The 57671-nt window shown below is 41.4% G+C and carries 55 protein-coding genes (1 of these 55 running past the window's edge); 25 read left to right on the forward strand and 30 right to left on the reverse strand.

The features are described 5' to 3' along the window. Positions 1–14 precede the first annotated feature (14 nt). The 3 genes from N475_RS03090 to N475_RS03100 all read right to left on the reverse strand — a co-directional run bounded on the left by N475_RS03090 (position 15) and on the right by N475_RS03100 (position 4378). The gene (locus tag N475_RS03090; protein ID WP_063364679.1) at positions 15–968 is read right to left on the reverse strand and encodes an alpha/beta hydrolase; all 954 of its coding nucleotides are present in this window, start codon (positions 966–968) and stop codon (positions 15–17) included. An 82-nt stretch (positions 969–1050) separates the two neighbouring features. Beyond that, positions 1051–2082: an AraC family transcriptional regulator gene (locus tag N475_RS03095; RefSeq protein WP_063364680.1), complete on the reverse strand. Its 1032-nt coding sequence runs from the start codon at positions 2080–2082 to the stop codon at positions 1051–1053. Positions 2083–2353: 271 nt separating this feature from the next. Then, the gene (locus N475_RS03100; protein WP_063364681.1) at positions 2354–4378 is read right to left on the reverse strand and encodes an EAL domain-containing protein; all 2025 of its coding nucleotides are present in this window, start codon (positions 4376–4378) and stop codon (positions 2354–2356) included. 246 nt (positions 4379–4624) lie between these two features. Between N475_RS03100 and N475_RS03105 the strand changes: the two genes are divergently transcribed. The 3 genes from N475_RS03105 to N475_RS03115 all read left to right on the forward strand — a co-directional run bounded on the left by N475_RS03105 (position 4625) and on the right by N475_RS03115 (position 8629). Continuing rightward, the gene (locus N475_RS03105; protein ID WP_063364682.1) at positions 4625–5773 is read left to right on the forward strand and encodes a hypothetical protein; all 1149 of its coding nucleotides are present in this window, start codon (positions 4625–4627) and stop codon (positions 5771–5773) included. A 134-nt stretch (positions 5774–5907) separates the two neighbouring features. Continuing rightward, complete coding sequence (locus N475_RS03110) at positions 5908–6627, forward strand: PEP-CTERM/exosortase system-associated acyltransferase (protein ID WP_063364683.1); 720 nt, start codon at positions 5908–5910, stop codon at positions 6625–6627. 34 nt (positions 6628–6661) lie between these two features. Next, positions 6662–8629 (forward strand): ThiF family adenylyltransferase, encoded by a 1968-nt coding sequence (locus N475_RS03115; RefSeq protein ID WP_063364684.1) that lies wholly within the window; start codon positions 6662–6664, stop codon positions 8627–8629. A gap of 74 nt (positions 8630–8703) precedes the next feature. Here N475_RS03115 and N475_RS03120 read toward each other — a convergent pair whose 3' ends face one another. From N475_RS03120 to N475_RS03130, 3 genes are all read right to left on the reverse strand, one after another. After that, the gene (locus tag N475_RS03120; RefSeq protein WP_063358376.1) at positions 8704–9606 is read right to left on the reverse strand and encodes a sterol desaturase family protein; all 903 of its coding nucleotides are present in this window, start codon (positions 9604–9606) and stop codon (positions 8704–8706) included. Between the two features lies 1 nt (position 9607). Beyond that, the gene (locus N475_RS03125; RefSeq protein ID WP_063358377.1) at positions 9608–10207 is read right to left on the reverse strand and encodes a hypothetical protein; all 600 of its coding nucleotides are present in this window, start codon (positions 10205–10207) and stop codon (positions 9608–9610) included. A gap of 85 nt (positions 10208–10292) precedes the next feature. Next, positions 10293–10871 carry a TetR/AcrR family transcriptional regulator gene (locus N475_RS03130; RefSeq protein ID WP_063358378.1) on the reverse strand — a complete coding sequence of 193 codons (579 nt, stop codon included), beginning with the start codon at positions 10869–10871 and terminating at the stop codon, positions 10293–10295. Positions 10872–11080: 209 nt separating this feature from the next. On the opposite strand from N475_RS03130, the gene N475_RS03135 reads away from it, so the two are divergent. Together N475_RS03135 and N475_RS03140 are read left to right on the forward strand one after the other, a co-directional pair. Then, the gene (locus N475_RS03135; RefSeq protein WP_063358379.1) at positions 11081–11284 is read left to right on the forward strand and encodes a hypothetical protein; all 204 of its coding nucleotides are present in this window, start codon (positions 11081–11083) and stop codon (positions 11282–11284) included. A 114-nt stretch (positions 11285–11398) separates the two neighbouring features. Continuing rightward, positions 11399–12442 (forward strand): fibrinogen-like YCDxxxxGGGW domain-containing protein, encoded by a 1044-nt coding sequence (locus N475_RS03140; RefSeq protein ID WP_063358380.1) that lies wholly within the window; start codon positions 11399–11401, stop codon positions 12440–12442. A gap of 116 nt (positions 12443–12558) precedes the next feature. On the opposite strand, the gene N475_RS03145 is transcribed toward N475_RS03140, so the two are convergent. Together N475_RS03145 and N475_RS03150 are read right to left on the reverse strand one after the other, a co-directional pair. Then, positions 12559–13794, reverse strand: coding sequence for a phosphatidylserine decarboxylase (locus N475_RS03145; protein ID WP_063358381.1), 1236 nt, complete (start codon positions 13792–13794; stop codon positions 12559–12561). A gap of 160 nt (positions 13795–13954) precedes the next feature. After that, on the reverse strand, positions 13955–14851 hold the full coding sequence (locus N475_RS03150) for a TIGR01777 family oxidoreductase (protein WP_063358382.1): 897 nt from the start codon (positions 14849–14851) through the stop codon (positions 13955–13957). Between the two features lie 147 nt (positions 14852–14998). On the opposite strand from N475_RS03150, the gene N475_RS03155 reads away from it, so the two are divergent. Continuing rightward, the gene (locus N475_RS03155) at positions 14999–16030 is read left to right on the forward strand and encodes an AI-2E family transporter (RefSeq protein ID WP_063358383.1); all 1032 of its coding nucleotides are present in this window, start codon (positions 14999–15001) and stop codon (positions 16028–16030) included. Here the strand turns inward: N475_RS03155 and N475_RS03160 are convergent. The 5 genes from N475_RS03160 to N475_RS03180 form a co-directional block, all read right to left on the reverse strand. Next, positions 16020–16433: a hypothetical protein gene (locus N475_RS03160; protein ID WP_063358384.1), complete on the reverse strand. Its 414-nt coding sequence runs from the start codon at positions 16431–16433 to the stop codon at positions 16020–16022. The genes N475_RS03155 and N475_RS03160 overlap by 11 nt on opposite strands. Next, positions 16417–17760 carry an ATP-binding protein gene (locus tag N475_RS03165; protein ID WP_063358385.1) on the reverse strand — a complete coding sequence of 448 codons (1344 nt, stop codon included), beginning with the start codon at positions 17758–17760 and terminating at the stop codon, positions 16417–16419. The genes N475_RS03160 and N475_RS03165 overlap by 17 nt, the downstream gene beginning before the upstream one ends. Continuing rightward, positions 17754–18428 carry a response regulator transcription factor gene (locus N475_RS03170; RefSeq protein WP_063358386.1) on the reverse strand — a complete coding sequence of 225 codons (675 nt, stop codon included), beginning with the start codon at positions 18426–18428 and terminating at the stop codon, positions 17754–17756. The genes N475_RS03165 and N475_RS03170 overlap by 7 nt, the downstream gene beginning before the upstream one ends. Positions 18429–18430: 2 nt before the next feature. Then, positions 18431–18682: a PepSY domain-containing protein gene (locus N475_RS03175; protein WP_063358387.1), complete on the reverse strand. Its 252-nt coding sequence runs from the start codon at positions 18680–18682 to the stop codon at positions 18431–18433. A gap of 80 nt (positions 18683–18762) precedes the next feature. Then, positions 18763–19062, reverse strand: coding sequence for a YciI family protein (locus tag N475_RS03180; RefSeq protein ID WP_063358388.1), 300 nt, complete (start codon positions 19060–19062; stop codon positions 18763–18765). Positions 19063–19237: 175 nt separating this feature from the next. Here N475_RS03180 and N475_RS03185 point away from each other — a divergent pair, with 175 nt between their 5' ends. Next, positions 19238–20662: a sodium-dependent transporter gene (locus N475_RS03185; protein WP_063364685.1), complete on the forward strand. Its 1425-nt coding sequence runs from the start codon at positions 19238–19240 to the stop codon at positions 20660–20662. A gap of 34 nt (positions 20663–20696) precedes the next feature. Here the strand turns inward: N475_RS03185 and N475_RS03190 are convergent, their stop codons facing one another. After that, on the reverse strand, positions 20697–21341 hold the full coding sequence (locus N475_RS03190) for a CPBP family intramembrane glutamic endopeptidase (protein ID WP_063358390.1): 645 nt from the start codon (positions 21339–21341) through the stop codon (positions 20697–20699). A gap of 122 nt (positions 21342–21463) precedes the next feature. Then, the gene (locus N475_RS03195; protein ID WP_063358391.1) at positions 21464–22069 is read right to left on the reverse strand and encodes an inner membrane-spanning protein YciB; all 606 of its coding nucleotides are present in this window, start codon (positions 22067–22069) and stop codon (positions 21464–21466) included. 121 nt (positions 22070–22190) lie between these two features. On the opposite strand from N475_RS03195, the gene N475_RS03200 reads away from it, so the two are divergent. Continuing rightward, positions 22191–22466, forward strand: a complete 276-nt coding sequence (locus tag N475_RS03200; protein ID WP_063358392.1) for an HU family DNA-binding protein — start codon at positions 22191–22193, stop codon at positions 22464–22466. A gap of 6 nt (positions 22467–22472) precedes the next feature. Here the strand turns inward: N475_RS03200 and trpA are convergent, their stop codons facing one another. The 6 genes from trpA to N475_RS03230 are packed head-to-tail and all read right to left on the reverse strand — an operon-like array spanning position 22473 to position 28992. Continuing rightward, positions 22473–23279, reverse strand: a complete 807-nt coding sequence (gene trpA, locus N475_RS03205; protein ID WP_063358393.1) for a tryptophan synthase subunit alpha — start codon at positions 23277–23279, stop codon at positions 22473–22475. After that, on the reverse strand, positions 23276–24460 hold the full coding sequence (gene trpB / locus N475_RS03210) for a tryptophan synthase subunit beta (protein WP_063364697.1): 1185 nt from the start codon (positions 24458–24460) through the stop codon (positions 23276–23278). The genes trpA and trpB overlap by 4 nt, the downstream gene beginning before the upstream one ends. Positions 24461–24467: 7 nt before the next feature. Next, complete coding sequence (gene trpCF / locus N475_RS03215; RefSeq protein ID WP_063358394.1) at positions 24468–25832, reverse strand: bifunctional indole-3-glycerol-phosphate synthase TrpC/phosphoribosylanthranilate isomerase TrpF; 1365 nt, start codon at positions 25830–25832, stop codon at positions 24468–24470. Continuing rightward, positions 25825–26829, reverse strand: a complete 1005-nt coding sequence (gene trpD / locus N475_RS03220; protein ID WP_063358395.1) for an anthranilate phosphoribosyltransferase — start codon at positions 26827–26829, stop codon at positions 25825–25827. Before trpD ends, trpCF begins: the two co-directional genes overlap by 8 nt. Before the next feature lie 8 nt (positions 26830–26837). Then, positions 26838–27422, reverse strand: a complete 585-nt coding sequence (locus N475_RS03225) for an aminodeoxychorismate/anthranilate synthase component II (RefSeq protein WP_063358396.1) — start codon at positions 27420–27422, stop codon at positions 26838–26840. Next, positions 27412–28992 (reverse strand): anthranilate synthase component 1, encoded by a 1581-nt coding sequence (locus tag N475_RS03230; protein ID WP_063358397.1) that lies wholly within the window; start codon positions 28990–28992, stop codon positions 27412–27414. The genes N475_RS03225 and N475_RS03230 overlap by 11 nt, the downstream gene beginning before the upstream one ends. Positions 28993–29501: 509 nt before the next feature. On the opposite strand from N475_RS03230, the gene rnm reads away from it, so the two are divergent. The 5 genes from rnm to rluB are packed head-to-tail and all read left to right on the forward strand — an operon-like array spanning position 29502 to position 33275. Continuing rightward, positions 29502–30350 (forward strand): RNase RNM, encoded by an 849-nt coding sequence (rnm, locus tag N475_RS03235; protein ID WP_063358398.1) that lies wholly within the window; start codon positions 29502–29504, stop codon positions 30348–30350. Position 30351: 1 nt separating this feature from the next. Continuing rightward, entirely contained in the window at positions 30352–30972 is a 621-nt protein-coding gene (locus N475_RS03240) for an L-threonylcarbamoyladenylate synthase (protein WP_063358399.1), read from the forward strand. 2 nt (positions 30973–30974) lie between these two features. Then, complete coding sequence (locus tag N475_RS03245; RefSeq protein WP_063358400.1) at positions 30975–31775, forward strand: segregation and condensation protein A; 801 nt, start codon at positions 30975–30977, stop codon at positions 31773–31775. A gap of 55 nt (positions 31776–31830) precedes the next feature. Then, the gene (gene scpB / locus N475_RS03250; protein ID WP_063358401.1) at positions 31831–32418 is read left to right on the forward strand and encodes an SMC-Scp complex subunit ScpB; all 588 of its coding nucleotides are present in this window, start codon (positions 31831–31833) and stop codon (positions 32416–32418) included. Next, positions 32415–33275, forward strand: a complete 861-nt coding sequence (gene rluB, locus N475_RS03255; protein ID WP_063358402.1) for a 23S rRNA pseudouridine(2605) synthase RluB — start codon at positions 32415–32417, stop codon at positions 33273–33275. The genes scpB and rluB overlap by 4 nt, the downstream gene beginning before the upstream one ends. Positions 33276–33338: 63 nt before the next feature. Here rluB and N475_RS03260 read toward each other — a convergent pair whose 3' ends face one another. Continuing rightward, positions 33339–34082, reverse strand: coding sequence for a YciK family oxidoreductase (locus tag N475_RS03260; protein ID WP_063358403.1), 744 nt, complete (start codon positions 34080–34082; stop codon positions 33339–33341). Between the two features lie 250 nt (positions 34083–34332). Between N475_RS03260 and N475_RS03265 the strand changes: the two genes are divergently transcribed. The 6 genes from N475_RS03265 (at position 34333) to N475_RS03285 (ending at position 40932) form a co-directional block, all read left to right on the forward strand. Further along, positions 34333–36786 carry a VolA/Pla-1 family phospholipase gene (locus N475_RS03265; RefSeq protein WP_063364686.1) on the forward strand — a complete coding sequence of 818 codons (2454 nt, stop codon included), beginning with the start codon at positions 34333–34335 and terminating at the stop codon, positions 36784–36786. Between the two features lie 90 nt (positions 36787–36876). Further along, on the forward strand, positions 36877–37881 hold the full coding sequence (gene sohB / locus N475_RS03270; RefSeq protein ID WP_063358405.1) for a protease SohB: 1005 nt from the start codon (positions 36877–36879) through the stop codon (positions 37879–37881). A gap of 231 nt (positions 37882–38112) precedes the next feature. Next, a complete protein-coding gene (locus tag N475_RS03275) occupies positions 38113–38634 on the forward strand; it encodes a glycine-rich domain-containing protein (protein ID WP_063358406.1) in 522 nt (173 codons plus the stop codon). A gap of 23 nt (positions 38635–38657) precedes the next feature. Beyond that, a complete protein-coding gene (locus N475_RS26155) occupies positions 38658–38786 on the forward strand; it encodes a hypothetical protein (protein ID WP_264373376.1) in 129 nt (42 codons plus the stop codon). A 72-nt stretch (positions 38787–38858) separates the two neighbouring features. Beyond that, a complete protein-coding gene (locus tag N475_RS03280) occupies positions 38859–39608 on the forward strand; it encodes an SAM-dependent methyltransferase (RefSeq protein ID WP_063364687.1) in 750 nt (249 codons plus the stop codon). Between the two features lie 37 nt (positions 39609–39645). Further along, entirely contained in the window at positions 39646–40932 is a 1287-nt protein-coding gene (locus N475_RS03285; RefSeq protein WP_063364688.1) for a cytochrome P450, read from the forward strand. A 38-nt stretch (positions 40933–40970) separates the two neighbouring features. Here N475_RS03285 and N475_RS03290 read toward each other — a convergent pair whose 3' ends face one another. Further along, a complete protein-coding gene (locus N475_RS03290; RefSeq protein ID WP_063364689.1) occupies positions 40971–42344 on the reverse strand; it encodes an alkaline phosphatase PhoX in 1374 nt (457 codons plus the stop codon). A gap of 168 nt (positions 42345–42512) precedes the next feature. Between N475_RS03290 and N475_RS03295 the strand changes: the two genes are divergently transcribed. Both N475_RS03295 and N475_RS03300 read left to right on the forward strand, forming a co-directional pair. Further along, positions 42513–42998, forward strand: a complete 486-nt coding sequence (locus tag N475_RS03295) for a Fur family transcriptional regulator (RefSeq protein ID WP_063358410.1) — start codon at positions 42513–42515, stop codon at positions 42996–42998. A 66-nt stretch (positions 42999–43064) separates the two neighbouring features. Next, a complete protein-coding gene (locus tag N475_RS03300; RefSeq protein WP_063358411.1) occupies positions 43065–44396 on the forward strand; it encodes a dihydroorotase in 1332 nt (443 codons plus the stop codon). A gap of 269 nt (positions 44397–44665) precedes the next feature. On the opposite strand, the gene N475_RS03305 is transcribed toward N475_RS03300, so the two are convergent. The 3 genes from N475_RS03305 to codB all read right to left on the reverse strand — a co-directional run bounded on the left by N475_RS03305 (position 44666) and on the right by codB (position 49726). Next, positions 44666–45547, reverse strand: coding sequence for a bile acid:sodium symporter family protein (locus N475_RS03305; RefSeq protein WP_063364690.1), 882 nt, complete (start codon positions 45545–45547; stop codon positions 44666–44668). A 213-nt stretch (positions 45548–45760) separates the two neighbouring features. Continuing rightward, complete coding sequence (locus N475_RS03310; RefSeq protein WP_063364691.1) at positions 45761–48388, reverse strand: TonB-dependent receptor; 2628 nt, start codon at positions 48386–48388, stop codon at positions 45761–45763. Between the two features lie 123 nt (positions 48389–48511). Continuing rightward, positions 48512–49726 (reverse strand): cytosine permease, encoded by a 1215-nt coding sequence (codB, locus tag N475_RS03315; protein ID WP_063358414.1) that lies wholly within the window; start codon positions 49724–49726, stop codon positions 48512–48514. A 148-nt stretch (positions 49727–49874) separates the two neighbouring features. Here codB and N475_RS03320 point away from each other — a divergent pair, with 148 nt between their 5' ends. Then, complete coding sequence (locus N475_RS03320; RefSeq protein WP_063358415.1) at positions 49875–51107, forward strand: DEAD/DEAH box helicase; 1233 nt, start codon at positions 49875–49877, stop codon at positions 51105–51107. 88 nt (positions 51108–51195) lie between these two features. Here N475_RS03320 and N475_RS03325 read toward each other — a convergent pair whose 3' ends face one another. Continuing rightward, positions 51196–51669 carry a hypothetical protein gene (locus N475_RS03325; RefSeq protein WP_063358416.1) on the reverse strand — a complete coding sequence of 158 codons (474 nt, stop codon included), beginning with the start codon at positions 51667–51669 and terminating at the stop codon, positions 51196–51198. 212 nt (positions 51670–51881) lie between these two features. On the opposite strand from N475_RS03325, the gene N475_RS03330 reads away from it, so the two are divergent. The 3 genes from N475_RS03330 to N475_RS03340 all read left to right on the forward strand — a co-directional run bounded on the left by N475_RS03330 (position 51882) and on the right by N475_RS03340 (position 54711). Then, complete coding sequence (locus N475_RS03330) at positions 51882–52433, forward strand: DUF6817 domain-containing protein (protein ID WP_063358417.1); 552 nt, start codon at positions 51882–51884, stop codon at positions 52431–52433. A gap of 245 nt (positions 52434–52678) precedes the next feature. Further along, complete coding sequence (locus N475_RS03335; protein ID WP_063358418.1) at positions 52679–53455, forward strand: leucine-rich repeat domain-containing protein; 777 nt, start codon at positions 52679–52681, stop codon at positions 53453–53455. Between the two features lie 272 nt (positions 53456–53727). Continuing rightward, a complete protein-coding gene (locus N475_RS03340) occupies positions 53728–54711 on the forward strand; it encodes a hypothetical protein (RefSeq protein WP_063358448.1) in 984 nt (327 codons plus the stop codon). Between the two features lie 68 nt (positions 54712–54779). Here the strand turns inward: N475_RS03340 and N475_RS03345 are convergent, their stop codons facing one another. The 3 genes from N475_RS03345 to N475_RS03360 form a co-directional block, all read right to left on the reverse strand. Then, positions 54780–56435, reverse strand: coding sequence for an alpha-keto acid decarboxylase family protein (locus N475_RS03345; RefSeq protein WP_063358419.1), 1656 nt, complete (start codon positions 56433–56435; stop codon positions 54780–54782). A 31-nt stretch (positions 56436–56466) separates the two neighbouring features. Further along, entirely contained in the window at positions 56467–57297 is an 831-nt protein-coding gene (locus N475_RS03350) for an MBL fold metallo-hydrolase (protein ID WP_063358420.1), read from the reverse strand. A gap of 327 nt (positions 57298–57624) precedes the next feature. Continuing rightward, positions 57625–57671 carry the 3' portion of a glycoside hydrolase family 15 protein gene (locus N475_RS03360; protein WP_063358422.1) on the reverse strand. It continues 1390 nt past the right edge of the window, so 47 of the gene's 1437 nt are visible here — the last part of the coding sequence; its start codon lies off the right edge, out of view; the stop codon is at positions 57625–57627.

Genomic DNA, 57671 nt, shown 5'->3' on the forward strand with positions numbered 1-57671 from the left:
TTAATTAAAGCAGTTCAGGCCTCAAATACTTTATCTAATTGTGCAAAGGGCTGATCTGCACTTAATAGTAGAAGCGGCTTGTTCAGGGGAGATTTTGCGACATGACCCAGCACAATGCCATCCATGTTCGCGGCGGCTTTGCAGTTATCTAACTGTTGGCAACCATTCATTGCAGCACTACCGCCAAGGCTAAAACCGAGGGTGCCCACGTTGTGCAGATTAACTTGATCCTCAAGAGACCATTGGTTCCATAAAAGCCACTCGTGTACGGTCGTGACATCCTGTCCAATTTGCAAGGCTACTGTATTGTCAAAATAGACTCTACCTGCGGGCATGGTCACGTCCTGCTTTCCCTCTGGAAGGTATAAATGAGCAGTTTTACCACTATCGAAAGTTGTCACCCCTGATAGGTAGGTATGGTTAATTGCCACAACCACGAATCCATGGCTGGCTAGTGACTCTAAAAGCTCTGTATTGTCGATTTCGAAAAGTCCCAATCCATGGGAGTAATATAGTATCGGCCAGCCAACATTTTCATTGAGAGCCACAGGGGCGTTGGCAACAGACCAAGAGAGCATATCTGATAAGAGGTGCTGTTCAGGATGAATCGGCGCATTAGCTGGGCGCATGCTTTCGAGATAAGACTGTTGGTCTCCCCACTTATTAAAATAAGCTTGGTACTTTGTACTTTGTGTATGTGAAGGATAAAAAATTTTAATATGAAGATTTCGCAGTTCTCCAAAATTTGGGCTGACGATATCTTCATGATAACTCTGTATATCTAACTCCTTAACGCCCACCCTAAAGTCTCCTGTCGGTGCCGGATAGTGATGCGAAAAGTTTGTGTCGACTTTTTTAACGGTGTCATAGTGAATGTTTGGTTCTGTTATCTGGTTATTATTTCCGCAGGCACTTACAAGTTGTATAAGTAACAGCGAAGGCGCAAGTTTGTTTTTTAGTAAGATCATAAAACACTCCTTAATGAGAGTGTTAGATTGCCTTATTGCTGAATTTAGTCGTCCTAATGAGTAAATTGGACGTCCGAATTGGCTAGTCTGGACTTATTTGTGTCGTCTTATACTGAGTAGGTGTAAGGTTGAGATACCGTTTGAATGCAGCATTAAAAGTAGATTTTGAATTGAACCCTGCTCGCAGTGCAATATCCAGAATCGGTTTTCTCGGGTGCGCTTTGAACAGACGACAGGTATATTCTACCCGTCGGCGATTTATCAAATCATAAAACTTTTCGCCAAGGTGCTGATTAATAACTTGAGACAAAATATAGGGCTTAGTATTAAGTAATTCCGCGAGGGAATTAAGATTTAGGTTCGGATCGGTAAACACAAGTTGCTCATCTAATAAGCAATTAAGTTGATTTAGCAGCAATTTGCTTACTTCGTCATCTTGAAGTTCCGTGCTGTTTCTTTCTTTTAAAGAGCTATTAAACGTGAGTAATTGTGGGTTAAGTAACAAAGCATAGGCGATGATGAACATAAAGAAGCTCATCAATAGTTGGGGCAGTGGTAAGTTTGTTTTAAATATATATTGGAAAGGAATTGTGCTGATAGCCAGTAGCAAGCTAGCACAGATACCCCATAGCAGCCATACATTGTCTTTGCTCAGATCTGCGAGATATTGTTCTCGGTTTTTTTGATAATGGTAAACGGTTATGCAAGCCCATCCAGCAAAAAATAAATAGATAATTAACAAGAAATACCCAGATAAAACGTGCCTTGTTGCAAGAGTTGTGCTGTCCGGGAAAATTAAAAAGTCAGCAACAGAAATGTTAAGTAACACCCATGGGATAAAGTAAGCAAAAATATGCTTTTTAGAAGGTTTGCTGCCTAAGCAAGTACGAATAAAAGCAAAAAACAATATGGCATAAATAGCCCCCCAACAGGCGTTTATCCTATTGGATATCCAGTTTTCTTGCTGCGCAAGTAATAAAAATAAATCGGTAGCGAATACGATATGGATCACCATCAGTAGTTTAAAATGAGTGTGTTGACTTGTTTTTTTGATGAGGAAGCCAACTATTACCAGACTTTGAGTAAACCCTCCCAATAGAATTGATGAAATCATACTTTCCCTTAAGTTATTGATTTTTTGTTTTATTATTAGTCTGTTTTAAAAATGTATACCACAAATGTGTTGTAAAAAACCGTTGTGATCCAAATTAGCCAATATTTAAAGCGACATTAGTAAACTTGCTAGGGTAAAAACGACAGTGTGTGTTTAGTTGCTTATGACTGTTTAGTACCACAAGCATAAATGGAAGTCACGTTAGCTAAATATGCATAATCGGAGAGAGGCCCTTATGGGGGTTTGAACTTTTCGGCCATTTAATCTGCTATTACGGCCTAAAAGCCTTAACGTAGGCTAACACTTCATCTTTTGGCATTGCTTTTTGATAGTACCAACCTTGCACCGTTTCAACATGTAGGCGTCTTATAAACTCAAGCTGGGACTGTGTTTCTACACCCTCAGCTACCAATCGTTTATTCATTTTATGTAAAAGTTCGACCACATGGGTGTAAAAGCCTTCGCCGTTTGCTGTTTTTGCTTTATCTAGCATCGACTTGTCGAGTTTAACGATGTCGATTGGCAGGTCTGCGAGCATTGATAGGCTTGAATAGCCCGTGCCAAAATCATCTATTACGGTTTTAATATTATGTTGCTTAAGCATTTTTATATTTGAAACAACCGTCTTTTTATCACTGAGGTAGCCAGATTCAACTACCTCAATTTTTAATTGGTTGGGGAATTGTTTAAAGCTTTCATAAACGTAAGCTATTAGCACATTGTCACTGAGTACCTTTGGATTTACATTGATGCTAATGATCGGCTTGTAACTTCTTTTGGCAAAGTAAAGTAAATCTCGCTGTGCTTGCTCAATTACCCAAGTGTCGATGATATCTGTCCTATCATGCTTGATTAGCGTATCTAAGAAGTAGGGCCCAGTAATGGTACCATCGGTCTTTTGCAGCCTTAATAAGGCTTCGAATCCACTAATGCTCTGAGTCTTCTGGCAAATCTGAGGTTGGTAAAAAAGTCTTAATTTACCATTGCTTATTTCAGTGAGTATGTGCTGCAACTCTTTGTTTGAATCTTCAATATATCTGCGATGAGATAGATAGTCCTGTTCGCTCGATTGCCTTAACTGCTCGGCAATATTCAGCGAATCACTTAGCTTGTTTATTGCATCAATAAAATGAAATTGTTCGCTTTGCTTTTTTAAAAAAGGAAAATAAATGAGCGCATTTACCGCGATTAATACTATTTGTAGGAGTACGCCCGAAAAGTCACCAGAGACTTCATAGCCACTGATTAATGTTGGTAGCATCCAACTTGTATTGACATCGGAGACAGAGACCCATTGAGCACTGATGGCGAAATAAGAAATTATAAAGTTAAAGATTGGCGTAAAGATAAATGGGATAAGCATGATCGGATTTAAAAAAACAGGCAGTGCAAAAAGCACGATCTCACAAAAGTTGAATAGGGTAAAAGGCAACGACAACTTGACAATATTGCGTTCGTGACAACCTTTTTTTAAGAAGAAAGCGGCGACAAGTAATCCTGCAAAGCAGCCAGTTCCTCCCATCAAGACAAATGTGTCATAAAAAGTTTTTGCGGGCAAATCAGCTAAGATGGGCTGAGATAAATAATCTGCATTGAACAGCATATTAAATGTATTGTCGCCATGAATACCAACAAACCATAGGCCATGTATAACCACCATTCTTTGAAAAGTGAGCTCTGCTATGGATTGGCTACCGGGGTCAGGAGTGATCACGTCAGCGATATGGTTACCTATAACGTTCAGTAAAGGCATAAAAGTATAAAAGCTAAGAAAGACTATAAAAAAGGGTATAATAATCAGCAGCTTCTCACTCAAAAATCGACTAACCTGATGAAAGTAAACAGTAAAGTTTGGTAGGGTTTTTATCATTAGTATTAGCAGCAAACTACTAATGCTAGGGATGATAATTGCGTATGGCGCAGCGCCTGTCGGGTTGAGTGAAAACGCGCCGTGATCTAACACAATGTACTGACCGTGAAGTGAAAAGCAAAGCAGTGCTAACATCGCACCTACAATGCCACTTTGGCCATAGTTCTTGCACAAAAAGAAGCCAATTGAAATGGCAACAATAACTGGAAACAATGCCAAAATGAGCGAAGCCGCGTTAAAAACGCTTTCGTATAAATAATGTTCTGTTGTGATTATATTAAATGCAAGCGCACTGTTTAGGATAAATATAGCTAATGCACTACTGACAAAGTAGGGGATCAATGAAATGAATGCCTCTCTCAGCGAGAGTAAATACTTGCTGTGTAAGGAGGCTTTTATTATTGGTTTCAAATGACGGTAGGACAATCAACATGCTCTCTAATTCTTATACCTTTAAGTATAAACACCCCTTTAAATTCTGCACTGGAAATTGAACTGATTTACTTTCAAATGGATAACTCCTTGCTACGTTTCGGACTTTTGGAAATATGGCAATAAAGTACTTCTTCGGCGTGATATTGGCCTTTTTAGCAGTAAAATCAGGAGTAGTCACCGAGTGAAGCGGCACATGTCTGATTATTATCATATGTAGGGTCGAACAAGGGGGGCAATATGAGTAATGAATCATCTACTCATCAAGCTGGCAGGCTTTTGGTATGGAATGAGAAGATAAAGAAACATATTCGGAGTATCGCATTGACTTTAGTGGGGGTGGTATCAGCTGCAGCTATCCCAATTTGGCAGATATACTTTGTGGAAACGTCTGAGGTCGTGATAGAACTCGCATCAATAAATCGCAACGAGTCTTCCCATTTTACAGTCCCACTTGATACCGATGAACTGGCCTTGCTTGAACCATACATTCCCAGTGATTCGCTGTATGAATTTAACCGTCAGGGCGTGAGAGGGGACAAGATTGACTACCCAGAGTTTACTTTGAATACTTTGTTTGAAGCCTATGAAAAGGCAAAGCAAGATTTAAAAAATATGGCTTTGACAAAAGCGAGTCTCTTAAAAAGTATTGAACGGATCGAAGCCTATTTGGACCCACAGAACCATCAATTTCCACTGGTTGAATTCAGAGTGAGCGAATTAAAAGGTTGGGACCTTAGCAATCATATTGACGACTCTGAAGCTCTTTATTTCGAAGAGCAAGTGCTCGCCATAACGCGAAACTACTCGCAAATGGCATTTGATAACCAAGAAAATCCAGAGATTAACATAGCGGCACTTAAGTTTTTGCTTAATGATGTAAAAGAAGATATCAGCGATGTTATTCATGAATCCACCGTTCGACATGAAAGGTTACGTGACGATATTCGTAATATCGAAACCCAATTAAACAAACTAAAGTCTCAACAATTAGAGTTATACACCTATTTTGAAGTTGAAGTCGTGGCTTCAAACACTGGCCGAGTTAGCACTTCTTTACGACCTTTGGCATTAATGCGTGTACAGATCAGCGAAAACAACTATGTTGATATTCGCTTGCAATTGCAAAATTACACAGAGCAAGCAGAGCTAGCGCCCTCTTCAACCAATATATTGCATTATCGTTCGAGTGAATTAAATACTTTTCCAAGCGAAGATCAGGCACTGATTAATACGTTTTGGGGGAGTACAGGTAGAGTACGTTTGTTTGCAATGGATACAAAACATAACGTATTTACATCCAACCAAATTGCTTTCGTAGACAATCGAAATCAAAAGCTCATCGTAGATAAACTCAAAGAGGCTGCCTCAGCTTATATGGATAAGTAACAAGTCTTGGCAATAGGTTTTGCATTATTTTAGACAATAATAATCGCCGCATAATGCATTGTTTTCACAGATTATGGTTTTTGCCGTCCAGATAAACTCCAAACCACAATAAAAGATAAAAATCAGGGAGTTTTATGCAGGTAAATTCAATATCTGAGGAGTTTGTGCGCGCGTTTACAATCAAATTAGCAATTACTCAAGCTGAGAAGGAGGAAGTCTATCGTATTCGTCACCAAGTGTATTGCTGTGAACTTAATTGGGAGCCAGAAAGCCCGTTAAAGCAAGAAAAAGACAAGCACGATGCCAATGCACAACACCTTTTGCTAAAGCACAACGAAAGTGGCAAATACATTGGGTGTAATCGGTTGATAACAAGTCCTGCTGGCAAAAATGAAATACTGCCGTGTGCGAATTTTTTGTCTGAGAACTTGAGTGAACAACATCGCAACCTTTTTGCTCAAGCGAGTATCGGCGAAGCCTCTCGCTTTGCGATTTTGCCCCAAATTAGAAAGAAAGAAAGTGGGGCATTACAAATAAATCAACGAGTGCGTCCATTTATGTCCACAGGTATGTATTTGAGCAACTTAGCGCTCGCAAAACTATTGGGGATGGAGGGAGTGCTTATACTGGTTTCTCCAAAGTTAGCACGTAGAGTCGGCATGTTAGGGCTCGGATTAACAAAAATAAGCCAAGATATTGAGCATAAGGGCAGCCGTGCAGTTTATTTCTTACCTGTTGAGCAGTCTCCATACTTGCTTAAATCCAACCCGAAATTGATTGAGTTGTACGACACAATTAAAGCGAGTGTGAGCTCACAACTCAATGGCCTTTTTACGCTGAATCAAGCGAAGTAAACCTGCATTAGAATTAGGATAAGGATAAAAAACAATGTCACATGATTTTGAGTATGACCTCGCTTTTTCAAGAAACATTGGTTGGGTCACACAAACAGAGCAGCAAACGTTAAAAAATAAACGTATTGCAATAGCTGGTATGGGGGGAGTAGGAGGCGGCCATTTACTTGCATTGGTTAGGCTTGGGATCACTCAGTTCAATCTAGCTGATTTTGATGAATTTGGTTGTGAAAATACCAATAGGCAGGTTGGAGCAGCAACGTCCAGTTACGGTAAAAAGAAACTAGAAACCATGATTAATATGGCGAAAGACATTAACCCAGACATTGATATTAAAGCGTTTCCTCAAGGTGTTACAAAAGACAATGTTGATACATTTCTTGATGGCTGTGACATCTATGTAGATGCGCTGGACTTTTTTGTTCTAGATATACGCAGGCTGGTGTTTTCACGTTGTGAGACGTTAAAAATCCCCGCAACTACAGCCGCTCCTATTGGATTAGGCACTGCTTATATTAACTTCTTGCCAGGGAAAATGTCGTTTGAGGAATATTTTGATTTTAAGGAAAACTCAGAGAATGAACAATATCTCAAATTTTATTTGGGTTTAACTCCCTCTAATTTGCAGAAGCATGCTTTGGTTGATGCGAGTCGTGTCGATCTGGCGAACCAAAAAGGTCCATCCAATGTTGCAGGGTGTCAACTAGCAGCAGGGGTGGTAGTCGCACAAGTTGTAAAAATTTTACTCAACCGTGGGCCTGTGTTATGTGCTCCATATAGCCTGCATTTTGACGCTTTTAGCAATAAACTTAATAGAGTATGGCGGCCTTTTGGCAATAAAAACCCGATTCAAAAACTCGCATTTAAACTTGCTAAAAGAAAATTACATCTGCATTCGCAAAAGCTGAACTCTGAAGAGGATATTGAACAGAGCTCAGATCTGACACTTGCTTGTAAAGTCATCGACTTGGCCAGATGGGCCCCCAGTGGAGATAATTGTCAGCCATGGCAGTTTGAGTTACTTGATGAGAGTACGTTCAATGTTCATGCGCGCGATACACGTGCTTCTAGTGTATACGACTTGGATGGGCACTCTAGTCACATAGCCCATGGTATTTTGTTGGAAACAATAGAAATTGCAGCGAGTAAATTTAGCTGTAGAGTAGAAGTTATTGATATTCAGGGTAGTGAGTTTAGCCGTATTTATAAAGTGGCGTTGAAACATGATGATGCTGTGAAACCAGACCCTCTCCTGCCACACATTAAAACTCGTACAGTGCAAAGGAAAGCAATGGGTACACGGCCGCTATCGGACGCAGAAAAATCGAGTTTAATAGCGAGTTTGCCTGCTGGCTTTAAAGTACAGTGGTACCAAAGTCGAAAAGAAAAAGCTCGCTTTGCTTGGTTAAACGCGCATAACGCAAAAACAAGATTGACGATGAAGGAAGCCTACTTAGTTCATAGGGAGATTATTGACTGGGGGAAGCAATTCAGTGAAACGAAAATACCAGAGCAAGCCCTTGGATTAGACAGGCCAACAGCTAGATTAACCCAGTGGTTGTTTAAAAGCTGGAGGCGAGTGGCATTTTTTAATCGGTATTTGTTTGGTACTGTTGCTCCAAGGGTCCAATTGGACTTTATCCCAGGTGTTAGAGCGAGTTGTCACTTTACTATTTATAGCGAGGGAAAAGTTGAAAATACCAGTGATTATGTTGCTGCAGGCAGAGCCATCCAACGTTTTTGGCTGAAGACAGACCAGTTGCAGTTGGGACTTCAACCAAGCATGACTCCGCTAATATTTGCGAGATATTTAGAGAGTGATATCTCCTTCACAGAAAATAGAAATGCAGCATATCATGCTTTCAAGAGTTATTACTTGCTCAAAAAAGTGGTTAAAAACCATGAGCGAGTAGTCTTTATGGGAAGGCTGGGTCGAACGAATAGACCCTCATCTAGGTCCATTAGAAAAGCGCTAAGTACGCTCTTGGTTAAAGGCTCGTAACGCCCAGTATGAACTGAGTAAATGCAAAAGTAGCTGCAATTACTCAGTTTGATTTAGCAAATTATTCAGTGTCATTATTGGTTTGTTTTGTGATAGTTGGCTTGGCTCTGTTGCCAAGCCCAAATAGGGGGCTTGTGCAATAACTTTAACTTATGAGACCAGGTTGGTGCCTTGTATATCTGTTGTGCAAGTTTTATATATCCACTAAAGAACACCTTAATTGGATTGATGCTGTTTATTTGTGGATAGACGCCATATTTAACTTTTTCATCCTCTCTTGCAAATGTGCCAAATAGCCTATCCCAGATTATAAAAATTCCTGCATAGTTTTTGTCTAGGTATCGTGTATTCCGTGCATGGTGAACTCTGTGATGTGAAGGCGTGTTAAAGATAGCTTCAATAGGGCGAGGCAGTTTTTTAACGGTCTCAGTGTGTAGCAAAGTTTGGTAAACCTGCACGATCACCTCCGCCAATAAAATAATGAATGGATGAAACCCGAGTGCGGCAAGTGGCAAGTAAAAAAACAATGGAAACAACCAGTCAAGTGGACCATGTCGATACGCCACGGAGATATTAAAATGTGGAGAGCTGTGATGGACGGTATGAGATGCCCATGCAAATCCATTCTTATGCAAAAACCTATGCTCCCAATAGTAGGCAAGATCGGCTAAGACGATACAACATAGAATGGTCCACAAGGTTGTGGGTAATTCAACAATTTTGTAATTGTCAAAGACAAAAAAGAAGATGCCTACATATGCAATGGCTACTAAGCCTACGAGCAATATGAATAAACCTAATGTAACAAAGTTAGTTATGCTATCTCCCAACAAGTTTTTCGTAACCTGACGCTTAAAGGCATAGCGGATAATTTCTATTACAAATAGTGAAAGAGCTATGACAAAAAACCAGTCGTCAATAAAAGTCTCCATCCACCAAATATCATCAACAGATAGCGTCGCTGTAAGAAAGTCCATGTTATTGCTCTCCATAGCGAATTAGCATTTCAGTAGCTGTTGTGTCACCGTTTTCAGATAAGTAATGTACTTCAACAACATGTTGAATATTCCTCCGGTAATCGATAGCTTGCCAAGCTTCCTCAAGCTGCTTTTGGGTATATTTTTTTCGGCTCAATAAGGGATGATAATCAGCCGATGCAATGGTTGTTGTGGCACTGGGCTTGGTTAAATTACCAACCGGATAACCAATAGTAACCGTGGCACTGTCAAAGTTTGCTGAAAAGTTGCGATAGTAAACATAAACCGCGTTTGGGGCTTTTTTCAAATTGCCATTCAAACGCTCATTATCACTAAAATCTTGCCAAAGCCTTGTAACATCAGATGTTGCGATGTTGGCTGTATTTCCTTGAATTATTATTTTATTCAGGTGCTTGGTAGTTAAATTGTGCCTTTTTGAAGTCGCGGAAGTCCCCTCAATCGCTGCTTGAGTTTGTTCGTTGTTGAGAGTTGGGCTTTTCTGTTTGGTCAAAGCGACAGCTTGAGTTGGTTGCAATAGAGCGACCCCCCAAACTGAGAGTACTATGACACCAGACACTAAAATTGAGCTTGCTAGATTCATATCTTGTCCTAAATATGGCAATGATTTAATTCTAGCTTAAATTTTATACTTTAAATTGTCAATATGAAAATTTACAGTTCTTGACTTATTCAAGTGTCGTGCATAAAAGCTTGGTACTGGCTTTAAGTTTGTGAACTTGATCAACTAGGGTTAGGGGTAAAAAAGATTCGGATAGGAGGTAGTTTGCATAGACTCCATGAGCAATTAACTCGATTTTTTCTTCACAGGCTTGTGGGTACTGTGCTTTTAAAATGCCACTGACAATATCTATAAATTCCGCCATTATTTGTTCTTGGTCAGCTTTTATGGGGGGCAGCCTTTTTGCTTCAGAGAAAATAGCTTCACCAACAATTGTGTTATTGATTTGTTCTTTTGAACCAATAGTAAATAGGGCGTCTATCAATGATTCCACTTGGTTTTTACTGGGAAGCCAAGGTAGCAACTGTTGCCACTGTTGAGAGTATTTTTCCTTGAGTCTGGTACTTAGTGCACAGATAATATCGTCTCTATTACCAATGTAATGACGCAATATGGTACGTTTTACGCCAGCGGTTTCAGCGATGTTTTCTAGCGATGTTGCTTGAATACCATATTTTAAAATACAGGTTTCTAACGCATCTAAGATCTCTTCTTTACGCTGAGCCGCCATGCTAGGTCTTGCCATAATAATCACCTTCTTACTGTTTTGAACACTATATCAATTACACGGTTAATTGTCATGTTGACAACTAATACTGAAAACGAGTAATCTTTAAATTGTCATTGTGACAATTTATTGTGAGTTGAGCGACTTTGACTTTAAGTTGATGGCAGTTTGGGCGAACGCGATCCAATAATTTAATTAGAAACTTATGAATTGATATAGAGGTGTGTATGTTTTTGGGATTACCTTGGGGTTACTGGTTAGGTTTTGCTTTAGTGCTTTGGTTACTATTTGACTTAGTGAGAGGTGTTGCACATTTGTGGCACCCATATGAAAGACAGAGTCAGCCAGGAATGTATTGGCTCACAATGATTGTATGGGCGCTCGTTGCTGCATCATGCTTTGTGTATCCGCATTGGCCAATTGCCTATTAATGATTTAGTAAAACGATTGGGCTGACTATATTACGAAATGTGTCTTATTAAGATATTTATCTCTGAAATATATAATATCAACATCTGTTTGTATTTGATTAATAGAGAAAATTTATGAAAAAGACGTTAGTATTCGGTATTACTTCTGCAGCGTTAGCAGCGAATCTATCCGTAATGAAACAAGCCTGTGCGCAGACAATTACGGATCCGCAGCCTTCAGTCATTTCCGATACCGATTGGCAGGAAACAAGTACAAATGTAACGACATTAAAAAATGTAGGGATTGGCATGACTTCGCCAACTGAGGCATTACATGTGATAGGTAATGCCATTGCTGATGACCCACTACAGCCTGCTCACTTAGTGACAAAACGATATTTAGATACGCAACTTCAAAGTGTAATAGCTCAGTCTGACGCGCAGCAACAGCAAATTAAATCTTTACTGCAAAGAGTGTCAGCCCTTGAGAGTCAATATCAAAACGTTCGCAATGACTATATACAAGTGGTTGCGCGTCTCGATGAAGTTGAAAGCACTTTATCCCCATCAGGGCGTAATTGCCTTGATATCAAAACTCAGATCCCAGTGGCTGCAACCGGGTTTTATCTTATTGACCCAGATGGTGAAAACATTGGTGTTGATGCATTCAAAGTCTGGTGTGATATGGATTACCAAGGTGGTGGCTGGACGTTATTTGCCAACCACAAAGATAACATCGTTAATATTCAAGAAGGGGAAGTGATATCACCTGCTGAATTTTCGGTGATGAAAGCACAAAGGTGGCAAGCTCTCAGGCAAACTGTCAGTGGTGGTATGATGTTCAAAGATGAACATGGCCGAATCACGCAGGTGTATCAGGCTAAAATGAACAATGCCAATTGCAGAAATATTTACACAGAAGATAACTTAGCGGCACTATCCACATTGGGTGATTACGGTCTAATCTGGCATCACGAAGACACCAATTGCAATGTGTCGTGGGACTTTGCAGGTGTTATTCTCGGTGATAAAGACTCGACCCGTGTAGAATCTTATACATACCAAGGCGCATCTGTTTTACAAGCACCAAACTCCAAAACACGTTTTGACGTTTGGCCCTATGGAAGTGATGAAAGCTCTCGTCATCATCAAAATGAGTTACTTTATTTTGTAAAGTGATAACTTTGATTGGTATAAAAGGCGCTACAACGCGCCTTTTACGACGTTGGGCAGGTGTACCTATTTAGTTTTAGTTGTTTCTTGATTGATAACCCAGCACATTACTAATATATAAATCAGTGATTTATACCTGATTTCACGGCAGCTAAGCTTTCTCGAACTTTCATAAGTCTAGGCTTATCGGGTCCTTTAATCTTTTTATCAGCAACTTTAAAATCTAAGTTTTTACCTGGTTCGAAAGCGAGCACAATAGATGATCCCCCATATCCAAAGTGCCCCATATATTGACCGGACTGTATTTTTTCACCTGTACTGATAGCATTAGTTATGCTTCCAACACCCCAAAAGCCTATTGCAACCATCGCAACCAATCCCAATCTTTCAGTTTTAATAACCCACACATAACGTTGATGTTTAGCAAGTTTTTGGTACCAGCCTGCTTTATCACTATTGGAAGGTGCAAGCGGACCATAAGGGTCATTGGGATCAAAATCATCAAAATCATAGTTGTATGAACCGGGGTAAAGCCCTTGCTCTATGACCGTACCAGTTACTGGGGCGTGAAAATGGTGATAATCTGTGAACCAGAGCAATGCATCCAGTAAAGGACCACCTACAAATAGCCTGCCATAGCCAGGTATAGCCTCAATTAGGTTAAACTCATCGCCTGATTTATTAGGTAAAAGGTAGCTTTGGTGCTTACCTACATTTTGGCTCTCCTGAGTGAGGAAGAAAATCCCGCCATCGCAAGGAGCGATAACAGGTGCTTCAGCTTCAGGTCGTTGGTTTGGCTTCAGGTTTCTTAAAAAAAACTGATTAAATGATTTAAATCCGCCTGTAGGACTTTTTGGATCTGGTAATTCATAGTTATTGATATCGAAGGGGTGCTCTTTCGTACCGGTATATTTAACCCACTCCGGCAACGTTGTGATCGAGTCAGTGCTATTTATCCATTTCCCATGACAATCCAAAAATTTCTTAAACCAGTTCTTGAAAGGCGGTTGATTGGCAAGTTGTAGGCCTGTTTCTGTATTTACTAAGTAATCCCAGTATTCAATGTATTCTCCAGGGTTGCTTGGGGTAGGCGTGTAGGTGAGCCATTTTTTGAAAAAATGAGTGAGAGTATAGCCAGACTGCTGGTATAGGTATGGTAGCCAATAAGAAGCGACTTCTTTTCTACGCTTGATATTTGTTTCAATACATAACTCTGAAAGAGCGCCTAAGTATAAATACTTATATTGAGGATTTTGCTCAAACAAGGCTGTTAGTTTGTTGATATGTGTGTCACAAGCTTTTTTATGTTCAGACCAAATACATGGAACGGGCAAAGAGATTGGAGTAATTGATGACATTATAATGAGTCCTTTTAGTCATTGATTAAGCGCCTACACAGAGCTGGAAGTCACCTTCACGGTATATGAATGAAGCGCGGCTCAACCAAAAGTGTAGTTCATATAGAGGAAGTAAAAGAGGCGCATAGATGATTGCACCTCGCAAGGGGTGGTAATAGGTTTAGTGCATGATTTGTTTGAGAGCTTCTTCCAATGAAGTGTATCTAAAACGATAATTTGCATTTAACGCCTTTTGAGGGATAACTTTTTGTCCGTATATGAGAATGTCTGACATTTCACCAAAAGCCCACTTCAAGAAGCTCTCTGGCAGCCATAAGAATGCAGGGCGGTTGAGCACATTCGCTAGACAATCCGAAAACTCTTTATTTGAAACAGGGTTAGGCGCTGTAGCATTAAATGCACCCTCCAACTCAGTATGTTTGATCAAAAACAGAATTAGTTGAATCATATCGTCGATATGGATCCAAGACATGATTTGATCACCAGAGCCCATTGGACCACCCATACCCCAAGAAAAAGCAGGAAGCATTTTCTTAAGTGCGCCACCATGGCGTGACAACACGACTCCGGTGCGCAACAAGCAAACTCGAGTTTGTTCGCTTTTAGCGCTTAAAGCCGCATTTTCCCAATCTTTACACAGCTGGTGGCTGAATTCATTGAAGGGCTTGTCAAAATTTTCATCAACAGTAACATCGGCAGCTTGTCTACCATAAAAACCAATAGCACTACCTGATATAAAGGTGTGAGGAGGTGTACTAGCGGCATTGATTTGCTGCGCAATTTGCTCAGTTAAGCCGACACGGCTTGAGGTAATTGCTTCTTTTTGTTTGTCACTCCAGCGTTTGTCTGCAATAGGCTCACCTGCGAGGTTAATGACGATATCCAGTTCGTTGAAGTCAATATCAGTGAGTTGAGACACAAAGCGAGCGTTTTGAGGCAGTACCTGCCGAGCTTTAACTTCACTTCTGGTTAGTATGGTTAAAGTATTTCTGTTGACTAAAAACTTGCAAAGTTCTTGTCCAATTAATCCTGTAGCTCCAGTTATCAGTATATTCATTCCACGCCCAATTAGTGATTGGTTTACATATGTTTTGAGTTTTACCCTAGTGTTTTGAAAACAAATTCAATTACAATAGTAGCAGATACATATAAAAATTATGTGTGATCATTCCTTCAACGTTGCGACCTCGCATAAGGATCAAAAGTGTCATCATTAACAGGAATAAATAAAAGCTTAGTTGTATTAGCTTCCTTATTCATTGTATTAGCAGGGATAAAACTTGCAAACGATATATTAGTGCCGTTCATTTTGGCTGCATTTATTGCCATTATTTGTAACCCGCTACTCAAGTTTTTTGCCAGCTATCGTATTCCAAAAGGGGCTGCGATCATTATTATCATCGCATTTGTGGCTTTACTAGGTACTAGCTTGGCGGGATTAGTTGGGCAATCGCTCAATGACTTTTCTCAGCAGTTGCCCAGTTATCGAGAAGCACTACAAGATAAATTCTTATGGCTAGTTAATACTGCCGCAAATTACAATATATTAATTGATAAGCAGCAGCTAATTTCGCTATTTGACCCAGGAAAAATGATTGATGTTGCTACTAATATGCTTGCTGGATTTGGCGGTGTGATGGCAAATATCTTCCTTATTTTATTAACTGTTGTGTTTATGCTATTCGAAGCGCCAATGCTCAGTAAAAAAGTACACATTGCCCTTGATGATCCACAGATGAAAATGCAGCAAATAGACCGCTTTTTAAATTCAATCAATAGCTATTTAGCCATTAAAACTCTAGTTTCCTTGGCAACAGGTGCATTGGCGGGCCTAATCTTGTGGATATTAGACGTCGACTATTTTGTATTGTGGGGCGTGTTGGCATTTTTACTTAATTATATTCCGAATATTGGGTCGATCATCGCGGCTGTTCCACCTGTTTTACTCGCGCTGGTTACTCATGGTCCTGTGGTGAGTGGGCTTGTAGCTGTGGGCTACTTGTCAATTAATACTGTGATGGGCAATATTGTAGAGCCTAAATATATGGGTAAAGGTCTTGGATTATCTACGCTGGTTGTATTTCTATCTTTGATTTTTTGGGGATGGTTGTTGGGAACTGTGGGGATGTTGTTGTCGGTACCGTTAACTATGGTGGTGAAGATTGGCTTAGAAAACAGTGAAGATGGCCGCTGGTTGGCGACCATGCTTGGCAGTTATGATGAGTCTAAAAGTTAGCTTTTAGTTCTGTGGTATGGTGCTGTAAAAATGAAATTTTACAGCGCTTATATACCTTGGCCGCACTGGTTGAGTTGGGAAGCTCTTTTAAATATCGCCATTTGCACGAGTCTTCCATATATCGACTTTGACTAAGTAAACTGCGTTTAATAATTGGCATGAGCTGAGTGTTACCAGTGTCTTTTTCTAACTCCTCTGTATCCATAATGAGTTTGTTTATCCAAGCTTGCCTATCTCGCTCTAAGAGCTCAATATTGCTATCTAAACACATCAGGTAGCGTTTTGCTTTTTGAGGATGGTCTGAATCTAGATGTGTGCAATCAGCCAGTGTACTCGTGCGAGCACTGGCATCTAAGCTGATTGCTGCTAGGGTCAAGGTTAAAAGATTAGTTATTCTGCTCATAGCCAAATTCTATTGTAAATTGGGCGCCGCCAAGCTCACTGTAGTCGATGATAATGTTGCCATGATATGAAGCTACCAAATCGGATACAATGGCCATTCCCACACCGTGTCCAGCTTCGTATGTATCGAGTCGCGTTCCACGTTGTAGGAGCTCATTACGCTTGTTTTCTGGTATACCTGGTCCATCATCGCCAATGACAAATACAGTGCCTCTATTGGGAGTCGTTTTTACTTGGATATCAATCTTATGCGCACATGCCTTACATGCATTATCGATGATATTCCCTAATATTTCCATTAAATCGGTTTTATCACCAAGAAATGCAGCATCTTCAGCGCAAAATGCCGAAAACTGGATTGCTTTATCATGATAGACCTTGCCCATGGCGTTAAGAATTGAATTTAACACCGGCTTAACTGCAGTTTGTTTTTTCCATGTATCTGACGCACCTGTCGCTGCGCGTTTCAATTGATGCTCGATCATCGCATTTATGCGATCAAGTTGCTCTTGCGCTTCAGCGTCGTTTGCTAATGAACTGGATTTTAAAACTGCAAGGGGCGTCTTTAACGCGTGGGCTAAGTCGCTCAAAGAAGCCCTATAGCGTTCTTTTTGGCGACGTTGAGAGTCAAGTAAAAGGTTCAAATCGGCCTTTATCGTATTCAATTCAACCGGATATAAGCCAGATATTTTATCTCGTTCGCCTGCTTCTACTTCTTTGATTTCTTTGTCGAGTCGTTGCAGGGGTCGAGCATTCCATACAAATCCAAAAGCCATCAGTGCTGCGATTACTACACCCATAATCAACATCCAATTGACCAGTGTATTTCTGAATTCAGACATAAGCGCAACGAGCGCTGAATTCTTTTTGAGCAAAATAAATTTAGCTTGTTGAGATTGTTCGGCATTGCCCAAGATAACAGTAAGGCTTAGCTGCCAAAACTCTTCACCACTATATTCTACTTTTTTAAATTCGGAGGCACCTGCTTGAGTTTGAGAAACATCAGGTGTTACCGTAAGGCTCACAGCTGATTCGGAATACCAAACTAAGGTGTTTTGTTGATAGACAAGTGCATAAGTATCTGAATTTAATCTGTTTAACTCTGGTGCAAGAATGGTTCTTGGCATTGAAATGCCATCAGAAACAAACTCAACTTCTGAAATAAGAGAATACAAATGTGCTTCTAGCGTTTTCTCAGTGGCATCAATAAGTGTTGCGTGATAAGCGCGTCCAATTGAAAAAAACAGCGCTGGTAGGGCAACTATTAAAACAAAGACAAGGATAAAACCTTGCCTTATTTTTAGTGATATCTGTGAGCTACTTACCACTGGGTTTTAAACCTGTAACCTCTACCTCGCAGAGTTTCTACTGGATTTAAGGTACCATCCGGGTCAAGTTTTTTCCTTAGGCGCAGAACAAATACTTCAATGACATTTGAGTCTAAATCAAAGTCCTGATCGTAAATGTGTTCAGTGAGTTCTGATTTTGAAATAACTTTATGTGGGTTAACCATTAAGTATTCTAGCACTTTGTATTCGTATGCTGTTAGAGACAGCTCTCTGTCATCGACAAAGACTTGCTGAGACCGTGTATGCAGAGTGATTGGACCAATCGAAATCTCTGGGTTAGCCTGACCTGCACTACGTCTGATTAGCGCATTACAGCGTGCAATGAGCTCTTCAACATGAAATGGTTTGGTCAGGTAGTCGTCTGCACCAGCATCAAGCCCTTCCACTTTTTCTTGCCAGCGATCACGTGCGGTTAGAATTAAGATAGGGATCTTAATATCTTGGGCTCTTGCACGTCTTATTAACTCAATACCATCAATTTTTGGCAGACCTAAATCGACAACTGCTAAATCGAGCGGGTATTCTGTTAAGTGAAAAAGGCCGTTTTCGCCATCATGACAAAGATCTACGCTATACTTCTCTTTCTCTAAAACGTTACGTAAGTTTTCAGCTAACTGAACGTCATCTTCTATTACTAAAATTCGCATTGTCAATCCTTCTTCACTTCACCCGTTATTTTGTGAACTTTAACATCAATGATTCTGCCGTCGCTCTGAAGAATTCGTACCACATAGTAGTCACCCTCAAGAGAAATCTTTAAGGTTTTTCCTGGTTGTTTAGTCGTTGCTAATTGTACGGCTTCTTTTTTGCTAATGGTGTCTTGTGCATTTTTAGCTTGTACGGGGCTAAACGCCAGAGTACAGGCTAATACAACAACAGCAAGACAGTTTGGCAACTGCATTCTAAGCTCCACAGTAGGGTTGCTTAACATCTTGAACAGGAGGTTAAGTTTTTCAGTCTTAACCACTGCTGAACTTTACGTTAAGGTAAAACTTTCTTATATGGTTTGACTACGCTTTGGGCGTATACACCAGCTTCAATATAAGGGTCTTCATTAGCCCAAGCTTGTGCATCTTCTAAAGAGTTAAACTCGGCAATTACCAAAGAACCAGTAAAGCCAGCTTCACCAGGGTTCTCATCATCAATTGCTGGCAAAGGCCCTGCAACAAACAGTCTACCTTCGTCCTTAAGTGCGTTTAAACGTGCCAAGTGAGCAGGGCGTGCATTTAAACGTTTCTCTAGTGAATTTTCCACATCCGTTGAGTAAATCATGTAAAGCATAATAGTAAGAAATAAGGCGTAATTAATTTTGTGTTTCGTATCATAGACCGGATTGTCCCCAAATGTAAATGAATAGGCGTTATCTTAAGAGAATCTTGTTTGGGACTTGAAATCCGCAGGCCTTGGCTGTTACAGTCCTTCGACTATCGTGAAAAATAATAATAAGGTTGTTTTAATGAGTGCAAACCGCGAGCAATTTAGCTCTCGACTGGGTTTCATTTTAGCAGCGGCTGGATCCGCTGTGGGGATCGGAAACTTGGTCGGTTTTCCTGTATCTGCTGCCAAAAATGGTGGTGGCGCGTTTTTGATTATCTATGCACTATTTGTTGCGTTTATTTGTTTGCCTGTCATGATCGCTGAAATGGCACTCGGTCGTAAGGCGCAAAAAGACCCATATGGCGCATATCATTCTCTAACTGGGGGTGATAAAAAGTGGTCATTTGCGGGTGCGCTCGCCGTGTTAACTCCATTCATGATTGCTGTATTTTATATGGTGATCACGGTTTGGATTTTCGGCTATCTTGTTCAGACCCTTGTTGGTAATCTCGACCAGCTCGCAAATCCAAACAACTTTGGCACTTTTATTAACGAGTATACTGTATTTGGGTACATGGCAGGGGTTGCAATACTAGTTAACTTAATCTTAGTTGGTGGAGTTAAGAAAGGCATTGAAAAGGCTGCGAAATTGATGATGCCGGCACTATTTGTACTACTGATAGGTCTAGTTGCTTATGTGTTGACATTAGATAACGCCATGGCTGGTATGCGGTACTATATTGTTCCCGACTTTTCGAAAATGGATGCGAGTGTTTTAAACGGTGCACTTTCACAAGCATTTTTCTCATTGTCCTTGGGTATGGGTATCTTGATTACCTACGCTTCTTATATTTCAAAGAAAGAAGATATCGTAGGGAGTTCTAAAATGGTTGCTGTGACGGATTCATTAGTGGCATTTATTGCTGGTCTAATGGTGCTGCCTGCCATATTCAGCTTTAACCCGAATGTTAACCCTGAGGAGCTATCAGACTCTTCAGTTTCGATGATCTTTGTTTATCTACCGCAATTACTTCTGACACTGCAAGCAGATATCGGCTATGTGGGCGCATCGGTTGTTGCTGGGATATTCTTTTTGCTTGTTTTCTTTGCTGCGATTACGTCTTTGGTGTCTATTGTTGAAGTACCTACAGCGAGTCTCATGGAAGCTAAAGGTTACAGCCGTAAAAAGTCGTTGACTGTATTGGCGGTTGCAACAGGTATTTTAACTGTGTTGTGTACTATGTCGTTTGGCATGGTTGAAGGCTTGACTAAATTTACTCAGTACGGCGGTGTAGACAAGAGTCTCTTTGATATTGTTTCTGATGTGTTCTACGACACTATCTTACCGTTTAATGGTTTGTTGCTGTGTTTATTCGTGACTTACCGTTGGCGCAAGGCTAACTTATCTGAAGAACTGGCCCATGGTAACGAAAGCTATAAAGGCAGCTTCATGGAAAAGTATGTGAACTTTTCACTATCGACTTTTATTCCAGTGGTGCTGCTGTTGATTTTCGTTAATACAGTGGCAACTAAGTACTTTGCCGTAAGCTTATTTGGCTTTTAATTGACCGAAAATGTGCGAAGCATTGCTTCGCACATTAAGTGAAGGTTACTCCCGCATCTAGGTACTTTCCTGCTCCTATTGTAAATAACCACAACCCCCATAAACTGTGTTCAAGCACACAAACAGCTAAAGAGCGACTGTGTGCGTAAGTATAAGAAAATAACAGCCCACCAAAGAATGACATAACTATGGCCATCCAGTTGTCGTATACACAATGAGCTAAAGCAAAAACACTGGCGCTGAGCAGTATCCGAATGGTTTTACTAGGCAGTATTCGTTTATAGCGGTGAAAGAAATAACTTCTAAATATAAGCTCTTGAGGTAACACCGACAAAACTGGATAGGCTACTAGTAAAACTAACCAGTCAGTGGTGGAGTTAATCGGTAAATCGAACCAAGTTTCTTGACTGATCAAGCCATACAACATACCCGAAAAGAGAGCTCCGATAAAAAAGATTGAGAACAGGCGTTTTTTGATGGCGGAGAATTGTCCCAAACTGGTCAACCTGAAACGTTTAAAGTGTGGATCAGAGAGCAGTAAATAGGTGCACACTGCCATGATTATGATAAGAGCTGGGAACAGCCAATTGGCCAGCTCTTGGCGAAAAAAATAGGCGATAAACGGAAGTAAAAAAAAGACAGAGAATAGCTCAAACCAACGAAACTGTTGTGCGTTCAATGAAGAGACCCCAATTGATGCCGTAATTAATACAATATAGCAAGTGTCTCAAGATTTATGCGTAATCTGGAAAAAGATTACGCATAAATCTTGAGTGTGAGGGTGGACTTCTGATGGAAGTATTAATCGTCTTCTGGGAGGTATTTAGAGACTTTCATGATGGTTATTAGGATAGCGACAAAGGTAATGGCCATCAGCCCGAAAACCTTAAAATTAACCCAGAAATTCAAAGAAAAGTTATAAGCGACATATAAGTTGAGCAACGCAATAAAGAAAAACAGTGCAGACCAAGCAAGATTCAGCCTATCAAAAAGAGCTTCGGGGATCTCTAATTTCGCAGCTGGGTTATCTGACTGAGCTTCTTCTTTATTTGTTTTTTGCTCCTGTAGCATCGCACTATTCAAAACGCTTAACAGTGCTTTTTTGGCTAGATTCTTTTTGAATACATAATGTGATACAAGCAGACTTGCACCGAGTATGGCGTAGATGATTGTCGCTTTCCACATGATGAATTGCTCATCCTGAAACAAAATGGTCATTCCGCCAAGTAACAGCGCTATTGCGAAAAACACCCAATGCCTTTGAGATATTTTCCCATCGGTGAAGTACTGGTAGATCATTTGAATGACCGATGCCACAATTAAGACCCCCGTGGCCCAAAAAATATCCATAAACTTATAAACTGCAAAAAACAGTATCAGGGGAAAATACTCTAGTATAAAAGTCATTCACTTCCTCGATGATTAAGCCTTATTTGCGTTGTATCAAGATATTGTCACAAGTTCAAGATTGACTTTTTATAGCTAAGCTTCTAGCCTCCGCACAATTTCTAAATAAATTGAGAACTCTATGAATAAGAGCGAATTAGTTTCAGCAATGGCTGTGCACAGTGAGCTGACAAAAAAGGACTCTAAAGCAGCATTGGATAGTATTTTGAATGCGATGACTAAACGTCTATCTGAAGGGGACCCCGTAGCACTAGCTGGGTTTGGAACACTCTCGTTGAGCTATCACCCTGCAAAGGTTGGTCGCAACCCAAGAACGGGAGAAGAAATCATGATTGAAGGTCAAAATAAAGTATTGTTTAAAGCGGCTAAAGCGCTCAAAGACGCTTTAGCCAAGTAATTTACATTACTTCTGTGTTGCAGCCTTCATGGTTGCAACGAATTCACGCAGTCGCTCGCACATAAGTGCTGGCTCAGCTAAGTTTTCCTCGATTATTTTTACTACCGCAGAGCCAGAGATTGCGCCCGCTGCGCCTGAATCGATAGCGGCTTTTACGTGCTCTGGTGCCGAAATACCAAAGCCCAACAATGCGGGTGCGGCATTGTACTCGACCAATTTATTGATCATAGTATCTGCAGGCATTTCAGCTTTGGTCTCAGTACCCGTTACCCCTGAGCGAGAAAGTAGGTACGTGTAACCACGGCCATAACTAGCACATTGGCGCAAAGTATCATCGCTTGCATTTGGTGTGGCGATGAAGATAGGTTCAATTTCAGCTTGCTGTGCAGCCTGCCTAAACATTTTAGACTCGTGTAGTGGCACGTCAGCGACAAGAATTGAGTCAACGCCCGCGTCTTTCGCTTGCTGATAAAAGTTTTCAATACCCTGCGCAAAGATAAGGTTTGAATATAGTAATAAGCCAATCGGAATATCTGCATTATATTCACGTATCTGACGAATAATTTCAAAGCAGTCTGGCGTGTTAATTTTACTTTCTAGCGCACGAATATTAGCGGCTTGAATAACTGGTCCATCAGCGATTGGATCTGAGAATGGAATACCCAGCTCTAGCGCGTCAGCACCACCATCGATGAGACTTTTTACGATGTCTAGACTGATTTCTTTGGTTGGATCACCTAAAGTTACAAACGGAACAAATGCGCCCTGTCTGGCATCGTTTAGGCGTGTAAATAGGTTGCTATATCGGCTCATAGTTCACCTCGCTCATTCAATACGTTGTGTACATGGGCAAGATCTTTGTCACCACGGCCACTTAAGTTAACGACAATAATAGTTTCTTCGGTTTGTTGCTCGGCATATTTCAGTGCGTAAGCAAGAGCATGACTTGATTCAAGTGCAGGGATAATACCTTCATTTTTTGCCAGTGCTTGGAATGCATCCAATGCTTCTGTGTCAGTTATACCAACGTATTGTGCACGGCCAGTTTGATGTAAGTAGGCATGCTGTGGGCCCACAGCGGGGTAATCAAGACCCGCAGAGACCGAGTACGACTCTTCGATTTGACCATCATTGTCTTGCATGATGTAGGTGTACGCACCATGAAGAATACCTTGGCTACCTTTACAAAGCGCAGCACCATGTTCTTCAGTATCTAGGCCTTTACCTGCAGGCTCAATACCGACAAGTTTGACATCTTTTTCATCGATGAAATCAGCGAAGATGCCAATCGCATTTGAGCCACCGCCTACACACGCCATAACAACATCTGGTAAACGACCTTCAGCGTCAAGAACTTGCTGTTTAGCTTCTTCACCAATCATGCGTTGGAAATCTCTGACCAAGGTTGGGAATGGGTGAGGACCAGCCGCTGTACCAAGCAGGTAGTGTGCGGTTTTGTAGTTTGCAGACCAATCACGCATTGCTTCGTTCACAGCATCTTTTAGCGTGCCTGAACCTGCAGTTACAGGGATAACTTCTGCACCCATTAAGCGCATTCTGAATACGTTAGGCTGTTGACGCTCAACATCTTTTGCACCCATGTAAACGCGACATTTAAGGCCTAGTAACGCACAAGCTAAAGCAGTTGCAACACCGTGCTGTCCTGCACCTGTTTCCGCGATGACCTCTTTTTTACCCATGCGCTTTGTCAGCAGGGCTTGACCTAACACCTGATTTGTTTTGTGCGCACCACCGTGAAGTAAATCTTCACGCTTTAGGTATAGTTTTACCTTTGGGTTTTTGATCAAATTACGTGAAAGCGTTAAAGGCGTTGGGCGGCCTGCATACTCATTTAGCAGTGCATAAAACTCTTCTTTAAAGCTCTCATCTTGCTGTGCTTTGTTGAACTCTTGCTCAAGTTGTTTAAGCGCTGGTACCAGTAACTCAGGGACGTACATGCCGCCAAAGTCACCAAAATATCCTGTATTAGTCATATCCACCTCAGTATTTTCGAATATTGTTGAAAGCATCGCGTAGTTTTTCTGGACACTTTTTGCCGGGGCTCGTTTCTACCCCTGAGTTAAGGTCAAATCCAGCAGCACCTAAGTATGATGCGTCGCTGACATTGTCTGCATTTAGCCCACCTGCGAGCATAAATGGCTTTTTCGCACTTTTAAGTAGTTGCCAATTAAATACTTTACCTGTACCACCAAAGGCATTTGCCGTTTTGGTGTCGTAAAGGTGTTTGTCTACTTCATCAAAAGGAGCAGGGAACTCATCGACAATGCCCTGTGCTTTCCATATCTGACAATTAACTGGTAATTGTTTGCGAAGGTTGGTGATAAATTCTTGTGTTTCGTGGCCATGTAACTGAACAACACTCAAGCGCAGACTTTGTGCATATTCAACGATTTGCTCAGCAGGAGCATCGACAAAGACCCCGACGTATTTTAGTGGTGCGCTATCGACCACTGCACGAGCACAATCAAAGTCAACGTATCTTGGCGACTTAGGGTAGAAAATTAACCCACCATAAACTGCACCCGCTTCATAGGCTGATAAAGCATCATCTACACGCGTTAATCCACATACCTTATTTTCACCTAGGATGAGCTTTCGGCATGCGCCTTCTAAGTCTTCTTCGGCCATTAAAGAGCTGCCGACTAAAAAACCATTGCAATGTGGCGTTAAGCGTTTAACGTCATTGTGCGTATAAATCCCAGACTCTGAAATAACAGTCTTGTTTGCAGGGATCAAAGTACGTAAATGTTCAGTGGTTGCAAGGTCTGTACTTAAATCTCTGAGGTTACGGTTATTGATACCAATCAATTTGGCATCAAGCTGCAAAGCACGATGCACTTCTTCTTCATTGCTCACCTCAGTGAGTACTGCCATGTTTAATGAATGTGCTAAATCAGCGAGTTTATTGTACGTCTCGTCATCTAATACAGAGAGCATCAATAAAATTGCGTCACCCCCTTTTAACCGAGCTAAATACACTTGGTATTCATCAACAAAAAAGTCTTTACAAATAAGAGGCTGATTTACCTTTGAGCGAACATAACTCAAGTATTCATAACTTCCTTGGAAGTATTTTTCATCAGTCAATACGCTGATGCAAGTTGCGTATTGTGCGTAGACGCTCGTAATTTCATCAAGATCGAATGTTTCTCTGATCAAGCCTTTTGAAGGGGAGGCTTTTTTACATTCCAGAATAAACTGTGTACCCGGCTTTGACATCTCGCCATAAAAATCGCGCTCAGTTGGAACTACGTGATCTTTAAATTCGCTCAGTGGCAGTGTTTGTTTGCGCTCTTCAAGCTCAATGCGCTTATCTGCGACAATTTTTTCTAACACGTTAGCCATGACTTACCTCCACGATGGCTGCTAATGTTTCTTCACAGCGACCAGATGCCAGAACATCAAGCACTTGCTGAGTTGCTGATTTTAGGTCGGCAGCTTTACCAGACATAACGAGCAAAGCACTCACATTTGCCGCAATTGCAGCGTTGTGAGCTGCTTTACCTTTACCGCTTAAAATGTCTCGTGTTGCTTGGGCGTTGTACTCTGGCGTGTCTCCTGCAATGTCTTCTAGCGAGTAGTTGTCTAAACCGAAATCGGCTGGCGTTAACGTGTACTCTGTAATTACACCATCCTTCAACTCGGTAACTTGCGTAGTTCCGTGAAGCGCTATTTCATCGCAGCCAGCACCATGAACTACCATCGCTCGCTTAGTACCTAACATTTGTAATGTTTCAGCCATAGGGCGACAAAGCGCAGGATCATAAACGCCAAGCAACTGAATATCAGGTTTCGCAGGGTTTGCCAGCGGGCCCAAAATGTTAAATAAAGTGCGAGTTTTTAGTTTGGTGCGCACTGGCATCGCGTGCTTTACACCACTGTGATACAGCGGAGCGAATAAAAAAGCGAAGTTTGTTTTTTCAAGGCAGTTTGCACCTTGCTCAGGTGTCATTTCAAGATTGATACCTAAAGTACGAAGCAAATCAGCCGAGCCAGATTTACTGGAAACACTGCGGTTGCCGTGTTTTACCATTGGGATACCGCAAGCAGCAGCAACTATGGCCGCTGTTGTGCTGACATTAATGGTGTTTGTTCCATCACCACCCGTACCACAACTGTCTGCACAGTCTAGGCCTTTGTTGTCAAAAGCAACGGCGTGATCACGCATAGCTTTTGCTGCGCCAGCAATCTCAGCGGCAGTTTCGCCTTTAATTTTCAGAGCGATCAGTGCTGCCGTAAGCTCTACCTCAGAAAGGTGCCCTTGCATAACTTGGCTAAATAGTTCAGTTGTTTGTTCAAAGCTCAGCGACTGTTGGTCAATCAATTGATTTAAACTTTCCACGTTGCCTCCTAGCAGGTCAAGTAGTCGATGCTTTGCTGAAGTAGCTTGGCACCATCAGGTGTTAAAATAGACTCAGGGTGGAACTGATATCCGATCACTTTGTCTGTCGAATGGTATACGGCCATTGGAATGTCTTGGTACTTGGCAATCACTTTGAGTGTGTCAGGCACGCTGGTTGCCATTAATGAGTGATACCTAGCAACAGGAAAACGCTTACCAAGGCCCGCAAATACTGGGTGTTCTTCAACATCGATATGCGATGACTTACCATGAACAGTTTCGCCAGCATGTCCAATTGTGCCGCCATAGCTTTGTGTCAAGGCTTGTTGGCCTAGACAAATACCAAGCATTGGGAACTTGCCTTTACATAGATCAATCAGCTCCAATAAGCAGCCAGCTTCACTTGGCTTACCAGGACCTGGTGATAGTACCAAGACAACTGGCACAGTTTCATTACACATTTTGTCGTAGATAGTGCGCGCATCAATATGGTTACGATAAACGACGAGTTCACTACCAAGCTGAGAAAGTTCATCAACAAGGTTGTAGCTGAATGAGTCAAAGTTATCTAAGAAATATACTTTAGGCGTCATGACCCACCCCTTGATAGCTTGATTGAATGGCTTTGATCACAGCACGAGCTTTTGCTTTTGTTTCATCTGCTTCAGCTTGAGGATCTGAATCAAATACTACGCCAGCGCCAGCTTGCACATAAGCAATATTGTTTTTCACAAATGCTGAACGGATCACAATACAGGTATCCATTGCACCGTCACCAGTTAAATAGCCTACGGCACCACCATAGCTACCACGGCGTTGCTTTTCTGTATCCCTTACCAATTGAGCCGCTTTTACTTTAGGTGCACCAACGAGTGTGCCCATGTTCATGCAAGCTTGGTATGCGTGTAGTGCATCAAGGTCTGGTTTAAGCTGGCCAACGACACGAGATACTAAGTGCATTACTTGTGAGTAACGGTCTACTTTTAGCAATTCTTTGGCGTGGCGCGTACCTGGTACACTGATCCGTGCAACGTCATTACGCGCCAAATCAACCAGCATTAAGTGCTCTGCGCGCTCTTTTTTATCATCGCGTAGTTCTAGCTCAATACGGCTATCTAAATCGGGATTAATTGTGCCATCAGCGAATTTACCGCGCGGGCGAGTACCTGCGATAGGGTAAACTTCCACTTGGTTACTTTCTTCGCAGTACTTCAATGCCGACTCTGGCGATGCACCAAACAAAACAAACTTTTCATCACGCATGTAAAACATGTATGGACTTGGATTTTGCTTTTTAAGATGTTTGTATGCTGCGAGAGGCCTAGGACAAGGGAGTGAAAATGTGCGAGAAGGTACAACTTGGAAAATATCACCATCGACAATATTTTTCTTTAGTTGTGTGACCTGCGATTTAAACACCTCATCCGAAATATCCACACTCACTTCATGGTTGCCGTCTTCTGGACCTTCTTTATAAGAGACATAGTCATCACATTGACGATTTAACTCTTCAAGTTGTCTGCCAACTTCAAAACAGTTAGCGTGAACATCTGGGCCATTAAAGACATTGCCAATCAGCTCAGTAGTTTGTGCTTGATGGTCAATTAATACCATTGTCTCCGCAAGGTAAAAAACATAATCAGGGCAGTCATTTTGACCATCAGGAACATCCGGCAAGGTTTCGAAATTTGCCACCATATCGTAGGCAAATACGCCACCTAAAAATACCGAGAACGGCGTGTCTGAGTTACGTTTTATAGAATCAATACAAGTTCGCAAAGCACTAAAAGCATTATCCGCTTTCAATTTGCTGTACTCGTCTAAACTAAGATCCTGAGCATTATAAGTTAGTGTAAGAACCGCATACTCTTTAACAACAGCACAGTTTTCTACTTTATCTGCTAGATAATTTAGTAACTGTTCACCATTGTTAGAAAGTGCACGTACTTTTACTTCCAGTCCGTTGCACTCAATTCGCAATGCAGCATCCGCTAAAATAATACTCTTTACATTGTCCTTGGAATCAATTTCCGCTGACTCCAGTAACAGCGAATTGGGCTTATTGAGAGCCGCGTATAAAGACAATGGACTTGCGATATAATCGCGCCGTTGCCTTATACTTGTCACCTCGCCCGGTGTTGTAGTTATATGACTAAAAATCAAACCTCATTCCTCTTTAGTACAAAAAACCCCCCGAAGTATTTTAACTTGCGGGGGGTGTGTATTTAGTTACAACAATGCCTTCCCGCTAATTCAGGCACCACCACCAAGATTTTGTAGATGAATTGTTGCAAAAATTGTTAATCATTATAAAAATTCCATAAAAAAACCCGCGAGCTCAGCGCGGGTTTATAAGTCGTCAGACATAACGAATCACACCCGCAGTTACGAGTGCCACCACCAAACGATTTTTGTTTTTTGTGTTAGATTCATTTGTAAAGTTTTCGTTATTCCGATTTAAGTGGGTACAGTAAACCTTACTCTGGCACAAACTGTCAAGTACAAAAATCAAAAAATAACCAATAGCATTAAATAATGCTGAACTATACGAATATTGACCTAGTGATTAGGTTGCAAATGTCATACTCATTGCGACTTTTAAAGTAAATTAAAACGTACGCACAATATTGTGCATGTTATACTGCGAGCGTTTGTTTTTAGGGGATTAAATTTTGATTAAATATGACTTACATAGTCATAGTACTTTTTCTGATGGGCGTTTAGATGTAGCAGAGCTCTTAGAGCGCGCAACAGAAAAAGGCGTTGATGTGCTCGCTTTAACTGACCACGATACTGTGGCTGGGATTCCTGTGGCAAAGCAATATATAGCTGAGCAAAACCTTGAGCTTGAGCTGATTACCGGTGTTGAAATATCAACCAAATGGGAGAGCTTTGAGATCCACATTGTAGGCTTAAATATTGATATTGAGTCAACCTCGCTTCAGGCATTGTTAAAGGAGCAGCAAAATAAACGTAGGGAGCGTGCCAAAGAAATTGGCGCTCGGCTTGAAAAACGGGGCTACGAAGGCATCTATGCGCAAGCGCTAGAATTGGCAAAGGGTGCTGAAATTACCAGAGCACACTTTGCTAAAGCGTTGGTTGATCGCGGTGTTGCCAAAAATATCCAAGGGGTATTTAAAAAGTTTCTAGCACGCAATAAAACGGGTTATGTACCCAGCGCTTGGTGCACTTTAGCAGAAGCAATTGAAGCAATTCATAGTGCGGGGGGGATCGCAGTACTTGCACATCCTGGTCGTTACCAAATGTCGAATAAATGGTTACGTAAACTTCTGGATGAATTTAGTGCTTCCGGCGGTAAAGCTATGGAAGTTGCGCAACCGCAGCAAGCGCCTACCGAAAGACAATTTTTAGGGCAGTTGTCTCGTGAGTATAACCTTCTTGCAAGCCAAGGCTCTGATTTTCATTACCCAACTAGTTGGTTGGATCTAGGAAGAAACCTATACTTACCAAAAGATTGCCAAGGTGTATGGCAGTTTTGGGGAGCCGCAGAGGAATGTTAGCATGAGTCAATTTTTTCATATTCACCCAGATAATCCACAGGCACGTCTGATCCGACAAGCTGTCGAAATAATTCAAAAGGGCGGAGTAGTGGTTTATCCAACTGACTCTGGCTATGCCATTGGCTGTAACCTTGGCAACAAACAAGCTAAAGAGCGTATTGAGCGTATTAGGGGGATTGAGAAACATCATAATTTTACCTTGATGTGCAGAGATTTATCTGAGCTGTCTACTTATGCGAGAGTAGATAATCAAATGTTTAGGATGATCAAAAATAATACACCGGGTCCTTATACTTTTATTCTTAAAGGTACTAAAGAAGTTCCGCGTAGGTTGCTTAATGATAAGAAAAAGACCATAGGGATCCGTGTAACAGATCACCCGATCACTTGCGCGATTTTAGAAGAATTAAATGAGCCACTTATGTCTTGCTCGTTGATTTTACCCGGCGAGCAGTTTACCGAGTCAGATCCCGACGATATCCGTATGCAGCTGGAAAAACACGTGGACTTAATTGTACATGGGGGCTACTTGGTGGAGCAGGCTACGACGGTTATTGATATGTCGGACGACAGTGTTGAAATATTGCGTCATGGTTGCGGCGATGTGTCACCGTTCGAATAAGCATGACTGAACAGCAGCAACAGCAAGCACCACTGGCTTTTTTAAAAGGTGAGGCCGTTTTAGAAAAGCCAGAAGATCTCTATATCCCCCCAGACGCATTACAGGTCATTCTAGAGAGCTTTGAAGGGCCACTGGATCTTCTCTTGTATCTCATAAAGCGTCACAAACTCGATATTCTCGAATTGCCTATTTTAAGCATTACTCAGCAATACGTGCATTACGTTGAAATGATGCAAGATTTCCAACTTGAACTGGCTGGTGAATATTTGGTGATGGCGGCTTTACTGGCGCAGATAAAGTCGCGGTTATTGCTGCCTACCCATGAAGAGATTGAAGAGGAAGAAGATCCGAGAGCTGAATTGGTTAGACGATTACAAGAATATGAACAATTTAAGCAAGCTGCCGAAAACTTAGATAAAGTCCCCCGTGTAGATAGAGATATTTTTATTGCCAGCGCTTTGATAGAAGATGTGGACGACAACGCTGATTCTTTGCCCGATGTAGAACTCAGGGAGCTTTTACTAGCAATGAGTGAAGTAATGGCACGAGCAAAAAAGTTTGAACACCACCAGATCAGCGCTGAGACTTTATCAACACGAGAGAGAATGTCTAAGATACTGCAATACCTGAGTGAAAACCCAAACCCCGTTGAGTTTAGTGTGCTATTTCATATTGAAGAAGGTCGAAGTGGTGTTGTGGTTACCTTTATTGCTATGTTGGAGCTTTTAAAAGAACAACTCATCTCTATTGTGCAAGTAAATCTCGCTAGTGCAATTTATTTGTCATTAAAACTACAAGAGTAATGCGCTCTCTGTCATAATACCGCGCTTTCTACTAGCCTTATGAAATTACTGTGACATGACACGCCGAGTAAGTGACGAACAATTAGTCGAGTTGGTTGAGGCTGCCATTTTTGTGGCTGATAAACCGCTGTCTAAAAAGCACATGAAAGAAACCGTTTTGCAGGATATTAGTGTGTCAGATCGTCGTCTGCAGCAGGCCATAGATACAATTTCGGAGCATTATCAAACTCGCGGTGTGAAACTTGTTGAAGTGGGCACTGGGTACCGATTTCAGGCATGTCCTAGTTTGAGCCCTTGGTTGAATATGCTATGGCAAGAAAAGGCCCCAAAATATTCTCGTGCAACTCTAGAAACATTGGCGCTTATAGCATACCGACAACCCATAACCCGTGGTGAAATAGAGCAGGTTAGAGGGGTTACAGTGAGCTCTAACATCATGAAAAGCCTGTTAGAGCGGCAGTGGATAAAAGTGGTAGGGCATAAAGAAGTACCTGGAAAACCAGCGCTTTATGCAACTACAAAGTTATTTTTAGACTACTTTTCGCTGTCTGGTTTAGATGGTTTACCAAAACTGCCTGAATTGCAGAGCGAGAAGTTAGATCAGATGTTAAATGATCCTTCTGTGAGAGAACAATCAGAATGAGTGAGAAGCTACAAAAAGTATTGGCACGTGCGGGCGTTGGTTCGCGTCGTGAAATGGAAAAGTACATTGAATCTAACCGAGTTAGTGTCGATGGCAAGGTGGCAAAGTTGGGCGACCGTGTTGAAGAAAATGCGGTGATCCGTGTTGATGGGCACGTTGTTAAAATTGAGCAAAAAGAAGAGCGTATTTGCCGTGTGCTTATGTACCATAAACCTGAAGGTGAGCTGTGTACGCGCAAAGATCCCGAAGGCAGACGCACAGTTTTTGATAGATTGCCGCGTTTAGAAGGCGATCGCTGGATTGCAATTGGTCGATTAGATATTAATACATCAGGCCTATTATTGTTTACCAATGATGGTGAGTTGGCAAACCGTTTAATGCATCCTAAATATGAAGTAGAACGTGAGTATTCAGTTCGTGTATTTGGTGAAGTGACAAATCAAACACTGAAAACTTTAACTCAAGGTGTTGAGCTAGAGGACGGGCCTGCTAAGTTTTTGTCGATCAAGCCACGTGGTGGTGAGGGCATTAACAAGTGGTTCAATGTGACTTTGACTGAAGGTAGAAACCGTGAAGTTCGTCGTTTATGGCAATCTCAAGAGGTTGACGTATCGAGACTGATCCGTGTTCGCTACGGTAAATTAGAGTTAAATAAACGCCTTCCTCAAGGTGGCTGGGAAGAGCTTGCGTTGGAAGATGTAAACTATCTTCGTAAATCGGTGAGCTTACGACCAGAGACACAAACAAAGCTCTCTGTCATGCCTGAAAAGCGTAAAGATAAGCGTGCTAAAGTTAACCGCATTCGCAAAGCAGTCCACAAGCACAACCAGAGACTGAAACAAAATAAACGCCGATAGTTTTGTACTGTCATGTAAAAAGGGCTCCATGTGGAGCCCTTTTTAATTATAAGTGGTATTTAATTATTTAGGTTGTGCGTCTATTGACTGACCATTTACATCTGCTGAGTCATCAGACATAAGGTACAAGTATGTTGGCATTAAATCCTCTGCCGTTTTTAGTCTGTCAGCATCTTCACCAGGGAACGCTGTTGCACGCATACTGGTGCGTGTAGCACCTGGGTTGATACAATTAACGCGAATGTCGGTTTTGCCAACTTCTGCCGCCCACGTTTGCATCATTCCCTCTGTTGCGAATTTTGAGATTGCATACGCGCCCCAAAACTCACGACCCTGCCTACCTACGCCAGAAGAAGTAAAAATGATGGAAGCTTTAGGTGCCTTACGTAAAAGTGGGAACAGAAAACGCGTGATCATTGCCTGACCAGTTACATTGACTTTCATGACGTTTTCGAAGGTAGACACGCAGAAGTGCTCTAGCGGCCCCATAGTGCCCAAAATTGATGCGTTATTTAACAAACCATCTAGTTTTCCGAATTGTTGTTCGATGGTCGCTGCTAAGTCGCGATAGTGTTGTTTTGTTGCACCTTTGAGGTCCAATGGAACGATAGCTGGTTGAGGATAACCTGCTGCCACGATTTCGTCGTAAACAGCTTCTAATTTGCTGGTGGTTTTACCAAGCAGAATAACTGTTGCACCGTGTTTCGCATAATTTATTGCTGCGACACGGCCAATACCGTCACCCGCACCAGTGACTAAAATCACCTTATTTTCTAGCGCGTTGCTAGGCGCATCATATGTGTGCATATTGGACCTCTAACAAATACATTTGCTATATTTTATCATAGTCACGACGCAAGTTATCGAATTTATTGCAAATAGGAGTGGCGAAAGGCTACACTTTGCGTTAAGTTAAACTGGTCTAATGTCTTATTAAAAGCAAAATTACATAGTTTTAACGAATTATTCTCGGCGGCTTATGGGTGCTTACATCTAAAGGCAGGGGTAAGACTCGACCGAGAAACAATAATAATAAAATTATGTCGGAGCCAATATAATGAAGAAACTGATACTACCACTTGCTGTTTCAGCCGCTTTAGCGGGCTGTGGTGGCGGTGAAACGCTAGAAGATGTAAAACAAGATACGAAACCTGTAACACCTGTTGCATCGGTTAAGTTTGATCCTTCCAACGGCGTTATTTCCATACCAAATGACATCTTATTTAGCGGAACTCAAGATGGTACGCTGAATATACCTGGCGAACTCGATTCTGAGTCGATGCCTTTGGTTCCAAAAGCCGGCTATGCGGATCCATCTCTAGCAATTGGTGGTCTTGACGGTTGGTCAACTCAAATGCCATACCAGATAGCGTTAGACACACCAGCTAATGTTGCTATTGATGCTGCATCTGTAGCAACTCCTGGCTCTGTACGTATTTTTGAAGTGGTTATGGGTGCTGACCCAGATACAGAAGCTTGTACAGGCTTCTCTGCTGCGTTTGCGTGTAAAGTTGTTAGCGAGCTTACATTTGGTCCAACAGGTGACTTCGTTTCTCAGTTAAGCGAAGATGGCAAAAACATCAACGTGATCCCTGTTAAACCATTTAAGACCAACACAACCTATATTACAGTGTTAACAACAGGCATCAAAGATAACGTAGACGGTGGTCGCAGTTTATCACCTTCATCAACGTATACTTTACTTCGCCAAGAAGCGCCATTAGTTACAGATTCTCAAAAGTCTTTGCAGGCTGTCATCCGCAGCTATGAGCAAGCACTTGTTTCAAGCGAGTCAATTAGCGCGTCGGATATTGTGTATACAGCGGCAATGACGACACAATCAACAGGTGCAGTTGTTGGCTCTATTAAAAAGCTACTAGCGTCAACAATTGGTACCGAACAGCAGCCGATGGTCACAGTACCAGCACAAGATGTTGTATCGGTTGCTGACATCTTTACGATGTTGCAAATTCCAGTGTCAGATGAGGTTTTGGCGCTGGCTCAGGGTGTAAGATATATCAAAGGTAATGTTCAGTTACCGATGTACTCTCCACTGCCTAAAAATGCTGAAAGTACGGCACTGGCCGAAACTTATTGGGAAGCAAAGTGTGATAACGGAGTTGCGCTGGCGGCTGTTAAAGCGGCAGCAGGTGAATTACCTGCAGTTTCTGATCCTGAATCAAATGACGCACAGTGTGCCGCGTTGTCTGGTGGTCAATTAAGAGACCTTGGTTTAGACAAGCAAAAATTCCTGACCAAGTACAATCCGATTCCAAAGCAGCAGTGGATTGCAAACGCGCCAGTTCAAATCACAATGCCAATGATTGAGACGAACCGCCCTGAAACTGGATGGCCAGTTGTGATCTTGCAGCACGGTATTACCAGTAAAAAAGAAGACATGCTTGGTTTGACGCTTGCACTAACACAGGCTGGTTTTGCGACGGTAGCAATTGACCACCCATTGCACGGTGAGCGTGGTATTGATCTTGATAATGATGGTACTGACGAGTTCAATGCTTCAACAAATAGTGTTTTACATTATATGAACTTGCAGTCTCTGCTTGTTGCGCGTGACAACTTGCGTCAGTCTACTGCGGATTTACTTGCACTGCGTTTAGGCCTTCATGCCATTAATGCTGCGTCTCAGGTGCCTATGCTTTTGAACACCAACGATGTTAGCTTCGTAGGTCAATCACTCGGCTCAGTTGTTGCGCCAAGCTTTATCGCGCACGCAAACTTACCTTTTGAAGAAGAAGTCTTAAAACCGGCAGAGCCACTATTTAAAGTCGGAGCTGCGGCACTATCTAGTGGTGGTGCAGGCATTGCAAACTTCTTAGTTGAGTCTGCATCTTTTGGGCCTGTTGTTAAGTCAGCTGTTCTTGTGGGGGCTTCTGACCTAGCTGTTTCTAAGAAGTTCACAGCCTATTTAGCTGAAGGCGCTATTGCGGATTGTGGCGCGTTTGCACAAGATCCGAGTCGCTTTACAAGTTGTGCTTACAGTACATTTACTGCAACTTTGCAAGCTGAAGAAGACACCGCAGCGTTGGCAACTATAGATGCCACGGTTGATCAATTCGCTTATGCGTCACAAACTGTGCTTGATAGTGCGGATCCATTAAATTATGCACCTCTAGTTCGAGCGGTTAACTCGCCGATTTATATGAGCGTTGTTGTGGGCGGGGAAGGTGATAATAAAGCTGACCAAGTTATCCCGCCAAACACTGCTGCACGTAACCCTCTAGGTGGTAGTACGCCGCTGGCTGCATTTATGGGATTAGAGACAGCGACTGAGTCTAAGCTGTCTACAGATGGTACTGCTGGCCGCTATGTGGTTAACTTCTCGCAAGGTCACCATAGTTCACTGCTAACTACATCATTTGATGAATTAACAGGTGGCACAGCACAAGGCCATGCGCAAGCTAGCCTTGAAATGCAAAAGCAAGTAGCAACTTATTTAGCCTCAAAAGGCCTTTCATTGCCAATTACTGATACAACAGTTATTGCAAAGTAATCGCATTTAAGACAAGATTAAAAAGCCGCTAATCAGCGGCTTTTTTTTTGGTTATATAATTTGGTTTAAAGAAATATTCGGGAGATAACTTTGGCATTTTTGTTTGAATATGGTTTGTTTCTAGCTAAAGCTGTGACGGTAGTCATTGCAATCGGTGCCATTGTCATTTTGATAGTGGGTGCAAGCCAAAAGCCGAAAACCAAATCGGGTGAGATAGAAATTAAAGATCTCTCTGATGAACTAGCACAGGCAAAAGAATCATTTTTACACCAAACTCTGGATAAAAAAGAATTAAAAGCCCACCTAAAAGAAAGTAAAAAAGCAGCTGAAGACAAGCCTCAAGGCCAAGCTTTTGTGATTGACTTTTCAGGTAGCTTAGATGCCCACGAGGTTGCAAGTTTACGTGAAGAGGTAACCGCAATATTGACCGTCGCTAACAAAGAAAAGGATCAAGTATTGGTCAACTTAGAAAGCGGTGGTGGCGTTGTACATGGTTATGGTTTGGCGGCTTCACAGTTAATTAGACTTAAACAATCGGGCTTACCACTAACGGTGTGTATCGACAAAGTCGCTGCTAGTGGGGGCTATATGATGGCATGTGTAGCAGATAAGATCGTTGCTGCGCCGTTTGCTATTGTGGGTTCTATCGGTGTTATTGCTCAGCTACCTAATTTCAATAAAATTCTGAAAAAGAATGATGTTGAATTTGAGCAAATTACAGCTGGGGAATATAAGCGTACATTGACAATGTTTGGTGAAAACACCGATCAAGGACGCGAGAAGTTTAAAAGTGAAATAGAACACACTCATACTTTGTTTAAACAGTTTGTAGCCGAACACAGACCAGGGTTAGATATCGACAAGGTGGCCACTGGTGAACACTGGTTTGCCACCCATGCAAAAGAATTTGAGTTAGTTGACGAAATTAAAACCAGTGATGATATCTTGCTGGATCTAAACAATACGCACCAGTTGTACAAAGTGAAATACAAAGCTAAAAAAGCGCTCGCAGAACGTTTGGGCGTTGGCTTGAGCGTAGCTGTAGAAAAGCTAGGTGTAAAAGTATTGTCTCGTTTGCAAAGTAATAAGCTCTAATACTACGTCACACCTTTTCAAGATTTTAGCTTAAAAATAATTGGCCCGATTGCCCATGCGATTGGGCTTTTTTGTTTGTAGCTCTTCTTTTTATGCATGCGTGCTCAAATATCTATTGAGCCAGCCTCTTGCCAAGTACTTCCTCATAACTGTTATTTATGCCAGTTGTGACTGCGCCTCTCGATTGATTAAATAAACCCACCAAGACAAAGGGCTACACAGCAGAACAACATGGATAATCTACATAACTTCTCTCATTCGATCGAGAGACAACAACGATACTCAAACGTGATGGCATATCAAAATGACAATGTTATTGACAAATTTACTGAGTCGTTCGATGTATCTAGAGATGAGTCCGCTGCCATTTTCGAAGAGATGAAAAAGTTACTGTGGTTAATGCACCACGCTTCAAGTGAGTCAGGTCCAGACATCTATGTGCATAAAGAAATTTTAATCATCGATGAAATGTGGCACACGTTTATTCTGTTTACTCGAGATTATGAAGCTTTTTGTCATCACTTTTTTGGTGAGTTTTTACATCATAGTCCCACGACATTAAGCGAGAAAGAGCAAATGAAAAGTGACTATGATAACGCGCAAAGTGCATTTATAAGTGGGCGCAAAGCGGAGTTAGAGGCTCAATATTCGTACGTGTATGATGCTTTGGGCGAAAACACTTTGCTCAAGTGGTATCAGGAATATCCAGAAGTTTACTCTGAGCAAAACATTAAGAACCTTAGAAAATACTAACCAACCATTTTTTTGGAGAGATCATGAATAAATCAAAAATTATCAATTCACTTGTAAACAAAAACCTAGAGCGTAACAAGGGCGCAAGATTCTGTGGATGCGTTATTTGTCTTGTTGATAGAAAGCCTGGTGTTGGCCCAAACAACAAATAAATTGAATGAGGCTGTGCCACATTGGTACAGCCTATTGCTGGTTGTAATGATAAATGTAAGAGGTAGTAGAATTTGTCTGAATTTCTTTTTGATTACGAGCGTGCTTTTAATCCCTTAATTACAGGCCATTTAGAGAGTGCCTCTTTTGACCTTATGTTAAACCAGCAACAAGCGAAGCAAATTCAAAGCTTTCTAGCATTAGAAAAGGGTATGAAAATACTCGATATTCCCTGTGGTACAGGGCGTCATGCAAAGTTATTGGCTGAGCAAGGGTTTGGGATTGATGCATTAGACTACAATGCTTCGTTTATTGAACGAGCTCAACAGTTTGCAAAAGACGCCGGCCTTTCCGTCAATTTTATGCAAGGGGATATGCGAGATCTCAGGTTTAAGGAAAAGTACGACAGAATATTTAACGTTTTTAGCTCGTTTGGCTACTTTGACGATAAAACTAACTTACAGGTGATGCAAGAAATGTCATCCGCACTTAAACCCGGTGGGCGTCTGTTGTTAAATGTCCTCAACGGTGAGTCAGCGGTAGTTAAGGAAAGTGAAAATGGTATTGCGCGTCAATTCAAAGGCTTGGATACGCAATACGATCCACACAGTAAAATATTAACAACCAATCGTGCGCTAAAAATAGAAGGCGAAGAATATAGCTATGAGTTTAAGGTGCGTCTCTATAATGCCTCTGAACTAACTCACATGCTCGAAATGTGTGGCTTAGTACCTTTGGAATGGCATGGCGACTGGGCAGGCTCAGCTTTAACCAATACTTCGGCACAAATTTTTGTTGTAGCTGAAAAAAGCTTTGTTGCTTAGTGCTCCAAAAAACTGTTTATAAGTAATGGAGTTAGCTGTGAATCTACTTGAACAAAATCAAAATAGTTTTGAGCAACCAGTGCATGTTGCATTGACCGACGTAAGCCAAATGAATGGCCTAAATTTGGTTGATTATATTAAATCGTGCGTGGCTCAGTTTGGAAACATATTCACATTGTCTATTTTTGGTGGGCCAAAAATCACATTAGTTCAGGAGTCAGATCTGTTCAGTGACGTCGTGGCAAAAAATAAGATGAATATTAACCCTGAGCTTGTGGAGGTTAGGAGTCAATTTGAAATTGACAATGTATTTTGCGATGAGCAACAAATTGCACAAATGAATCGAGACTTTGTACTCGCACTAAAAGGGCAAAAGTTAGCAATCACAAAAGCACGTTATGATGAAAGACTCAACTTTGAATGTCAGAAATTTGCTGAGCGCTATTTAAATACACATAATTATTGTGAAGTTGAGTTGGCCGAACTGCAACTCAATACCATGATAAAGGCAAGCCTATATTCACTTTTTGGTAAACCTTTAGCAAGCGACCAAGCTATTGCTGAATATTTTAGCTTTAGTGAAAGCTTGTCACCGACCGTTGCTGATTGTAAGCAAGCTGCAAATGACGCAAGCTGCGCCAAAGAAAAGCTGCTTTTACGGTTTGAACAAGTCCTTGCTGAGGCGCAAACTCCACTTATACAATCGTTAAATATAGGGTTGTTTAGCAGCCCAATGATAAATCAAGAGGACAAGGCAAAGGTATTGCTGTATTTTTTATGGGGTTCACTGTCGAATATATTGCCTTCGATGCAATCGTTTTATCGAACACTTGTCCAGCATCCCACCTATGCCAATGAAATTAGAGCGAACCGCAGTTTTGATATGTTGCCCCTTATCAAAGAAGTGCTTAGATTGCGCGGAAATAAACCCATTTACAGGTTGGTAGAATCTAATATCAAGATTCAAGGAACTGATGGAAAAAAATTTGTCGTGCCTAAGGGACATTGGTTGGGTTTTATTTCGCAAATACACCACCAAGACGAGAAGACTTTTAGTGAGCCAAACAAATTTGACCCATCACGTTTTTGCAAGGCCTTTGGCCATACAAAAAGTAACAAGCGTCCGTCGCTATTTGTATATGGTGTAGGAAACTCAAAGTGTCCTGGCAGTGCCTTCGCAAATCATATGATGGCGAGCACGGCAGTGTATTGGCTAAAGCATTTTGATGCTAAATTGTGTGGCTCGCATCAAGCTGAAGCCATGCGTATGTTTGATTCAGTATTGGGGGACAAACAGTCACTTTTATTGAAAAAAAGAGCTTAGCCAACGGAATTACACCATTGGCTAAAGTTGAAGTTTGGCTAAGTTTTGAAATTAGTCCAGTTGCCACGGATCGCGAGTGTTTTTGTAGGAGAGTAGATATTCACAAATAAAGTAAAACCATCAGGAGAGAAGCAAGCCCCTGCCAGTTCTGTTTGCGTATTTAATTTGGCAAAAGGGTAAACCGCTCCTTCGGGGGACACGCCACGTAGGTGGTTTTGTGTAACGGCTGTATATTGATCTTCACACACTAGTAAATGGCCTTGTGGGGTAACTGTTAAGTTATCGCCAAAATTGTACAATGACTTATCACTGCTTTCTAAAAATAGTTGCAACTGTCCCAGATGATTTATTTCTTTTTCTGAACCCTCATAGGCTGATGGTTGATAGCGCATGATTTGACCAAGTTCTTTTTCACCGCCGTTAGTACAGCAAAAATATAATTCATTGTTGCCAAAGTGAATGCCTTCGCCTCTAGCAAATAAAGCAGCGCCTTGTTCATAACCTCGTATACGTAAGTCGTCCTCTGGGCTTTGTGGATTGTCTAATGTGATCCAACTGGCTTCGTACCAGATAGAGAGAGGCATATCATTTCCACGCCAATTACGGCTATCAAATTTGCTAGCATGCTTTAAAGCTAACGCTTGCAGTGTTCCACCTGCTGCTAAGTCACCCTGACGATTGGGTATAAAGCGATAAAATAGGCTATCGTTCCTATCTTCAGTCAAATAAACGATACCTGTCCTTGGGTCCACGGCAGCTGCTTCGTGGTTGAAGCGACCCATTTCCAATAGTGGGACTGGATCGCATAAACCGTGTTTATCCGTCGGCACTTCAAAAATGTAACCATGGCTTTTGGATATTTCTTCATCAGGAGTTTGAACAGTCTCTTCACAGCTGAGCCAAGTGCCCCAAGGAGTTGTACCGCCTGCACAATTCCGTATGGTGCCAACAAGGCTGTAATATTGTTGCTCTATCTGCTGCTTCTGCAGATTATATATTATTGTTGTTGTACCCCCCGGCAAAGCAACACCGTGTTTCATAGTATCGAACGCTTTGTCGCTTTTGTGCTTGGCAATTGCTGGTGCAGCGGATTTTAGATGCTTGGGGCTGAGTTCATGATTTCTTACAAGGGCAACACGGTTGCTACCGAGATCGATACAGCCCATACCATCTGCGTTATCGGGTACTACTAGGCCGTCATCCATTGTGTCATTTAACGACGAGATAACTTCGTAACTAAAACCGGCAGGTAAGTCCAGCAAACCATGTTCATCGGGGAGCAGTGGGCCGTAGCCAACGCTTGTTGGTGTTTGCGTTAGTGATTGCTTTTGGGTGCAGCCAAGCAAACTGCTATTTAGCCCTAAAAATGCGAGCGCCACTGATCCTTTTGTGAATTGTCTTCTCGTGACCATGCTAATTACCCCTAAAAATTTGCTGGTGTTGAATTTTGCTATTTTTATACAACTTACTATTGAATTAAACCTACCCACTAAATTTGACAGTAAATCTATTGCGATAGATAGGTTGTTTGTGAGATGTTATAATATAACAAAGTTGAATGCGACATTATTCGGGGCTATATGTGTCAAAAAAGCAGTAATAAGGATTACTTAATCGAAGTTTTTAATCATGCAGGGATCAAAGCGACTGAGAAAAGAGTGGCTATTTTTCAAGGGCTAATGATGGCTGAGCAAGCTTTATCGCCTTATGAACTCGCGCAATACTGCAAAGAACATTTAGAGTTAACACTGCCTGCAGTTTCAATTTACCGTATATTGGATCTATTAGTCGCAGCAGATCTCGTACATAAGCTAGACACGGTAAATAAGTATATTTGCTGCTCTCATATCGACTGCCACAAGCCACACCCTCACAATCAGTTTCTGATCTGTTCTGTTTGTCAGAAAGTCGATGAAGTGCATATGTCTAGTCAGCTAATGGCGCAGTTGTCTCAGCAGATCCAAGCATGTGGTTATCAGCTCAATTCGCCCCAGTTTGAATTTCAAGGTGTTTGCAGTAGCTGCCAAGCACAAGCTGATGATTTTTCAGTTGAGCTTGGCACCTAGTTTTGTTTTTCACATATACCCGATCACTCAATAGATTTATTAACACTTTTTACAGGTGAAGTATCCATGGCAAATATTCTTTTTAAAAATGCACGGCTGATTAATGAAGGACAAGTTGCACAGCGTGATGTGCGTATAGTAGGGCAAAGGATTGATAAAATTGCACCTGAAATTACTGCCACAGGTATTGAACAAGTAATTGATCTGGATGGAGACTTTTTATTACCAGGGATGATTGACGATCAGGTTCACTTTAGAGAACCAGGGCTTGATTGGAAAGGAACTATTGGTAGTGAATCACGCGCAGCGGTAGCAGGTGGTATTACAAGCTACATGGAAATGCCTAACGTGAGCCCTGCAACAACAGATCATATTGCGGTGATGCATAAACACCAAATCGCGGCGCGCACATCTGCTGCAAACTATTCCTTTTATCTAGGAGCGACGCCTGAAAATCTAGATGAAATCAAAGCTTGTGATCCAAGCTTAGTGTGTGGTGTTAAAGTGTTTATGGGCGCATCAACAGGTGACTTGCTGGTGGAGCACCCGAGTGCGCTGGAAGCAATTTTCAGGGAGTGTCCAGTACTTATCGCAACACACTGTGAAAAAGGCGATGTGATAGCGAGCAACTTAGAAAAATTGGGTGATAGGGAGCTAAAAATACAAGATCATCCCGTGATCCGCGACGCGAATGCCTGTTATCAATCCTCTTCATACGCTGTTGACCTTGCTAAGAAGTATGGCACTCAGTTACATGTATTACATATCACAACTGCGAAAGAGATGGACCTTTTTGAACCGGGTCCAATTGATGGAAAGCAGATTACCGCAGAAGCATGTGTTCATCATTTGTGGTTTAACCAATCGGATTATGATCGTTTAGGTAATTTAATTAAGTGTAACCCAGCAATTAAGGCTGAATCTGATCGATTGGCTCTAATTGAGGCGCTGACCAGTGGTCGACTAGATATAATTGCCACAGATCACGCTCCACATACGTGGGACGAAAAGCAACAAGCCTTTGCGACGGCTCCCGCTGGTTTACCATTGGTTCAACATGCTTTATTAACTTTGTTTGACCAGGTTGAGCAGGGCAATATGACTTTACCTCAAATAGTCGAGAAGACAGCGCATAACCCAGCTAAACGCTACAAGGTAAAAGAACGTGGATTTGTGAGAGAAGGGTACTTTGCAGATTTAACAGTGATTAGTGCTCGCGCAGGTGAGGCCGTAAGGCATGACAATACGCTCTATCATTGCCAGTGGTCTCCATTCGTTGGGCATCAATTCTCACATCAAGTGCGCTATACATTCGTTAATGGTGCGTGTGTTTACCATGATGGAAAAGTTATAGAGGTAACTGATAACGCAATGCCACTCGTATTTGAGAGAACCTAACAATCATTGGATGGTAGTGATCTCACTATCATCCATAGCTTGATACTCAAGGACTTAACCCACTTCAAAGTATGTTTTAAATTAATGGATAATTATAAAGCATACTTTATATCTTTCAGTGTTGGCTCTGGCATCAAGTTACAGCGTTAATGGCCTTGCTGAAGAAACCCCATTTTAAATGGGGGGAATATGCATTTTAGACATTGCTGATGTAATTAAAATGGTTGATAGGGGTTCGCCTTCAACCATTTTATTACAATAAGCAGTTTTTATACTGGAGTATGTGACTCAACAGGCAACGCTGAGCGCCTTACCCAAGCTACAAATATCCCAGCACTTACAAACATGAATAGTCCATAAATACTAGGGGCTATAGACATCACCTCATCCTGTAAGATCCCAGTGGTTACCAGCAGAGCTAGAGTGCCATTTTGCAAACCGACTTCTAACGTGATGGTACGGGTTTGAGCACGGTTATGTAGATAAAGGGTAGCAACAGCGTAGCCAAGCAACATAGTTAATAAATTCAATAAAATAACAGCAGGACCAGCTAATACAATATAGTCAATTAACTTATCTCCAAGTTGGATACAAATACTAACGATCACCAGTAGTAGTACTAGCACTGAAAACCAGTTAATGTAAGGGCCCGCCTTTTTTGCAAACTCTGGCCACTTTGCCCTCAACCCCATTCCAATAATTACTGGGATCACGCCAACAACAATAAGTTGCAGCCAAGCTTTTAAAACTGGAAATTCAATCGTGCTGTTACCTTGACCGTAAAATCCGATTGCCCATGCAGCCATGAAAGGCAAAATGAATGGAGTAATGAATCCAACAATAGCCGTTAAAGACACCGATAAACCGACATCTCCTTTGGCTAGATATGTATACAAATTTGAAGTCGTGCCACCTGGGCACAGTGCAAGTATAAATAGTCCTATCGCTAGCTCTGCGTTTAGGCCCGTTACCGCAATAACAGCCACGGCCATGAGCGGGAGTAAGAAAAGTTGACAGGCTGCGCCCACAAAAAAACTCTTAGGCTGTTTGAGGACGCGTGCAAAATCATTGGTGGTTAAGCTAAGGCCAACCCCCATCATGATCAGAATGAGCGCGATTGGTAAGCCTATCTCAATTAAATTAGGTGGCATTTTTTTATTGTCCTTTCAGTTGTATTGCCCCAAATCTTAGCAAGAGCTACATTGATTATATATTACTCTTTTTGAAATAATTTTTAGAGAGGGTGTAATTAACGAGTGAGTAAATGGTTGCAAGATGTTAGTGAAGGTTGTTGCTATCGTTTTGAAGTGACTATATGCCGCTTGTTTCTATGAAAGTGGCATACAGTCATTTGTCCAGAATTTTTAAAATTTGTAGTCCAGTTTTAAGTATCCACGCCGGCCAACAGTATCGTAAGTAAACACATCTGTATTCGCATCATTCCATGAAGTTAAAAAAGGAGGTCGTTTATCAAAAATGTTGTCGATACCCACTGATAGCTTTAACGCATTTTCAAAGCTGTAACCAACTTGTAGATCGTGATACACAATACTTGGTACTTGAGCGCCAATTGGGCCACCGCCATTTTCATCGGCTGCTTTACCAATGTATTGTATGCTGTATGTTGCTTGCCACTGTGTAATTTTAAGCGTTGCGTTTGCGTTTGACCTCCATTTAGTAAAGCTGCCTCTATCAGAGGTGATCTTTCCTAATAACAGCTCTGTTTCAGCACCAGCAAAGGCAGTGTTCTCGTGTTTGAGCAAACGTGTTGTATCCCAATTGATACGATAAGCATAAGGGCCAGCAGTCCCATTGAAGTTGAGATTTAAATCTAGCCCTGCAACATGCTCATTCGCGGCGTTCATCGGACGCTTTTCAAGTTCCGCGATTTGTTGTGTTTTTGGGTCTCTTATGAAGTTATCACAATATGCTTGATAAGCGACTGGGTCGCTATAGCATAGGCGAAGCATGTTTGAACCAGATACAGAGTTGATAGCGTTGTCGACCTTGATGTCAAAGTAATCTAGCGACGCAGAGAAGACATTGTTCTGATACACAAACCCCAGTGTAAAGGTATTGGCAGTTTCTGGACTAACTTCAGGGTTACCTCCTACACCAGTCCTGATGGTAGCGCCATCTTGAACAAATCCTTTGGGTACACCGGCTGCCAAGCAATTTTTTAAAATAACATCTGTGGCATTTTCACATGGATCCTTCGTAATCAGGTTTTCAACATTTGTTCCACCAAATAATTCTGTGATGGTTGGGGTTCTAAAAGCACTAGAACGCACACCTCTTAGCAATAATTGTTCATTGACACGCCATGTTAGACCAAGTTTATAAGTTGTTTCTGCGTCAAAATATTCGTAGTCGGAATAGCGCACGGCAATATCTGCATTGATTGCGTCAGCTACCTTAATATCTTTCATTACTGGTACCGAAAGCTCGAAGAAAGCTTCTTTAACATCTGTACTTCCTGATATTGCGTCCTCTTCACCATTTTGCATGGCAATGGCATCTGGGTTACGCCAGCCTTTTTCTTTTCTGTATACCGCGCCCGTCGCAAATACCAATGGCCCCGCAGATAGCTCTGTCAGGTCGCCACTCAGCTCAAGATTTACAGATTGCAACTCGTTGCCTCCTGTACCCTCACGTTGATAAGTGACGAAGTCAATGACTTGTTCAGTGAGCGTGCCAATACCAAAGTAGTCCCCACATGGTATAGCTGCATTGATTGCTGTACTGCAAAGCTCTGCATTGAGCGTTTGAGCAACTCGTTCATCATCAAAATCATAACTCCAGCCATCAGTACCCGTATTTCTTCCATGGGTATAAGTGGCTTGCCATATCCAGTGATTACTCAATGTACCATTAAAATTTAAAGTGCCTTGGAATGTATCTGTTTCTTGATAAAATTCAGGGTTATGCACTTCAATATTACGGCGGCGTTTAAGTGTAAGGTCTTGGCCTGTTGGGTTATAAATAAAGTCAGCCGCCACATCAACGGGGTTAAAGCCTCTGGGCGTGACAATTTGGTCTGAGCGGCGATTTGCGTATATCAGAGAGGTTTCGAGTTGAATATTATTTGAAACTTCATAATCAATAAGGGTTGCCAAATTAAGACGCTTCATTGGGCTGTAGGCATTGAGAGATTCAAACCAATTGTAGCCATGTTTACTGTTGTTATAGGTTTCGTAGGGCACGTCATTGTTAGCAGGGTTTTGATTAAATTGAACTTCAGTGCCATCTGCTAGCAGTGCACGTCCGCCAATGGTTGTACCTGAATAAATGCAATTAAGTTCGCCATCAGACTCGCTTAAGGGGCAGGGGTTACGGGTAGATTGCAATGCATTGCCATTGTCCACATAATTCAGATTAACGCTGATATGACCGCGCTTAAAAGCGCCACCAAATGTTGCATTGAACTCTGCATTTTCGGCATCTTTTTTACTGCTTTGACCAATTTTTAAGCTTAGCTGCATCCCATTAAAGTCTGACTTTGTGATGATATTAACAACGCCAGCAACAGCATCGGCGCCATAAATCGCTGAAGCACCATCTTTGAGAATATCAATGCGTTCAACTAATCCCATAGGGATCATATTGAGATCTGGACTATCATTGGCCCCAGTGCCGCCAGCGACAAGACGCTTACCATTTAGCAGTACAAGGGTACGTTTGATACCCATACCGCGCAGGTTGATTTGTGCAGTTGCATAGCCATTACTCGTCCAGTATGCGTTGGTTGCATTACCGGCTGGACCTGCAGATACACTTAGGCCTTGTAAAACTTCTTCAAGGTTAGAAGCGCCGGTTATGGCCAAGTCACCAGCAGTTAATGTTGTAATTGGGCTTGCCGATTCGAGGTCTATATTTTTGATTTTTGAGCCTGTAACTTCAAATCGTTCAATTTGTGCGGTTTGTTCGGCTGTCGCAAACTGAGTAAAGCTAAGTGTGAAAAGTGCAAGGGAGATTTTGGAATATGAAAACATAAAGACAACTCAGTGAAAAAACTGCGGCGAGTATAAAGAACTTATTAAAGTTTGAGATGTGACAAATTGTCGCACTTTAAAAGTTTTTATTTTAATCACTTAGCAGCTTTTCAGAATGCTTGGCTAAAATTTTCTCGATATCTTTTGAAGTAACAAAAAGCAGGTTAAACTTGCCATAACCGCATTGAGTGGCACTATGCCGGGTAGCCAATGAGCAGCTGCGATAGCCACTGCGACACTAACTAATGCTTGCCAATTCACCAATGCAAACTCATATTGTGTAAAGTTTTGATACTTCTCTTTATTTGTAAAGTAGTGTGCAATAAGTACCCCACCAATAGGTGGAATAGCCGCTGATAAAAAAACCAACCAATCAACAAAGTGATTGTATAACCAAAGCGCACAAAGAGTGCCAATTGCACCATTTATGACACTTAGGTATTTACTGGGCAATCCGGTTATATTGGCAAACCCCAAACTTGATGCGTAAAGTGCATTGTCATTGGTGGTCCAAATGTTTAAGCCCAGCACGATAATTGCGGGGAGAATAAGGCCTTGCAACATCAGTACTTCCGAAATATCCGCTTTCCCTGTCGCGGCAGCTCCAGCGCCACCAAATACAAACATTAAACTATTGCCTAGGAAAAATGCCACAATGGTGATGAATATAGCCACTTTGGCATTTTCACTAAAGCGCATAAAGTCAGCCGTTAAAGTCCCTGCTGAGATAAAAGAGCCAACGACTAATGAAATGGCTTGAGCTTGACTGAGAGATTGCTCTGCGGGTCGAGCCGCCAGCTGGCCTAATCCGCCAGCTCCCTCAAGTGCTAGCCAGACAGAAAAGCCACCTAATAATGTAATTGCTGGGACTGCTACTGCGGATAATATTAGCAACGCCGATATCCCAATATAAGCCGTTGCAGTCATTAAAGCGCCTGCAATCAGTATGAGCGTATTGAGGTCCACTCCCGTAATTTTTTCTACTGGCAATGCAAACATAGCAACACCCACTCCAAACCAGCCGACCTGTGTACCTGCTAGTAATAAAGAAGGTAACCAAGAGCCTTTAACACCAAATGAAAAGCGTGCGAGCAAATGTGTAGATAGACCGGTAGATGCGCCTATATAGGCAAGTGTGGCTGTGTACACTGCTAAAATACAGTTACCTATTGCGATAGTTATGAAAAATTGTGTCGGTTCTAAACCAACACCGAGCTTACCACCTGTCCACATACTGGCTGAAAAAAACGTTAAACCAAGCATCAACATAAGCATTGAAAGCGAGGAACGCCTTGCTTTTTTGGGCACTGCAATTAAATCATATTCGCGGTCTGCCATAAGTTCTCCATCGAGTAATTCGCTTTTAATTGTAGGGAGACAATGCAGACAAAATATGGAGAAGCTAGATCTCAAAACGTATTAAGTACACATGCCCAAGGCGTATTTGCTATACTCCGCGCATCTTTAGCTGTATCAATAGGCGCGTATGTCTTTTCAATCCTTAAACCTTGTTGACGAATTAAATCAAGCACTCTCTCACCTTGAGTTTGCCGAGCCAACAGAAATACAAAAATTAAGCATTCCAATTGTAATGCAAGGCAGTGATTTATTGGCCACAGCGCAAACAGGAACCGGAAAAACAGCAGCCTTTATGTTACCTATTCTAAACAAGCTTATCAGTGCGGAACATACAGATTGTGCTGTACGCGCATTGGTACTGGCACCAACAAGAGAGCTGGCACAACAAGTTGCAAAAGACGCTCGGCGCTTAGCTAAGTTCAGTGAAATTAAAGTAGCTTGCATATATGGTGGCGCAAATATTGGCCCGCAAGAAAAAATATTAAAAGAAGGCGCGGACATTGTTGTCGCAACTCCTGGGCGATTACTTGACCATATGATTAAAGGGACGTTGTCATTAAACGCTGTTGAACAACTGGTGTTTGATGAGGCAGATCGTATGTTGGATATGGGCTTTATTGGTGAAATAAAGCGTATCATGCGAAAAATGCCTGAAAAACGTCAAACTTTGCTGTTTTCAGCAACCATGGATGATGTAGTTCTTTCACAAGTGAATACTTGGCTCAATAACCCCCAACGCGTGGGAGTAGAGCAACAAAACAGCACAGCAGATAAAGTTGAGCAAGTATTTTATGCGGTTGATGAAGAGCGCAAACGCGAGCTAATTGCACATTTAATTGGTAAAAATAACTGGCAGCAAGTACTTGTATTTACACGTACTAAAAAAAGTGCTGATGATTACGCTAAAGAGTTAAACAAAGATGGGTTGGCCACATTAGCTATTCATGGAGATAAATCTCAAGGTGCCAGAGATCGTGCCCTTGAACAATTTAAAAGTGGTAAAACACGCGTACTGGTAGCGACTGATGTTGCCGCGCGTGGTATTGATATTAAAGCACTGAGCTATGTGATTAATGCTGAATTACCTTATGTAGCAGAGGATTATATCCACCGAATTGGTCGAACTGGACGTGCTGGCAATACAGGGCAATCGATATCTTTAGTGAGCATTGATGAGCAATGGTTGCTAGAAGAAATAGAAGTGCTATTAGATGCGCGTCTTACACCACAATGGCTGGTTGGCTATGAGCCAGACCTAACCCGAGAGCCAAAAGATAACCGTAAAAATACGCCGAAGTCACGAAAGCAAAGGGATAAAAAACGAATTTTGGGGCAACGCACCACACGAAGAAATAAGTAATTCAAAAGCGTTAAGCCTAAATTTGATAGGAGCGAATTCGAATCAAGAATGGGAATGCATCGCGCGGTATGCTCCCATTCTGCAAGATTTAATTTTCAGGTTTGAATAAAGGAACTGGCTTTGCGTTTGGCTGATTAGCAGCTTGGGCGATTTCGTTGTAGTTTTGTTTGATGTCGACGATAAGTGCGTAGGCGCCTTTGGTGGTGACTCTAGAACCGATGACAAAAGTACCGATGATGTTTACTTGCTCCTTTGAAATGGTAAAGCAAATTGGGTTGGCAATTGGTGCTCGTTGAGATTGGGAAATAAATACAGACGAGTAACAATAATTACCAGCCTTGAGGTAAACCTGTTTAATTTTTTTGTTCATGTGAATTGTTCTAATTGAACTATCAGCCATGTTGACAATTTGAAACCTTCCTCCTTTTTCAGAAAGCGTTCTTGTTTTTGGCTTATTCTGTTTGTTTAACTCAACCCAATTAATAGTAAATAGCGTATTTGGTTCATTGGCTATTACCGTTGCGCTGAATAACGCTAGACACATTATTATCCACTTTTGCATTATAAATTCTCCATTGAGTTTTACTGTGAATCTTGTGAACTCATTGCGGCTATTATTGTTATTTATTTCATAATTTCAACTGTAAACAGAAAAATGAAAGGGTAACATTGGCCAAATAAGCGCTTTAAAAGGCTCAGACTATTTGTTTTTAATACTTAATTTAGATATTTTAGGTACAGTCGAGTGAAGTTAGTATTAGGTGAAACTGAGCTGTGGATAAATTTAAAGTGTTGCAGGAAATAGGAGCGGGAGATTTCCAGCATCTCAATGGAACATTGCAATCCCATTTAATTGGGACGGAACGTATTTTGAAAGAGTGGGGAAGCAGTAAGTTGTTGCAAGTTGCTGGTTTGTTCCATGCTGCGTATGGCACAGATGGGTTTGATGAAAGCATGGTGGCTTTGGCGCAGCGCAACCGAATTGCTGAACTCATTGGCAAAGAGGAAGAGGCATTAGTATATTTATATTGTGCGTGTAATAGAGACTTTGTCTTTGCGCAATTTGGCCGCACCGACTCAATCCAGTTTAAAAATAGATTTACACAACACATATTTCCATTGGGCAAGTCAGATACAAAGTTACTGTGTGAGCTTACGGCGGCAAATGAGCTAGAACTAGTGAAGCGCTCACCGTCGTTCAAAAGTCGTCATGGCGTTGGCCTTTTAGATTTATTCAAGCGCATGGCTCCCTATTTAAGTAGCAATGCACATAAAGCATACTCTATGGCCTTAGCTGATGTAGATATACGCTGCCTCGAGGTTTAAATATACCCTGTTTAAAATGGCAAAATTGGTAGTGCCACATATTATATAAAAGCTCACGTAATTATTCATTCTTTGGTGGTTTTATTAACTCTTAACTTAATCGGTTTCTTTATTCATTACTTGTTAAGTGTCAAACATAAATTTACAAAACACTTCATAACATTACATTGCATTCATTTTTAATTCACTGTTTGTGGAATAAATTAGCGCTCATGAACTATTCATAAACTAAAATGGACTTAAAAATGCTTAAACTAAAAAATAATTTCTTATTTGGTACTCTATTTACATTATTTTCAGCATCCAGTTTTGCAAGTGAACGAATTGCTGATATACAGTTTTCAGATAATAATTTTAGAAATTGTGTTCAATCGCAAGCGAGTACCAATAACTGGACGTACACTGATCAAGTGACGGAATTAAGCTGTGCACAAGCAATGATTCGACAAGTTGATGAGCTTAAGTATTTTCAATCACTTGAAAAACTGAACTTATCTTTGAACTACATTGAAGATATTGATGTTACTCAAAATAAACAGTTAACAAGGTTGGAGTTGTCGGCAAATAAAATTACCGATATTAATCTTCAAAAAAATACCCAACTAGAAACACTATATATGTCGATGAACGATATTAACTCGATTAACTTGAGTAAAAATACACAGCTAAAAGTTTTAAGTATGATTGGCAATAAATTGTATTCAGCCGATCTATCTAAAAATGATAAGTTGACTTATGTTGATCTAGGTAGAAACCAAATCAGTTGGGTATTTCTTCCGACAAATGGTGAAATCACTGAGCTTTCTTTGAGTAACAATAACTTATCGACTCTTAACACCGATAACCTAACGGATTTGAGGGTTTTAAGGTTGGCGAGTAATAACCTTAAATCACTCTCCATTTCAAAAAATCCAAACTTGATGTTGTTAAACGTCAAATCTAATCCGCTGAATGAGTCGACTAAGCAAGAACTGAAAAGCATACACGCAATCTACAACTTTATTTTTTTGAAAGATTTCTAACCCCGATGAATACAGGTTGCTGACTTTAACTTGATGAGTCAGCAAACCTGCTTTTCAAAGCACCTGCCTAAACTGACTCAATTGTTGTTATGCTCGTCCTCAGGCGTTTGGCTTGGGGTATCGACGGCATCCATTTTTAACACTATTGCCGGTAGCAAGCAGTTTTCACTTTTGACTATGTAATCATTCATTAATTATTGTTGCGCAATTGTGTACCCAAATTAGATTTGTTATTTTAGGAGCATCAAATACTTATTCTTGGATGATTGGTCTTGTCGCCCTCTGTTATTTCAAAATTTCCACTGCTTTTCTTTATTGCAATTTCACTTTGGTGGGGGTTTTACTACCAAAGTAACAGTAGCTTGAACGACTTCGGACAAGCCAACTTCGAATTTTTATACCTACTCGATGTATTTATTGTTTTACCCATTATTTGTTTTCTGGCAGTTAAAAATAAAAAAGAAGCGTTACTGAAAGCTATCACGCTTTGTTGTCTTGCTGTTTGGGTAGGAAGTTACATTATCCCTGCAAGTAGTAAGTTTATATGGCCCTATCTTGAAAGTGGCCGATATGTTATTTCAGCGCTTATTTTATTATTTGAATTGGCTGCCATCGTTACCGTTGTTCTGGCGATTAAAACCGCATTGGATGACAAGGTTGACCCTGATTTGGCAATATCCCAGCCCATCGAACGGTTTTTAGGTAAAAGTGTCGTTGCAACAGTTCTTAACTTTGAAACCAGAATGTGGACATTTGCATTATTTGCCAAGCGTGTTAAACCGGATAATTATCAAGGGTCAAAGCATTTTTCCTATCATCAAAAGGATGGCTCTCAGAGCAACCTACTGGGCTTTGTGTTTCTAATTGCTCTTGAAATGCCTTTAATGCACCTTCTGTTGCATTTTGCTTGGTCTCCGCTGGCAGCTAATATCGTTACAATTTTAAGTTTACTGAGTTTAGTGTTCTTTTTGGCCGAATACAGAGCGATGGCGAAAAGGCCCATATCTATTGATGGAGATGACTTAATCATTCGATATGGTTTATACCAACCCCTAAAGGTACCACTGTCAAATATCAAGGATATTAAAGGCAACGATGTGTTTGTCGCTCGAGAAAAAAGTATAAAACGCTATGTTTACTCGGGTGTGCCAAACATCAAAATTGTACTGGCAGAGCCAATAGGAGAGGTTGAAAAGATTTTCATTGGCGTAGACAACCCACACTCGTTTATTGAGTCTATAAAACATAGCCTCTAGTTAAAGCTCACTTAAAAAAAGCCAGCATGGACTTGCTGGCTTATACATGATTATTCGAAATGGCTAAGCTACTTTTTCTTCCACTTAGCGTTGTCTGGAATAGATTTAGGAGGAACTTTTACTTGGATAAGCGAAGGTGTCTCGGCGTTTTCTAGAGCGCCTAGGATGGCCTCATTGAGTTCTTCATAAGTGTTAACCTGCCAACCCTTGCAGCCAAACACATCGGCAAGCTTGCAGTAATCCCATTGATGCAGAATACATGAGTCAAAGAATGGCTGATCACTGGAAAATATCTCGGCATCATATAACCATTGCTCAACACCATAAACGCCATTATCCATGACAAAAATGATAGGATTCAAGCCAAATCGAGTTTGTGTGGAGAGGCATTGGGGCGTCATTTGGAAGCCACCATCTCCTGTGAATATGAACACACGTTGGTGGTCTTGTTTGGCTAAACTCATACCTGTTGCCGCAGGTCCAATATAGCCAATAGATGAATAGGTTGGTTGGGCAACAAAGCCCCTTGGGGTGCCGACTTTTAGCAGTAAGCTGCCAAAGAAATTAAGGCTGGCATCACTCCCAATTAAAACATTGTCCCCGATGTATTCTTTGCTTTGAATAAAGTCATAGAAACCTTGATAAGAGATATTGCCTGAAAAACTTTGGGGCTGCGCTTGTGTAGATTCAGGAATTGCACATGGAGGTGCGCAAGTAATGCTTTGATTGGTCAATTCATCTATGAAATTACCCAGTGGTACTTGAGGCACAAAATAAGTGCCCAATTTTACTGTGTCCCAAGCTATCAGTGCCGTTTTGTCATAATCGACACTTTGACCAAGCGTATTGATGTCCGAAAGCCAAACGCCTAAACCAAGAATAAAGTCAGACTCTTTGACCAAGGTTTGGGTAACATCTGAAGAAGCCTGACCGTCAAATACACCAGCAAATAGCGGATCATTCTCGGAAAACACCGCTTTACTGATGAGTTCAGTGACATAGGGTAAATTTAGCTTTCTGATTAGAGCATTAGCCTGTTCATGCAAACCCATGCGATCTACCTCGGCGCCGAGCCAAATGATAGGGCGCTCTGCCTTCTCGAGAGTTTGCTTAATTGTTTCAATGGATTGTGTGAGGCCTTCATCAGAGGGGATGGCTTTTAATGGCTCTAATTTGCCAATCGGAGGGGAGCAAGGTTGTTGCACCATATCTTCTAAAAGCTCAATATACGCAGGGCGCTTTTGTGAAATACACTGTGTCAAAGCGTAATCAATCAACTGAGGTGCAAGTTCAGGTGCATCTAACTTAACTGCTGCGGCAGTGATGTTTTTATAGATGTTTAAGTCGGTTTCACCATCGATCATATGGTGATATATAAACCCTGTTTGCTGCGCGGTTAAGCGCTTTTTGATACTTGGCGCCCCGTTGATTACGACGACAGGTACTCTTTCAGCATATGATGCAGCAACTGCATTTACAGCACTGAGTGTGCCTGCTGAGTATGTAAAGCACATTGCTCCAATGCCATTGAGTCTTGCATAGCCATCAGTGGCGTACCCGGCATTTAATTCATTCACTTCTTCAACTAACTCAATACTGCTTGGCTCAATATGCTTGTTGATCCACTCTATGGTGTAATCTCCAGCGATTGAGAAAAGGTGTTTTAGGCCAAGTTGCTCTAATCTTTCGGTGAGGTATTGTCCTACGGTATATTGTGTATCCATGCTGATCCACCTATGTAATTAACCAAAATTATTAATATTCGCTCGCGCCATCAAACAGTCTTGGCAGGTAAATATCGAAAATCGCCGGGCACTGGCGTGTAGGGAATTTTTGCAGCATAAATTGCTTGAACTCTTGGTTTTTTAAGCCATCATCTATTGCTTGTTTTGCTGCAATTAAATACTTCAAGTTCTCTGTGACTTCTTTTTTGTCTGCAGGGGCGCCGTGGCCAGGTAAGAAAACCTCGTAATCTGATGTGAGCATATCTTCAAATTGCTCCATCCAGTGGTCTAAATATTTAGTTAGATATAAATGTGTGCCGCTATAAATTAAGTCTTGTGCGATAAAAACCCCAAACTCTGGCAGTTTAAGCGTGATACCGTAGTCGATTTCTGTATCTATAACACGCTCAATTACATATTGAACACCATCAATAAACTCAACACCAGGACTGACGGCATGTTGCGGGATCACGACTTTATCTGGAGCAAGATCGCCAAGTTTGCCCATGTGGTCTTCTCGCGATGCTTCACCATGTTCTTTCAGAAACTCAATCGTTTCAGGTAAGGTATAGATCTCAACATCCGAAAATGCATCACCCAAGCCAAACCAATGATCAGGGTGTCTATGAGAAAGATATAGTCTTGCAATGGGCTTTTTCAAGCTGTCTGCATATGCTCTAAACTTTTGAGCATAGGGCTTTAAAAATTGCCCATCTATGAGGACAAGTTCATTTTTACTCTCAATAATGTGTGTTGCATTGGCAATATTATCTCCCTCGTAAGAAGAAATAAAAGTATGTATGTGAACATCGCCTACATGCTTTACAACTATTTTGATGGGGTTGGTGATCGGTATATTCATATCGTTTACTCATCAATTGCTTGTGGTGGGAACCATCCAAAAGCGCAATAACTGTTCGACCAAAATGTGTTGGTTTGTCTTGCTGGAATTCAATGGATTAAATAGTGCTTTATGAGCGGAACAAGCGAATCTAAAGTGAGCAGGCTGCTCAACTTTAAAATACGATCCTCGGTGAAACTGACCGCACAATGTTACATCCATATAACGCTCCATCTCGCTTTGTAGCTCGAAAGGAAATCAACCTATTTGTTAGGCCTGACAACGATTAGCTTTGGCTCTTGGACAAGAAAAATATCGGGGCCTCACTTTTTGGTGAGGCCGACTTGTTTAAATCTTCAATGCGTTGCGAAAATCAATTGCAATGGCAACTGAGA

It is taken from the genome of Pseudoalteromonas luteoviolacea DSM 6061 (assembly GCF_001625655.1).
In the GTDB taxonomy this organism is placed as follows: domain Bacteria; phylum Pseudomonadota; class Gammaproteobacteria; order Enterobacterales; family Alteromonadaceae; genus Pseudoalteromonas; species Pseudoalteromonas luteoviolacea.

Bases quoted from the DNA above. Each gene is read 5' to 3' on its own strand.
- scpB (WP_063358401.1), top strand. From the start codon at position 31,831: ATGACACGCCGAGTAAGTGACGAACAATTAGTCGAGTTGGTTGAGGCT.
- N475_RS03225 (WP_063358396.1), bottom strand. From the start codon at position 27,422: ATGACGCCTAAAGTATATTTCTTAGATAACTTTGACTCATTCAGCTAC.
- codB (WP_063358414.1), bottom strand. From the start codon at position 49,726: ATGGCAGACCGCGAATATGATTTAATTGCAGTGCCCAAAAAAGCAAGG.
- N475_RS26155 (WP_264373376.1), top strand. From the start codon at position 38,658: ATGAATAAATCAAAAATTATCAATTCACTTGTAAACAAAAACCTAGAG.
- trpA (WP_063358393.1), bottom strand. From the start codon at position 23,279: ATGAGCCGATATAGCAACCTATTTACACGCCTAAACGATGCCAGACAG.
- N475_RS03325 (WP_063358416.1), bottom strand. From the start codon at position 51,669: ATGCAAAAGTGGATAATAATGTGTCTAGCGTTATTCAGCGCAACGGTA.
- N475_RS03120 (WP_063358376.1), bottom strand. From the start codon at position 9,606: ATGGACTTTCTTACAGCGACGCTATCTGTTGATGATATTTGGTGGATG.
- N475_RS03350 (WP_063358420.1), bottom strand. From the start codon at position 57,297: ATGAATATACCGATCACCAACCCCATCAAAATAGTTGTAAAGCATGTA.
- N475_RS03170 (WP_063358386.1), bottom strand. From the start codon at position 18,428: ATGCGAATTTTAGTAATAGAAGATGACGTTCAGTTAGCTGAAAACTTA.
- N475_RS03310 (WP_063364691.1), bottom strand. From the start codon at position 48,388: ATGTTTTCATATTCCAAAATCTCCCTTGCACTTTTCACACTTAGCTTT.
- N475_RS03180 (WP_063358388.1), bottom strand. From the start codon at position 19,062: ATGCTTTACATGATTTACTCAACGGATGTGGAAAATTCACTAGAGAAA.
- N475_RS03295 (WP_063358410.1), top strand. From the start codon at position 42,513: ATGTGTCAAAAAAGCAGTAATAAGGATTACTTAATCGAAGTTTTTAAT.
- N475_RS03135 (WP_063358379.1), top strand. From the start codon at position 11,081: ATGTTTTTGGGATTACCTTGGGGTTACTGGTTAGGTTTTGCTTTAGTG.
- N475_RS03275 (WP_063358406.1), top strand. From the start codon at position 38,113: ATGGATAATCTACATAACTTCTCTCATTCGATCGAGAGACAACAACGA.
- trpB (WP_063364697.1), bottom strand. From the start codon at position 24,460: ATGACTAATACAGGATATTTTGGTGACTTTGGCGGCATGTACGTCCCT.
- N475_RS03160 (WP_063358384.1), bottom strand. From the start codon at position 16,433: ATGAGCAGAATAACTAATCTTTTAACCTTGACCCTAGCAGCAATCAGC.
- N475_RS03145 (WP_063358381.1), bottom strand. From the start codon at position 13,794: ATGTCATCAATTACTCCAATCTCTTTGCCCGTTCCATGTATTTGGTCT.
- N475_RS03195 (WP_063358391.1), bottom strand. From the start codon at position 22,069: ATGACTTTTATACTAGAGTATTTTCCCCTGATACTGTTTTTTGCAGTT.
- trpCF (WP_063358394.1), bottom strand. From the start codon at position 25,832: ATGGCTAACGTGTTAGAAAAAATTGTCGCAGATAAGCGCATTGAGCTT.
- N475_RS03095 (WP_063364680.1), bottom strand. From the start codon at position 2,082: ATGATTTCATCAATTCTATTGGGAGGGTTTACTCAAAGTCTGGTAATA.
- N475_RS03320 (WP_063358415.1), top strand. From the start codon at position 49,875: ATGTCTTTTCAATCCTTAAACCTTGTTGACGAATTAAATCAAGCACTC.
- N475_RS03335 (WP_063358418.1), top strand. From the start codon at position 52,679: ATGCTTAAACTAAAAAATAATTTCTTATTTGGTACTCTATTTACATTA.
- N475_RS03105 (WP_063364682.1), top strand. From the start codon at position 4,625: ATGAGTAATGAATCATCTACTCATCAAGCTGGCAGGCTTTTGGTATGG.
- N475_RS03115 (WP_063364684.1), top strand. From the start codon at position 6,662: ATGTCACATGATTTTGAGTATGACCTCGCTTTTTCAAGAAACATTGGT.
- N475_RS03175 (WP_063358387.1), bottom strand. From the start codon at position 18,682: ATGCAGTTGCCAAACTGTCTTGCTGTTGTTGTATTAGCCTGTACTCTG.
- N475_RS03130 (WP_063358378.1), bottom strand. From the start codon at position 10,871: ATGGCAAGACCTAGCATGGCGGCTCAGCGTAAAGAAGAGATCTTAGAT.
- N475_RS03240 (WP_063358399.1), top strand. From the start codon at position 30,352: ATGAGTCAATTTTTTCATATTCACCCAGATAATCCACAGGCACGTCTG.
- N475_RS03090 (WP_063364679.1), bottom strand. From the start codon at position 968: ATGATCTTACTAAAAAACAAACTTGCGCCTTCGCTGTTACTTATACAA.
- N475_RS03150 (WP_063358382.1), bottom strand. From the start codon at position 14,851: ATGAATATACTGATAACTGGAGCTACAGGATTAATTGGACAAGAACTT.
- N475_RS03140 (WP_063358380.1), top strand. From the start codon at position 11,399: ATGAAAAAGACGTTAGTATTCGGTATTACTTCTGCAGCGTTAGCAGCG.
- N475_RS03200 (WP_063358392.1), top strand. From the start codon at position 22,191: ATGAATAAGAGCGAATTAGTTTCAGCAATGGCTGTGCACAGTGAGCTG.
- N475_RS03260 (WP_063358403.1), bottom strand. From the start codon at position 34,082: ATGCACACATATGATGCGCCTAGCAACGCGCTAGAAAATAAGGTGATT.
- N475_RS03185 (WP_063364685.1), top strand. From the start codon at position 19,238: ATGAGTGCAAACCGCGAGCAATTTAGCTCTCGACTGGGTTTCATTTTA.
- N475_RS03300 (WP_063358411.1), top strand. From the start codon at position 43,065: ATGGCAAATATTCTTTTTAAAAATGCACGGCTGATTAATGAAGGACAA.
- N475_RS03290 (WP_063364689.1), bottom strand. From the start codon at position 42,344: ATGGTCACGAGAAGACAATTCACAAAAGGATCAGTGGCGCTCGCATTT.
- N475_RS03265 (WP_063364686.1), top strand. From the start codon at position 34,333: ATGAAGAAACTGATACTACCACTTGCTGTTTCAGCCGCTTTAGCGGGC.
- N475_RS03110 (WP_063364683.1), top strand. From the start codon at position 5,908: ATGCAGGTAAATTCAATATCTGAGGAGTTTGTGCGCGCGTTTACAATC.
- rluB (WP_063358402.1), top strand. From the start codon at position 32,415: ATGAGTGAGAAGCTACAAAAAGTATTGGCACGTGCGGGCGTTGGTTCG.
- N475_RS03345 (WP_063358419.1), bottom strand. From the start codon at position 56,435: ATGGATACACAATATACCGTAGGACAATACCTCACCGAAAGATTAGAG.
- N475_RS03125 (WP_063358377.1), bottom strand. From the start codon at position 10,207: ATGAATCTAGCAAGCTCAATTTTAGTGTCTGGTGTCATAGTACTCTCA.
- N475_RS03305 (WP_063364690.1), bottom strand. From the start codon at position 45,547: ATGCCACCTAATTTAATTGAGATAGGCTTACCAATCGCGCTCATTCTG.
- N475_RS03245 (WP_063358400.1), top strand. From the start codon at position 30,975: ATGACTGAACAGCAGCAACAGCAAGCACCACTGGCTTTTTTAAAAGGT.